This is a genomic window from Enterococcus sp. DIV1307a, assembly GCF_050537425.1.
Lineage (GTDB): Bacteria > Bacillota > Bacilli > Lactobacillales > Enterococcaceae > Enterococcus > Enterococcus faecalis.
In genome coordinates this window covers 952843-1010513 of the sequence record NZ_CP172914.1, presented here as the reverse complement: position 1 = coordinate 1010513, position 57671 = coordinate 952843, and the positions used below count along the sequence as shown (strand labels likewise).

Annotated in this window: 58 protein-coding genes (2 of these 58 only partly in view); 9 read left to right on the top strand and 49 right to left on the bottom strand. The window is 37.0% G+C overall.

The genetic code is table 11. The features are described 5' to 3' along the window. The 12 genes from IGL90_RS04945 to IGL90_RS04890 form a co-directional block, all read right to left on the bottom strand. A protein-coding gene (locus IGL90_RS04945; RefSeq protein ID WP_010712333.1) for a helix-turn-helix domain-containing protein crosses the window boundary here: on the bottom strand, window positions 1-1293 show its 5' portion. The gene continues 198 nt to the left of window position 1, outside the view; the window shows 1293 of its 1491 coding nt (coding positions 1-1293); its start codon is at window positions 1291-1293; its stop codon lies beyond the left edge, outside the window. A gap of 411 nt (window positions 1294-1704) precedes the next feature. After that, window positions 1705-2961: an NADPH-dependent oxidoreductase gene (locus IGL90_RS04940; RefSeq protein WP_002360528.1), complete on the bottom strand. Its 1257-nt coding sequence runs from the start codon at window positions 2959-2961 to the stop codon at window positions 1705-1707. Window positions 2962-2979: 18 nt separating this feature from the next. Next, on the bottom strand, window positions 2980-3588 hold the full coding sequence (locus tag IGL90_RS04935) for an NADPH-dependent FMN reductase (protein ID WP_002357907.1): 609 nt from the start codon (window positions 3586-3588) through the stop codon (window positions 2980-2982). A 26-nt stretch (window positions 3589-3614) separates the two neighbouring features. Beyond that, window positions 3615-4550 (bottom strand): FAD:protein FMN transferase, encoded by a 936-nt coding sequence (locus IGL90_RS04930; protein ID WP_053084806.1) that lies wholly within the window; start codon window positions 4548-4550, stop codon window positions 3615-3617. A 219-nt stretch (window positions 4551-4769) separates the two neighbouring features. Next, window positions 4770-5660, bottom strand: coding sequence for a helix-turn-helix domain-containing protein (locus IGL90_RS04925; protein WP_002399965.1), 891 nt, complete (start codon window positions 5658-5660; stop codon window positions 4770-4772). A 184-nt stretch (window positions 5661-5844) separates the two neighbouring features. Further along, complete coding sequence (locus IGL90_RS04920; RefSeq protein WP_002403222.1) at window positions 5845-7173, bottom strand: amidohydrolase; 1329 nt, start codon at window positions 7171-7173, stop codon at window positions 5845-5847. Beyond that, the gene (locus IGL90_RS04915; protein ID WP_048737789.1) at window positions 7157-8941 is read right to left on the bottom strand and encodes an adenine deaminase; all 1785 of its coding nucleotides are present in this window, start codon (window positions 8939-8941) and stop codon (window positions 7157-7159) included. The genes IGL90_RS04920 and IGL90_RS04915 overlap by 17 nt, the downstream gene beginning before the upstream one ends. Next, window positions 8917-9981 carry an ABC transporter substrate-binding protein gene (locus tag IGL90_RS04910; RefSeq protein WP_048737787.1) on the bottom strand — a complete coding sequence of 355 codons (1065 nt, stop codon included), beginning with the start codon at window positions 9979-9981 and terminating at the stop codon, window positions 8917-8919. The genes IGL90_RS04915 and IGL90_RS04910 overlap by 25 nt, the downstream gene beginning before the upstream one ends. Window positions 9982-10007: 26 nt before the next feature. Beyond that, window positions 10008-11048 carry an ABC transporter ATP-binding protein gene (locus tag IGL90_RS04905; protein ID WP_002384674.1) on the bottom strand — a complete coding sequence of 347 codons (1041 nt, stop codon included), beginning with the start codon at window positions 11046-11048 and terminating at the stop codon, window positions 10008-10010. Window positions 11049-11086: 38 nt separating this feature from the next. Then, window positions 11087-11866: an ABC transporter permease gene (locus tag IGL90_RS04900; protein WP_002357916.1), complete on the bottom strand. Its 780-nt coding sequence runs from the start codon at window positions 11864-11866 to the stop codon at window positions 11087-11089. Further along, window positions 11859-12695 carry an ABC transporter permease gene (locus IGL90_RS04895; protein ID WP_002382189.1) on the bottom strand — a complete coding sequence of 279 codons (837 nt, stop codon included), beginning with the start codon at window positions 12693-12695 and terminating at the stop codon, window positions 11859-11861. Before IGL90_RS04895 ends, IGL90_RS04900 begins: the two co-directional genes overlap by 8 nt. Before the next feature lie 206 nt (window positions 12696-12901). Continuing rightward, window positions 12902-13306 carry a hypothetical protein gene (locus IGL90_RS04890; RefSeq protein WP_082153363.1) on the bottom strand — a complete coding sequence of 135 codons (405 nt, stop codon included), beginning with the start codon at window positions 13304-13306 and terminating at the stop codon, window positions 12902-12904. A gap of 206 nt (window positions 13307-13512) precedes the next feature. Between IGL90_RS04890 and IGL90_RS04885 the strand changes: the two genes are divergently transcribed. Further along, entirely contained in the window at window positions 13513-14274 is a 762-nt protein-coding gene (locus IGL90_RS04885; RefSeq protein WP_048737785.1) for a WxL domain-containing protein, read from the top strand. A gap of 114 nt (window positions 14275-14388) precedes the next feature. Here the strand turns inward: IGL90_RS04885 and IGL90_RS04880 are convergent, their stop codons facing one another. The 3 genes from IGL90_RS04880 to alsS form a co-directional block, all read right to left on the bottom strand. Continuing rightward, window positions 14389-15471, bottom strand: a complete 1083-nt coding sequence (locus IGL90_RS04880) for a PA2928 family protein (RefSeq protein WP_002357921.1) — start codon at window positions 15469-15471, stop codon at window positions 14389-14391. Window positions 15472-15628: 157 nt separating this feature from the next. After that, a complete protein-coding gene (budA, locus tag IGL90_RS04875) occupies window positions 15629-16333 on the bottom strand; it encodes an acetolactate decarboxylase (RefSeq protein ID WP_002363752.1) in 705 nt (234 codons plus the stop codon). Between the two features lie 11 nt (window positions 16334-16344). Beyond that, a complete protein-coding gene (gene alsS, locus IGL90_RS04870; RefSeq protein ID WP_002357923.1) occupies window positions 16345-17997 on the bottom strand; it encodes an acetolactate synthase AlsS in 1653 nt (550 codons plus the stop codon). A 277-nt stretch (window positions 17998-18274) separates the two neighbouring features. On the opposite strand from alsS, the gene IGL90_RS04865 reads away from it, so the two are divergent. Beyond that, window positions 18275-19186 carry an LCP family protein gene (locus IGL90_RS04865; RefSeq protein ID WP_048737783.1) on the top strand — a complete coding sequence of 304 codons (912 nt, stop codon included), beginning with the start codon at window positions 18275-18277 and terminating at the stop codon, window positions 19184-19186. A gap of 52 nt (window positions 19187-19238) precedes the next feature. On the opposite strand, the gene IGL90_RS04860 is transcribed toward IGL90_RS04865, so the two are convergent. The 3 genes from IGL90_RS04860 to IGL90_RS04850 all read right to left on the bottom strand — a co-directional run bounded on the left by IGL90_RS04860 (window position 19239) and on the right by IGL90_RS04850 (window position 22990). Then, entirely contained in the window at window positions 19239-20582 is a 1344-nt protein-coding gene (locus IGL90_RS04860) for an NADH peroxidase (protein WP_048737782.1), read from the bottom strand. Between the two features lie 184 nt (window positions 20583-20766). Continuing rightward, on the bottom strand, window positions 20767-21459 hold the full coding sequence (locus tag IGL90_RS04855) for a response regulator (protein ID WP_048737780.1): 693 nt from the start codon (window positions 21457-21459) through the stop codon (window positions 20767-20769). After that, window positions 21440-22990 carry a Spo0B domain-containing protein gene (locus tag IGL90_RS04850; protein ID WP_048737778.1) on the bottom strand — a complete coding sequence of 517 codons (1551 nt, stop codon included), beginning with the start codon at window positions 22988-22990 and terminating at the stop codon, window positions 21440-21442. The genes IGL90_RS04855 and IGL90_RS04850 overlap by 20 nt, the downstream gene beginning before the upstream one ends. 147 nt (window positions 22991-23137) lie before the next feature. Here IGL90_RS04850 and IGL90_RS04845 point away from each other — a divergent pair, with 147 nt between their 5' ends. Both IGL90_RS04845 and IGL90_RS04840 read left to right on the top strand, forming a co-directional pair. Beyond that, the gene (locus IGL90_RS04845; RefSeq protein ID WP_002357930.1) at window positions 23138-24463 is read left to right on the top strand and encodes a 2-hydroxycarboxylate transporter family protein; all 1326 of its coding nucleotides are present in this window, start codon (window positions 23138-23140) and stop codon (window positions 24461-24463) included. Window positions 24464-24494: 31 nt separating this feature from the next. Further along, window positions 24495-25664, top strand: a complete 1170-nt coding sequence (locus IGL90_RS04840; RefSeq protein WP_002360544.1) for an NAD(P)-dependent malic enzyme — start codon at window positions 24495-24497, stop codon at window positions 25662-25664. A gap of 73 nt (window positions 25665-25737) precedes the next feature. On the opposite strand, the gene IGL90_RS04835 is transcribed toward IGL90_RS04840, so the two are convergent. From IGL90_RS04835 to ireB, 4 genes are all read right to left on the bottom strand, one after another. Continuing rightward, a complete protein-coding gene (locus IGL90_RS04835) occupies window positions 25738-26586 on the bottom strand; it encodes a helix-turn-helix domain-containing protein (RefSeq protein WP_002382173.1) in 849 nt (282 codons plus the stop codon). Between the two features lie 500 nt (window positions 26587-27086). After that, window positions 27087-27392: a DUF1292 domain-containing protein gene (locus IGL90_RS04830; RefSeq protein ID WP_002357933.1), complete on the bottom strand. Its 306-nt coding sequence runs from the start codon at window positions 27390-27392 to the stop codon at window positions 27087-27089. A gap of 37 nt (window positions 27393-27429) precedes the next feature. Next, the gene (gene ruvX, locus IGL90_RS04825) at window positions 27430-27852 is read right to left on the bottom strand and encodes a Holliday junction resolvase RuvX (protein WP_002357936.1); all 423 of its coding nucleotides are present in this window, start codon (window positions 27850-27852) and stop codon (window positions 27430-27432) included. After that, window positions 27849-28118 carry a regulatory phosphoprotein IreB gene (ireB, locus tag IGL90_RS04820; protein ID WP_002357937.1) on the bottom strand — a complete coding sequence of 90 codons (270 nt, stop codon included), beginning with the start codon at window positions 28116-28118 and terminating at the stop codon, window positions 27849-27851. Before ireB ends, ruvX begins: the two co-directional genes overlap by 4 nt. Window positions 28119-28553: 435 nt before the next feature. Between ireB and IGL90_RS04815 the strand changes: the two genes are divergently transcribed. Together IGL90_RS04815 and IGL90_RS04810 are read left to right on the top strand one after the other, a co-directional pair. After that, on the top strand, window positions 28554-29306 hold the full coding sequence (locus IGL90_RS04815; protein WP_002357938.1) for a threonine/serine exporter family protein: 753 nt from the start codon (window positions 28554-28556) through the stop codon (window positions 29304-29306). A gap of 5 nt (window positions 29307-29311) precedes the next feature. Beyond that, window positions 29312-29812: a threonine/serine exporter family protein gene (locus IGL90_RS04810; protein ID WP_002382172.1), complete on the top strand. Its 501-nt coding sequence runs from the start codon at window positions 29312-29314 to the stop codon at window positions 29810-29812. A gap of 51 nt (window positions 29813-29863) precedes the next feature. Here the strand turns inward: IGL90_RS04810 and IGL90_RS04805 are convergent, their stop codons facing one another. From IGL90_RS04805 to IGL90_RS04725, 17 genes are all read right to left on the bottom strand, one after another. Further along, entirely contained in the window at window positions 29864-30730 is an 867-nt protein-coding gene (locus IGL90_RS04805) for a TIGR03943 family putative permease subunit (RefSeq protein WP_002357940.1), read from the bottom strand. 18 nt (window positions 30731-30748) lie between these two features. Next, entirely contained in the window at window positions 30749-31663 is a 915-nt protein-coding gene (locus IGL90_RS04800; protein WP_002379342.1) for a permease, read from the bottom strand. 210 nt (window positions 31664-31873) lie between these two features. Continuing rightward, a complete protein-coding gene (locus tag IGL90_RS04795; RefSeq protein WP_002357943.1) occupies window positions 31874-32680 on the bottom strand; it encodes an MBL fold metallo-hydrolase in 807 nt (268 codons plus the stop codon). Between the two features lie 56 nt (window positions 32681-32736). After that, window positions 32737-33591, bottom strand: a complete 855-nt coding sequence (locus tag IGL90_RS04790; protein WP_002365516.1) for a two-component system regulatory protein YycI — start codon at window positions 33589-33591, stop codon at window positions 32737-32739. Next, complete coding sequence (locus IGL90_RS04785; RefSeq protein WP_002385989.1) at window positions 33591-34901, bottom strand: YycH family regulatory protein; 1311 nt, start codon at window positions 34899-34901, stop codon at window positions 33591-33593. The genes IGL90_RS04790 and IGL90_RS04785 overlap by 1 nt, the downstream gene beginning before the upstream one ends. Then, window positions 34898-36727 (bottom strand): cell wall metabolism sensor histidine kinase WalK, encoded by a 1830-nt coding sequence (gene walK, locus IGL90_RS04780; RefSeq protein WP_002357946.1) that lies wholly within the window; start codon window positions 36725-36727, stop codon window positions 34898-34900. The genes IGL90_RS04785 and walK overlap by 4 nt, the downstream gene beginning before the upstream one ends. 6 nt (window positions 36728-36733) lie before the next feature. Next, the gene (gene yycF / locus IGL90_RS04775) at window positions 36734-37438 is read right to left on the bottom strand and encodes a response regulator YycF (protein WP_002357947.1); all 705 of its coding nucleotides are present in this window, start codon (window positions 37436-37438) and stop codon (window positions 36734-36736) included. Window positions 37439-37611: 173 nt separating this feature from the next. Next, on the bottom strand, window positions 37612-38313 hold the full coding sequence (locus tag IGL90_RS04770) for an MIP/aquaporin family protein (protein ID WP_002408099.1): 702 nt from the start codon (window positions 38311-38313) through the stop codon (window positions 37612-37614). Window positions 38314-38430: 117 nt separating this feature from the next. Continuing rightward, a complete protein-coding gene (locus IGL90_RS04765; protein WP_002357950.1) occupies window positions 38431-39291 on the bottom strand; it encodes a DegV family protein in 861 nt (286 codons plus the stop codon). Then, entirely contained in the window at window positions 39284-39853 is a 570-nt protein-coding gene (locus IGL90_RS04760) for a DUF1836 domain-containing protein (RefSeq protein WP_002361647.1), read from the bottom strand. The genes IGL90_RS04765 and IGL90_RS04760 overlap by 8 nt, the downstream gene beginning before the upstream one ends. 126 nt (window positions 39854-39979) lie before the next feature. Further along, a complete protein-coding gene (locus IGL90_RS04755; RefSeq protein ID WP_002397813.1) occupies window positions 39980-40633 on the bottom strand; it encodes a TIGR01906 family membrane protein in 654 nt (217 codons plus the stop codon). Beyond that, window positions 40621-41391, bottom strand: a complete 771-nt coding sequence (locus IGL90_RS04750) for a TIGR01457 family HAD-type hydrolase (protein WP_002357953.1) — start codon at window positions 41389-41391, stop codon at window positions 40621-40623. Before IGL90_RS04750 ends, IGL90_RS04755 begins: the two co-directional genes overlap by 13 nt. Before the next feature lie 5 nt (window positions 41392-41396). Next, window positions 41397-42032: a YutD family protein gene (locus IGL90_RS04745; RefSeq protein WP_002394356.1), complete on the bottom strand. Its 636-nt coding sequence runs from the start codon at window positions 42030-42032 to the stop codon at window positions 41397-41399. 34 nt (window positions 42033-42066) lie between these two features. Beyond that, window positions 42067-43449 (bottom strand): bifunctional metallophosphatase/5'-nucleotidase, encoded by a 1383-nt coding sequence (locus tag IGL90_RS04740; RefSeq protein ID WP_048737773.1) that lies wholly within the window; start codon window positions 43447-43449, stop codon window positions 42067-42069. Between the two features lie 124 nt (window positions 43450-43573). Further along, window positions 43574-45262: a ribonuclease J gene (locus tag IGL90_RS04735; RefSeq protein WP_002357956.1), complete on the bottom strand. Its 1689-nt coding sequence runs from the start codon at window positions 45260-45262 to the stop codon at window positions 43574-43576. 30 nt (window positions 45263-45292) lie between these two features. Continuing rightward, window positions 45293-46165, bottom strand: a complete 873-nt coding sequence (gene dapA, locus IGL90_RS04730) for a 4-hydroxy-tetrahydrodipicolinate synthase (protein ID WP_048737771.1) — start codon at window positions 46163-46165, stop codon at window positions 45293-45295. A 33-nt stretch (window positions 46166-46198) separates the two neighbouring features. Then, complete coding sequence (locus IGL90_RS04725; RefSeq protein ID WP_002403231.1) at window positions 46199-47266, bottom strand: aspartate-semialdehyde dehydrogenase; 1068 nt, start codon at window positions 47264-47266, stop codon at window positions 46199-46201. A 206-nt stretch (window positions 47267-47472) separates the two neighbouring features. On the opposite strand from IGL90_RS04725, the gene IGL90_RS04720 reads away from it, so the two are divergent. Continuing rightward, window positions 47473-47931 (top strand): S-ribosylhomocysteine lyase, encoded by a 459-nt coding sequence (locus IGL90_RS04720; protein ID WP_002357960.1) that lies wholly within the window; start codon window positions 47473-47475, stop codon window positions 47929-47931. An 83-nt stretch (window positions 47932-48014) separates the two neighbouring features. Then, complete coding sequence (nfsA, locus tag IGL90_RS04715; RefSeq protein WP_002360554.1) at window positions 48015-48749, top strand: oxygen-insensitive NADPH nitroreductase; 735 nt, start codon at window positions 48015-48017, stop codon at window positions 48747-48749. A 57-nt stretch (window positions 48750-48806) separates the two neighbouring features. On the opposite strand, the gene IGL90_RS04710 is transcribed toward nfsA, so the two are convergent. The 9 genes from IGL90_RS04710 to IGL90_RS04670 all read right to left on the bottom strand — a co-directional run bounded on the left by IGL90_RS04710 (window position 48807) and on the right by IGL90_RS04670 (window position 56911). Continuing rightward, window positions 48807-49055 (bottom strand): YtxH domain-containing protein, encoded by a 249-nt coding sequence (locus tag IGL90_RS04710; RefSeq protein ID WP_002357962.1) that lies wholly within the window; start codon window positions 49053-49055, stop codon window positions 48807-48809. Between the two features lie 90 nt (window positions 49056-49145). Then, entirely contained in the window at window positions 49146-50024 is an 879-nt protein-coding gene (gene scrK / locus IGL90_RS04705; RefSeq protein ID WP_002363736.1) for a fructokinase ScrK, read from the bottom strand. Between the two features lie 226 nt (window positions 50025-50250). Next, window positions 50251-50463, bottom strand: coding sequence for a hypothetical protein (locus tag IGL90_RS04700; RefSeq protein WP_002357965.1), 213 nt, complete (start codon window positions 50461-50463; stop codon window positions 50251-50253). Next, entirely contained in the window at window positions 50456-51520 is a 1065-nt protein-coding gene (locus IGL90_RS04695; protein WP_048737768.1) for a DUF916 and DUF3324 domain-containing protein, read from the bottom strand. The genes IGL90_RS04700 and IGL90_RS04695 overlap by 8 nt, the downstream gene beginning before the upstream one ends. A 237-nt stretch (window positions 51521-51757) precedes the next feature. Beyond that, window positions 51758-52027 (bottom strand): type B 50S ribosomal protein L31, encoded by a 270-nt coding sequence (locus tag IGL90_RS04690; protein WP_002357967.1) that lies wholly within the window; start codon window positions 52025-52027, stop codon window positions 51758-51760. A 100-nt stretch (window positions 52028-52127) separates the two neighbouring features. Continuing rightward, a complete protein-coding gene (gene rho / locus IGL90_RS04685) occupies window positions 52128-53420 on the bottom strand; it encodes a transcription termination factor Rho (RefSeq protein ID WP_002357968.1) in 1293 nt (430 codons plus the stop codon). Continuing rightward, window positions 53417-54709 (bottom strand): UDP-N-acetylglucosamine 1-carboxyvinyltransferase, encoded by a 1293-nt coding sequence (locus IGL90_RS04680; RefSeq protein WP_002357969.1) that lies wholly within the window; start codon window positions 54707-54709, stop codon window positions 53417-53419. Before IGL90_RS04680 ends, rho begins: the two co-directional genes overlap by 4 nt. Window positions 54710-54882: 173 nt before the next feature. Continuing rightward, window positions 54883-55752 carry a class II fructose-bisphosphate aldolase gene (locus IGL90_RS04675; RefSeq protein WP_002357972.1) on the bottom strand — a complete coding sequence of 290 codons (870 nt, stop codon included), beginning with the start codon at window positions 55750-55752 and terminating at the stop codon, window positions 54883-54885. A gap of 202 nt (window positions 55753-55954) precedes the next feature. After that, a complete protein-coding gene (locus IGL90_RS04670; RefSeq protein WP_002381974.1) occupies window positions 55955-56911 on the bottom strand; it encodes a YitT family protein in 957 nt (318 codons plus the stop codon). 231 nt (window positions 56912-57142) lie between these two features. On the opposite strand from IGL90_RS04670, the gene IGL90_RS04665 reads away from it, so the two are divergent. Next, complete coding sequence (locus tag IGL90_RS04665; protein ID WP_002357974.1) at window positions 57143-57637, top strand: YajQ family cyclic di-GMP-binding protein; 495 nt, start codon at window positions 57143-57145, stop codon at window positions 57635-57637. A gap of 16 nt (window positions 57638-57653) precedes the next feature. Here the strand turns inward: IGL90_RS04665 and IGL90_RS04660 are convergent, their stop codons facing one another. After that, window positions 57654-57671, bottom strand: partial view of an HD domain-containing protein gene (locus IGL90_RS04660; protein WP_002361640.1) — the final stretch only. Its footprint extends 666 nt past the window's final position; only the last 18 of its 684 coding nucleotides appear in the window; its start codon lies off the right edge, out of view; its stop codon occupies window positions 57654-57656.

Sequence of the window (57671 nt, the reverse complement as noted above, 5' to 3'; positions counted from 1 at the left end):
TTCTAAGGTTAATTTGTGATCAATCATGACATCCATATAATTGAAAGAAGCAATAATTTTTGCAATAAAGCGGTTATAATCCTCCCCACCAGAAAAATCAACAAATACATGAATCGTTTTTTCAATTGCGCAAAAAGACCGATCATTTAACAAACAAAACATAAAATCATAATATAGATGCACGCGTTCATACATTAAAAATCGTTTTTGATGCAGCGACTCTGTCTTTTGTATAAAACCATCTAAGGCGCGATGAATTTGAGGAAACCGCTCTTCAAAGAAACTGCTCTGCTTGGCGGGAATAAATGCAGCCACTGAAAAATATAGGCGGTCCCAGCGATAACAAATCAACTTTAATTTTTCTTTTGTTTCCACCGTAATTCGCTTTTCAAAGAAAGGAATAACACTATTCATATGATCAATAAATTCGTCTAACATGGTTAACTTATCTGGAAAAACAATCGGACTATCAATGTATTCATTTAAACTTAAAAAAAGAAAAATATATGAAGTCTCTTTGCCAAAATCCTCTTTAAAAAGAGGTGTTTCGCTTGTATAGATTTTTTCAAACGCGTGCTGTAAACAGCTAGGCACATGAACTTCCGTAAAAGAGTCCACTACATGATCAGAAAACACACGAAAACGTTGGATCGTTAAAAGAATAAATAGTTGTGCGCTTTGATTAAGACTAAACGTTTTTTGATACATCAGTTGTAAATCGTTTATAAATCGTTTAATGCCAGGACTATTTTCCATCAAAATGTTAGGCAGCCTTTCTTGATTACTTCCATAAAAATAATACAAGCATTGAAAACAAAAACTTCGGATATTTTTCTCTTCTCCAACCAAGCCTGTTGACTTTAATTTAATACGCCAATTAGCTAAAATCAGATTTAGCTTATACGAGAAGGCATAAATTTTGCTTTTGCTCATAAAATGAATTTGAGAAAATTCTTGAATCGTGTGCTTTTGATAGAGGCCCACATCAAGAAGCAACTTGGCCATTAGTGATTGATCAAAATAATATTTTCTTAAGGCTTGATAATCAATTTGCGATAATTTTTGCGCACTAATCAGTCCTTTAGCTGGAAAAAGAATTTGACTTCTTGAAGAAATCTGTGTACATTCATAATTTATTTGACGGCACAACGATTCTAACTTTTGAGTGGATAAATCAAAATATCCATAAAATTCTTCTTTTAATAATGGACCTTCACTATTCATAAAAGTTTGATAAATAAGTAATTTATCTCGGAATTCTTGGTCTAATAATTCATCTAACAAAGTAGTCACATTTTCAACTCCAAACTATCACGCCTTAAGTATCTATTTTTTTAACAAGACGTGAGTGTCAATCTTGCTTATTTTTTCCACAAATTTAAAAATGATTCTTTCGATATTTAGGAATCTTCATAGAAAAGTATTATTTTAACCAAAAAAAGCCCCCTTGCGTCACCAAGGAGGCTTTTTTTGTTATTTTTTTACTTTAAATTTAAAGAAAAGCTGATTTGTTTGACTAATTTTCTGTTTCTTTTCTAGCCTATTCATCAAAAATGATTGAAACTTTTGGTTCGTCTTCTATACTATCTTCCTATAAAGTTCTTACTCTTTTAAGTATCAGCTTCTGTCAATAAAAGTCCTCATTTGGCATTGCTAATCTGAATACAGTATGACTACTTGTTGCCGCTATTTTTTGCTGTTATTTTACTCTTTAATCGAAGCACTGGAAACGCTGTCAACTGTTGGCTTTTCGGTCGCTGACTCTTCTTCATGGACTGATGCACTTGAGACACTATCTGCCGTTTCTGGCGCTTCTTTTTTGGAGGCACCACTGACTGCATCGACGTTTTTTCCACCGACTAATTCTTGCCCAGTTTGTTTTAAATACCAATCAACAATTGGTTTAAAGTCTAAAATATACTCATTAATTCCCGCGTAATTTCCATTATCATCATACATCGCTTGATAGTTATGCACTACATAGGTATCTGGTCCGTGCATTGGAACATGAACGCGAATAGCATCTGTTTTTCCTGACCGTAATTGTTGAATCACCCATTCTACATTTTTCAATGCTTTTGGTGGATGGCAATTCGCTAATGGATTACCAACTTGTCCTGGTTGCCGTTTAGCAAACATTTCTTCAGCAGCCATTTTTTTATTGTAATATAAAAATTGATTGTTACTGTCTGCATAAGTCAATTCCATTGGCATTGATTTTAAGAAATAATTTAGCTGATCTACGGTTAAAATGCCTCGATCTAATTTTACGTATGTGTCGCCTTCCACAGCCTGAACCGCTTCTGCTGCTTGTTCTACCCAATCATCTGCTGCCATATCAACCCCTTCGATCGTTGTTTCAATGGTTCCTTTTGCATGTAAATCTTCAGGTAAGTCTTTTGGCTTAGCCCCTTCTAATTTTGAAATCACATCAATGAATTCCACGAATTTTTGTAATGTGCTTTCTAAAAATTGACGTGTTCCCTCCGCAATTAAGTTGCCGTTTTCATCAAATGCTTCTTTCGCTTTCCCTAATAAAAACTCGTTCCCAGGCATCACGATTGCATTGACACCAGGTGCATCAAGAATTTGACGGAGATGTAATTGCGCACGCGAGGTTCCTTGATCATAATAAGAGCAACCAACAATCATTACTGGTTTATTTTCCAGCGGATGAATTTTGAAAGATAACCATTCTAACACACTTTTCAAACCGGCAGGAATGGTATGGTTATGTTCGGGCGTCGCAATAATTACGCCGTCTGCTTGTAAAATTTTGCGATTCATATTCTGAATCAAGACACTGTTCGTTTGATCCTTACTTTGATTAAACATTGGAATATCTTTAATTTCTAGAATTTCCAAGTCGAACATTTTATAAAACTCTTTGCCAATATATTGCAGTAGTAACCGATTATAAGAAGAATCAGCGTTTGATCCGACAATCCCAATTAATTTCATTTTATTCACTCCATTTCGTTAAATCGTTTCCCATGAGAAATTTTCTGCTTCTTTTTTATTTTGCGCATGCGCATGTTTCAGCTGTTCTGTAATTTCAATAAATACACAAAAATCTGCAAACAAACCAGCTAGTTTATCTATTTGTTCTGAATCTTTTAACGCATTGTTTTCATCAAAAGCTTGTAAGGAATGCGCTAATAGAAATTCAGAGCTTGGCATAATTCGTGCTTTCAATTCAGGAGCATCTAAAATTTGACGCAGATGCGCTTGTGCTCTAGAGGAACCTAACGTGCCATAGGATGCACCAGTAATCATAACTGGTTTATCAACAAACGGAAAAATCCCGTAAGATAACCAACTTAGGGCATTCATCAAAGAAGCCGGCACCGCATGGTCATATTCAGGCGTACTGATAATGACGCCATCTGCTGCTTCAATTTTTTCAGCAACCGTTTTAACTATTTCTGGCAAAACTTTGTCTTCTGGCTTGTTAAACATAGGAAAGTCAACAATTTCAACTAGTTCAATGTCAGCCTCCTGCGCAAAATAGTGTTGCATAAATTGCAAAAGTTGACGATTGGTTGATTGCTCTGAGTTCGTTCCTACTAAGCCGATAATTTTTTTCATAATGAGCTGTCCTTCCTTTTTCGGTTCTATGAATTGATAATGTGAAGAGTATCTGCTAACCCACTGCTATATAAAATTTGCTGGTCTTGTGTAATGATGACTCCTTCAATCCCATCTAGTTGATTGAGGATTTCAAGCGCTTCTGGAATTGGATAACCAAATAAACGCGTTGTCCAAATCTCACCATCCACTGAAGCATCCGAGATAATTGTGAGGCTGGCCATTTCAGTTTCCAATGGGTAACCGGTTGTCGGATCCAACAAATGGTGATAGACTCGCCCAGCTTCGGTTAAACTTCTTTCATAAATACCCGACGTCACAACCGATTGATTAGCCACTTCGACAAGTAAGCTGATTGTTTCTCTGGATTCTTGCGGATTGCGAATACCAATTCGCCATTTTTTGTTTTGATGCGTAGAGGGCCCCAACGTCACAATATTGCCGCCCAGATTAATCAAAGCAGACGTCACATGGACTTCTTTCAAATAGGCAATTAGTAAATCAGCGATATAGCCTTTTGCTAAAGCCCCCAGATCTAATTTCATTCCTTCTTCTTCCAAAAAAACCGTTTGTTTTAAGGGATTTAAGTGAATCTTTTCTGGATTAATTTTTTTCAAACAGGCTTTAATTTCCTCTTCTGACGGGACACGGGCATCTTTAAAACCGATTCGCCACGTTTGAACTAACGGGCCAATGGTAACATTCAAATGACTAGCTGGATCACAACTATGTTTTTTCCCTAATGCAATTAATTGATACAACTCTGGATGAACGCTGACTGGTTTTTTCCCAGCTTGTTGATTGACAGCCATCAGTTCCGAAGTTGAATCATTTGCACTAAAGCGTTGTTCATAAGTGATCAATCGTTGATGCACTTCTTCTAGAATTTTTTCAGGTTCTTCATGGTCTACAAATACATCTATTACTGTGCCCATCAAATAAATAGTTTGACTTTGTTGCACCTCAAGACTTCCTCTCCACGAAAGATTGTGCTTTATTTCACATTTATTCACAAATGAATCATACGCCTTTATTTGATGTCAGTCAAGTCGTTTATATATTTTTTTATATAAAATAACGACCTTAAAATTTTCATTTAAGGTCGTAATGTGTCTTGAACTCTTTTAAAAAACGCTTTTTTTATTATATTTTTAAAATAAATATATAATTTTCTATATAAACTAATTCCCCTTAGATAAAATTGTTTCTTTCAATGTTTGAATTGCTTCCAACAAGATGCGATTTTTATTGATTTTTGCATACGCGCGGGCATCTTGTAGTAGTTCTAAAATTTGCTCTTGCGGCTTTTCTTCAGCTAAGGCATTTTTCGCAAGCTGGAAAGCTGCTCTTGCCAAGTAATACGTGACGTGATTATCAGAACAGATGGAAATCGCATACTCTAACAAAGCATCACTTGTTTCTAAATCGCCTTTTTCTGCATAAAAAACACCACAGTGAAAGACAACATTTAATACTCGCCAAGTATCTTCCATTGATTGAATAGTATAAAGATAAATTTCCTTGAAGACCTTATTGAAATAAAATTCGGCTTTCTCAATTTCGCCTTCTTTGGCATAGGCCATGCCAATTCCAGTAAAAGCTAACAAACGGTAAATATCGCTCGTGTATTTTTGCTCTTCAAATAGAAGTTTTTCAAAGGTAAATAAGCAATCCATCAACGAAGCATTTTGAAAAATCATGACAAAGCCTTGTAAATAATAATATTCTAATAACAGTTGGGAATCTTTGATTTCATCAAAAGGAATATTTTTTAAAATTGTTTGCAATTGGTCATGTTCGCTGGTAATCAAGAAGAATTCTGCTTCTTCCATTTTTTCAAGAATTTCAGGTTGTTTAATCCCTACGCGCGGGAAGAGTTCCCCCAAAGGTAGCTCTAAACGATTACATAGTTGGATCAATATTTTTAAAGTTGGGACTTGACCATTCTTTTCAAAGCGACTAACCGTAACTTGCGTACAAATCCCTTTAGCCAATTCACTTTGCGACAAACCACGTGCTTTGCGTTTTTCTATAAACCGTTGTATATTCATTGCTTTTCCTCTCATTCTCATCTTCTCAAACTTACTATAATACAACTTACCTTAAAAATATATATAGAAAAAGAAAAATGTTTATAACAAAAAAGAACACAGACAACTCTTTCATTAAAAGTTTGTCTGCGCTCTATTAGAACCTGAATCACTAAACGTCAATCCAGCGTTATTTAATCAATCCGATACGTCATACTTGCTTTGTTTAGAGAGCAGCTCTTTTTTTAGCTTCTTTCACAAACGTATTCATGGCCTGATATAATTTTTCCTTGATTTCTTTGAGATTAGCTTGTTGTAATTCTTTATTGGCAACTAACTGTTGACCGTTCACCCAAACGGCTTCAACATTGCTAGCATTTGCTGAATAAACCAACGCTGAATAGGCATCAAAAATCGGAAACATATTAACTGATTGCGTTTCAATTAATGTTATATCCGCTTTTTTGCCCACTTCCAATGAACCGACTTGCTCCGCCAAGCCTAACGTTTTAGCGCCCCCCATCGTTGCCAGATAAACAATTTCTTTCGCAGGAAACAAAGAGCGATCTTGGTGTGCTGTCTTATGAAAATTCGCAACCATGCGCATTTGGGTGAATAAATCTAATGTATTCCCACTACTAGGTCCATCCGTGCCTAAACCGACAATAATCCCTTGATCAAGCATTTGCTTAATCGGCGCTACGCCTTTGGCTGATTTAGTATTCGCACCGATACAATGAGCGACACGCGCTTTTCCATTAGTAGCAGCTAAACTCGCAAGATCTTCATCTGTTGCCAAAATACAATGAGCTAAAATAAACGGCTCGCTCAAATAACCCAGTTCTTCTAAGAAAGCAATTGGTGTTTTTTGATAGGCTTTTTCAAACTCAGCCATTTCGTAAGTCATTTCAGCAACGTGCATGGTCACAGGAACTTGGTATCGCCGACTAAGTTCAATAATTTTTGCCAACACTTCTGGTGAGTTGGTATTCGGTGCATGTGGCGCAAGTATAGGCGTAATCAACGGATGGCCTTGCCACTTGCGAATAAAGGTTTCCGCGTAAAAAAGACCGCCTGAAGGCTCCGGACTATCACAAGTGGGCATATCAATGATCGTCTCTCCGAGCAAAGCACGAACACTCATTTTTTCACAACTTTTAGCAATTTCATCTTCAAAATAATACATATCACAGAAGCTCGTAATACCACTCAGTAACATTTCGGCAATTGCATAATCACTACTGCATCCTACTAATTCTTTTGTCATGAATTGTTCTAATGGAAAAAGAAAACGCCGGAGTCGATCTGGCACATCGTCTCCTAACGAACGAAACGGAATCATGCCTACATGGGTATGGGTGTTAATCATCCCAGGCATTAAAATTCCATTTTGACCATCGATTACTTGATTTGCAGCCATTCGCTTTTCATCAAGTGTGGTCATTGGTGCTAATTCAACAATTGTGTCTTCTTCAATCACTAAATAGCCGGCTTTGATTTCTGAAAATTGCTCATCCATTGTTAGTATATGCACATTTTTAATGAGTGTTTTCATGCAAAAGAACTCCATCCTCTGGAAAAACTAATGGATAGAAACGTTGTGACTTCGTATCCATCATCCCAAAATCTGTCACTTTAATGGCTGGCGAGACAGGCAATGATAGTGTAGAAAAGGACATGATTTCATTCATATTTTGATAGCCTAACGCTTGCATAGCTTGTCGGACTTTTTGTAAAGAAGCGCCTAATTGTTCAATCGGTGCTTGCGATAAAATCCCACCAATTGGTAAAGGACAAGTTGCCATCACTTGCTGATCCGAAGCAACCAAATAGCCGCCTTGCATCGCTAATAATTCATTCTGCGCTAATAAAATATCCTCAATCGTATTACCCATCACCATTAAATTATGATGATCATGGGCCCAGGTTGTCGCAATGGCTCCTTTCTCGGAAAGGGGTTGATCCATTAAAGAAAAAGAAATATTGCCATTTTTTCCGTAACGTTCCATCACAATTAATAAGGCACAGTTGGCTTTTTGCCATTGCAACAATCCATTTTCAACAGGAATTTCTTTTGTAATTCGCTCTGTAAATGTGCCAATTTCTTGTTTTTGAATCACATTACAACGAACTGTTTCTTTTGTTGTAGCCACCTTTAAAAGTAGATCTTCTTCTGTTAACTTTTTACATTGGATGGTTTGTTGATAAGTGGCTGGAAACTCTTCGATTTTTTCTGGATAATGGAAGGGCTCGCCTTTTTCAAAAACGACCTTTCCAGATTTATAAACCGTATTAATATCAAAACTTTCTAAGTCATTTAATAACAAAAAGTCAGCTTTTTTACCAGGTGCAATTTCGCCACGATCATGGAGACCCATTCGTTTGGCCGGCGTATAAGTTGCCATATAAATGGCTTTTTCGATAGGCAACCCTGCTTGAACGGCTTTTTTGACATTTTCATTTAGATGACCTTTTAGCAAATCATCAGCCATCACGTCATCCGTGATAATACTTGCATAATTGTAGAAGTCATTGTCTACTATCACCTGAATGTTTTCAGGAGTGATTGATTTATTTTGAAATTGAATAAAGACGCCCGCTTCAATTTTTTCTTTTAACGTTTTAGGAAATTGATGGGTATGATCTGAAGTGATACCGCTATATAGAAAATCTGCTAACTCTTGATCTTCGATTTTAGGACAGTGGCCTTCTAAAGGCATGGTTGGTCGTTGTTTTTGGCACAAATCGATAATTTGACGAATTAAAGAATCTGGCTCATAGGAAATCCCTTTAAAATTCATGGCTTCCCCTAAACAAATCACTTTTGGTTCTTTGAGTAATTCTGCTACTTCTGCTAAGCCGATAATCCCACCAGTTGTTTCTAATTCGGGAGTGGTCGAAGGAACCGAGGAAGGAATTGCGTGAAAGATATCTAGTTCTGTTTCAGCGGCCATAAAAGCTTTTAAGCCTTCTAAGCCAAATACATTAGCCATTTCATGGGCATCGGCAATCACCGTTGTCACACCGTAACGCACTACTGCTTTGGAAAAAATAGTAGGTGTCGTCATGGAACTTTCAATATGCATGTGTGCATCAATTAAGCCGGGAATCATCCATTGATTCTCGGCATTAATTGTTTTTTTGGGCTGCAAATTGACGTTCTCTTCTTCATAAACGTAATAAAATTTATCATTTTTAATCGCAACATTTCGTTGAACGAATGTTTGAGTAACTGTTTGATACAGCCACACATTTTTTAGTAGTACATCGACGTTCATTTTGTCCCTCTTTTCTAAAACTATTGATTCATCGTCCGGTTCCATTGATCAATCCAATCCGCTAGTTGACTATTAATAAAATTAAAATCGACTGTTTTGGCACGTTCGGCAATGGCACCATATGTTTTATTTTTCGCTTCTTTTTCGCTTAGCGTTACTTGTTGATTTGTAGGTCCTTCATTTAATGAAATCGCTTTGGCCTTTTGTGATTCTTCACTAATCCGTGCGTTAACAAATTTAAAGGCGGTTTCTTTGTTTTGTGCTTTTTTAGGAATATTGACTGTATTATAGTTGGCATACGTGCCGCTTTCTGGGACGACATACATCACGTTTTCTGCTGCGCCTTGAATAATATCAACCGCAAAATCAGCAACCACAGCTGCTTCAATTTCACCAGATTGGAACATATTAGCTAAGTCTGACGATTTTGAATACGTTTTAACAACGTTTGGTTTTAATTCTTTCATCGCTTCAAAAGCGGCCTTCCCGTTATCTTTTGTAATATCTTGACCAACATGTTCACTAGCAACGTATAACATTAAAGGACCTGCCGTCGTGGCAACGTCTGGAACAGAAATTTTACCTTTCAAATCAGCTGACCATAAGTCATCCCAGTTCTTAATTTCTTTGCCTAATTTTTCTTTGTTGTAAACAATCCCGATACTGTTTACAGCGATTGGTACGCCAGCACCACTTTCAAAAACCTCTTTTGCTCCTGGTGTTAACTGACTTAAATTAGGTACTTCTTTTTCTGTAATTTTTTCAAATAACCCTTCTTTTCCACCTTGTGCAGCATTTGCTTGTGCTAATTCAATGACATCAATTCCCGCATTGGGATTATTTTTTAATTTCGTAAAGCGGTCTGCGCTATTGCCTACTTCTAAGGTAACTTTCGCTTCATTCTCTTTTTCAAACGGAGTGATAATATCTTTTTTGACAATATCTTCACTTAATCCGAAAGTTGAAACGACTAAAGCATTACTTCCACCTTTGCTCTCGCTTTTCGTAGTTGCTTCGCTGTTTCCACAAGCAGTCATTAATAACGTTGCAGCGACTAATGTCCCTAAAATTACGCGTTTTTTCATTTTTAAATCTTCCTCCAAAATGGTTTTTATTTTTCTAAAATAACTAATTTCTCAGCTGGAAAAGCCAAGTGAATGGTTTCGTTTGTTTCATATAACTGTTCACTTGTTCCATTAACCAGCAATGTACCTAACGCTGTTTCCACTTCATATTGATAGCTTTTCCCTAAAAATGTTCGGACAGCGACAGTACCTGCGACAGTATTAGTAGCAGCTTCTGAAACAATCTCAATGTCCTCTGGACGAATCGTTGCCACCGTCGTTGTAACATTTGGTTCAGGATTAGTCGTTTTCACTATTTGATTTGTTTGTGTCCGATAATGACCGGCTTCCATTTTTTCGACAGAGAAAAAGTTTTCAAAACCGATAAATTCAGCGACAAACTTAGTACGAGGCAAACGATAAATCGTTTCTGGTGAATCATATTGTTCAATCACGCCATTATTCATAATGGCCACTTTATCTGAAATAGAAAAACATTCTTCTTGGTCATGTGTGACAAAAACTGTCGTAATGCCTAATTGTTGTTGAATCCGTTTGATTTCAATCCTCATTGCTACTCGCAATTTTGCATCTAAATTACTCAACGGTTCATCTAGTAGTAATAGTTTAGGTTCAATAATCAGAGCACGTGCTAGCGCAACCCGCTGTCTTTGACCACCAGATAATTGTTTTGGATAACGGTCGCCCAAGCTTTCTAAACCGCATACTTTTAGCATTTCCGTGACTTTTTGGTCCATGGTTTGTTTGCTTTCTTTGCGTAATTTCAACCCAAAAGCGACATTTTCTGCAATCGTTAAATGAGGGAATAACGCATAACTTTGAAAAACCATCCCGAAGTTTCTTTTATGGACAGGAACCTTTGTTAGTTCTTCTTGATCAACGAAAAACTGTCCGTCGTTTGGCTTAATTAATCCAGCAATCACTCTTAGCGTAGTCGTTTTACCACAACCACTCGGTCCTAATAAAGAAACTAACTCTCCTTTTTCCATTGAAATATTTAAATCTTTTAAAATATCTTGTTTTCCGTCATAGCTGACGCGAATATCTTTTAAATCCACAAAAGTCAAAATTTTCTCCTCTTTCTATCTCGTGCTTCTTCCATGTTTTAGGCAATGGAAGCTAGTCCCAACGTTTTTTCAATTAAAAACATTAAGCCCATTGTTAGTAGCATCAACAATACAGAAATTGCTGAAACAGTTGGATCATAATTGTATTCCATATAACTTAATAAAGAAGTAGGCAGCATCGTCACACCGGGACCTGATAAAAACATCGATACAGGAACATTGTTAAACGAATTGACAAATGCTAACATAAAGGCTGCAAAAATTCCTGAAGACACATTGGGTAAAACAATTTGAATGAAAGCTCGCAATCTTGTACAACCTAATGTCCAAGCTACTTCTTCCATTGAATAATCTAGTTGTTCCATACTTGACCCAACCACTCGAATAATATAAGGCAAACTAATTAAAAAATGCCCCATTAATAATCCTTGAAAGACAGGCAAACCTAATTTAATAACAATATATTGAAATAACGTATACCCGACCACAATTCCTGGAATCACAGTTGGGGATAAGAAAAAGCTTTTAATAAAGTTGCGCCCACGAACGGAATAACGAGCCAGCGCATAGGAAGCAGGAATCCCTACTATTAATGCTAAAACAGTCGCTAATACCCCAATTAACAAGCTTAACTTAAAACTGTCCATAAACGTTTCCGATTGTAATGCTTTGGCGTACCAATCTAAAGTAAAACCTTTAATCGGAAATTGAATCGCTGCGGCTGTTCCAAAAGAAGTCACCACAATCAAACATAATGGTAAAAATAAAAACAGAAAAACTAGAATTGCAATAACAGATAGTCCTTTTTGCTTACGCATGATTTGCTTCTCTCCGATCTACTTTCTTAGCGACCATGTCTAGGCCTTTCATCACAATTAATGTTGTTAAAATCATAATAAATGCAAGAACACTCGCCGATTGCCAATCACCTAAAGTATTAGCCTTTTGATATAAGAAGGTCGACATCATCATTTTTTGGTTACCGCCTAACAGCTGTGGCGTCGTATAAGCCGTTAAAGTTCCTGTAAACACTAATATACTTCCTACGATGGTGCCTGGAATTGATAAAGGTAAAACAATTTTCCGAAAAGCCGTCATTGGATTGGCGCCTAGCGTCTCAGCCGCTTCTAGCATTTCTCCTTCAATGTTTTCCATGACCCCAACTAAGGTCATAATCATTGTTGGTAAAAATAAATACACTGAACCGATAATAATTGCAAATTCTGTATACAATAAATTCAGCGGTTGCTCAATTAAGCCTGTTTTTAATAACAACGTATTCACTACACCGTTTTTTCCTAAAATGTTAATCCAAGCAAAACTTCGAATAACTGAATTGGTTAATAGTGGAAACAAGGTCATAGCCATTAAAAAGCCACGCCATTTTTTGGAAACTCCAGCAATAAAGTATGCCGTTGGAATGCCCAACACAATTGAAATACCCGTCACAATTAACGAAACTCTTATCGTTCGCCAGAAAATTGAAACATTATAGTCATCTTTAAAAAAAGTAACATACTGATTTAGTGTCAAGCCATGATCAGTAAAAATGGTTGGCAAAATGCTAGTAATTAATGGAATCATTAAGAAAAATAATAATAGTACTAGCCCCGGTGCCACAATTAAATAAGGAACTTTCTTGTTCATTCGTACACTCCTCGTTCGTTTTTTCACTTCATCAGTATACGCAAGGAAAACGTATATTTCAACACATTTTCATCTTTTTGTTCGTTTTTAAACCCGAACGTTCGTATATTTTTTCGAAAAAGGTTATTAAAAAATAAAACACGAACATTAAACAAAAAACACAAACAAGACTGTTTGTGTTTTTTGTCAACTTTTTTATTTATCACTTAATTTTCTTGGAACGTTTGATCCTTTTCCATCATTTTCACTATAATACCATCTTGATACACCTGATAATATCCGAACAATTCATTCTCTTTTGAGACACTATTCTTTTCAGATCTAATTTGAACAACATAACTTCCTTTATTTGACTGCTTAAACGTATAATGAAACGCCGAGTCATTCGTTGGTATCCCTAAACCATTTTGTAAAAATTCAATCGCTTCCTGTTTAGTATAAGATTCTGCTTCTAATTGCGTTCCTAAATGCGGATTTTTTTGATCAACAAATTGTCTTGCTTTGTCATTATTAGCAGACTTTTCTATAACGACTTCCTGTTGCGAATTCCTACTTCCTGAACAGCCAGTTAATACAAATAAAATCACCAACAACCCCAAACACTTACTCAAAGTTTTCTCCTCCTCTCCCTTTTCATTAGTGATACCTGATGATTTCTTTTATATTTTAGCATGCTTGATATAACGAATGGTGCTCAAAAAAGACAGAATCAACAAGTAAAAATTGTCGACTCACCTTTCTCAACTAATATTAAAAACCATCTGTCTCAATATTTTCGAATTTCCTGTAAATTACTGATAAATAAAAACAGCTCCTTTTGCGTATACTTATATTATCAGCACCTAAAGGAGGAACTTTCTTGAAGCAAAAAAATCTACTCACTTATCAATCACTTGCAGCCTTGTTGCTAGTATTCAGTCTCTTTAGTTTTGACCCATCGGTTTCTTTTGCCACCCGTTCTGGAAAAACGCCTGTTTCAGTTGAACTAGAACTTGGAGGGCTGCCTGGTGATGAATCGGTTGACGATGCCATTGATCCTGATTTAGAAAATCCTAACACTAGTTTTGACTTGCTCTTTATTCCGAAAGAATTTACTTTTGAAACCCAAGCGATTTCTGGTGATTTAACGGCAGTTCCTATACGACCTTCTGAAGGCAATACTCATACAATGAGACACTTCGGGATGGGGGATGTTCGCGGAGCCTTAACTGGTTGGCATGTCACTGCTGAAATCCCACACATGCGAAACGAAGCTCATTCTTTACTAGGCATCATTACGTTTCAATTAACAGGCGGCTATGCTCGCTATGACAAAACGTTAAGGCGTTTCTTTATGACAAATACAATGTATGGACTGGATTTTTCAGAAGATCCTGCTGCACCCGACTTCCCGACCAACCCAATTATTATCGGTAACGGTGCCATTTTAATGAGTAACGCTGGTGATAGAAAAGGACAAGGAATGTGGAGCGGCCGCATGACCGATATTTCTCTTGCAATCCAAACCCCTGTTTCACAATTATTTCCTGGCGCATATACAGGTTCGATTATCTGGAATTTAATCTCTGGACCTGCATAAAATAAAAAAAACGCTTAGAAAACTAGCGGAATCACTACTCTTCTAAGCGTTTTTTTATATCATAAGGACTATTTGCTCCTTCTATTTGTCTAAGCATGCTTTACCACTTTTCGTTTAACGAATCACTTGGCCCCAACGGTAATCAAACTGATACTCTTGATTACCATTATTTAGGTTAATTTTGTATAAATAACGCGGGACTTTAATGAATAACGCATCCTCTACTTGAAAAGCTTCAATAGGTACATTTTCTTTAGTTAAAAGCAACGGTGTTTGCCACTCGTATGTTTTTTTCTGCCAATTGTATAAGCCAACTATCGCTTGATTACTTTGTCTTTTCTTGTATGACAGAACATAATAATTTGCTTCATCTTTCTTGCCTAATAAAACTGGTGCTATTAGTTGCTCTTCTAGTTTTCCTTGCACTGTTGTACGCTCTTCCGATGACAGCTCTTGACCAATTTGACTCTCATTTGAATCTACCGTCCATTTAGGCGCTTCTTGTGTTTGAAAGACTTCTTTGAAAGTTGGGTCTTGTTTTAACTGCCAATTTTTCAAATCTAATTGATAATATCGATTGTTTAATCCATAAATATAGAGATAGCGATTATCCATAAAACGATAATCAACGAAATCAGAGCTTAAATAGTCTTTTAATTCAGGGAATTTCTTCACTAAATCCGCTTCAGAAAACTGTTTTTTCCCTGTTTTTGTATCGAGTAAGTAAATGGCCTCGTTATCAGCATTATTCAAAACCACATATTGATCTGTTTGACCAATTAAATAATCACGCCAACCTAAACGTTTACTCCACATTCGTTCGCCCGTCTGACTATTAACAGAAATCACTTGGAACAATGAGTTACTGGTGCTAATGCCATTCGTTCGTCCATTTGGAATAATCATTCGCTCGATTGAAGTTAAGCCTTTCGTTTTTTCAGAATAAAACGTCGCACTTTTCTCTTCAATCGTTACTGAACGAAACATTCCGAAAAATATCAAACCAGCAAAATGTACCACTGCAAGATAAACCAATAAAATTAACGCATAGGGAACCAGTCTCCTTGTACTCCGCCTTCTTATTAAGGAAATAACCAAAATACCACTAATTACTATAAAAATAATTGCTACAATGATGACAAAAATATCATGATAGAGCCAACCAGATAATTGCCAACTTCTATAAAGTGTGTCCATTACGCCATCCTTTCCAATTGTTATTTGCTTATTATAAAAAGGATACTATTTTTTTTTGAAAAATAACAACAAAAAACGACGAACAGCAATAAGCCCATTCAAGTTGACTAACTAGGTCAACTTGAATGGGCGTGGAGAAATGTGCCTTGTTATTCAGTTATTCCGCTTCTTCAATTGCAGACAAAGCTTTTGCAATATCAATTTCTTTATTCCGATAATCAGCATCATGAACTGGAAAATGCTGCCGCAATTCTGCTGCTTCCATCCACGAAACAGTCCCTTGTTTAATGCCAAAATCAAGAATGTGCCCACCAAATTGGTGATCCTCACTGATAAAGTGCAAATGAAACCCTGCGGCAGAGGCACCATGAAATAATTTAGGTGTAAAGAACCCTACAACTGTTCCCTGAATATTCTCCGCTGTAAATTCAGGTTGATTGCGTGCGGCTTCTACAAATGGTGGATACGGTTTTTCTTGTTTAGGTGCCACACGGACATGCATCTTCGCAAAAAGACCGCTAATTTTAATTGCCGCAAAAAAATTAGGACTAATTTTTTCTAAAATTTGTGCTTTAATATTTTCATCGGTTTCCGTTGATACAGGGAATGCGCCATCTTCTTGAAAACGAGTAACTGCGGCATATGGCGTTAATTCTTCGCCTTCTAGAATAGTAATTTCGCCAGTTTGATTTGCATGATACAATGTACCGTCCAATAAAATAATTTCGCCATTTGAGCCTTCTAATGTCCCAATTCCAAAATCACCTTGCGTGAGTAACGTACCAATTTCTGCCGTTCCTGCCATCAAACTTTCCATTAAACCGCCTAGCGTACCATGTTGATAAACATATTGTTCGCTCATTTTTCCATCTCCTAATAAAGTTGATCTGGTAACAATGTTTTACCTAATTCTTGATTATCTGAATAATCCACAGGAACATCAATAATCACTGGGCCTTCTGTTTGCATTCCTTCTTCTAAAGCTGCGGCAAATTCTGCTTGTGAATGAACTCTAACCCCTTTGGCTCCAAAAGCTTCAGCATACTTCACAAAATCAACTGGACCAAAATCTACGCCAGAGGATCGATTATATTTCATTTCTTCTTGGAATTTAACCATATCATAACTACCATCATTCCAAATAATATGCACGATATTTTGCTTTAAACGAACCGCTGTTTCTAATTCTTGCGCCGAAAATAGGAAACCGCCGTCCCCAGAAACAGAGATAATTTGTGTATTCGGACGAACCAGCGCAGCCGAGATTGCCCAAGGCAAAGCGACACCTAATGTTTGCATACCGTTACTAAATAATAAATGACGCGGTTCATAACTTCTAAAGTGGCGAGCCATCCAAATGTAGTGGCTCCCTACATCAACAGTAACTGTCATTTCATTCGTGGTTTTTTCTTGAAGCGTTTGAACAATTTCTAATGGATGTAATCGATTTTCAATTGTACTTGTTTTTACTTCTTTAATCGTTAATTTTTCTTGAAGCGTTTCTAAATAATCTTGCGCATCTTCTGTTAGTATTGGTTCACTAAATGCTTCTGATAATTTCAAAATATTTTTAGACATATCACCAATTAGCTCTTCTTCCGGTTGCATATATTGGTCAATTTCCATTTGAACTTCATCAATAACAATAACGCGCGCATCTTTTTCTGCGTTCCAATTACGTGCTTCATATTCAATGGGGTCATAACCAATCGCAATCACTAAATCACTTCTTTTTAACAAACGATCCCCAGGTTGGTTTCGAAATAAACCAACACGCCCAAAGAAATGTTCTTCTAATTCTTTTGAAATAATTCCTGCTCCTTGGAACGTTTCCACGACTGGCAAACCAGTTATAGCAACCAATTCACGAATGGCTGCGGTAACTTTTCGTGCAGAGGCCCGCATTCCTAAAAGTAAAACAGGTAACTTCGCTTGCTTGATTCGTTCAGCTAAAGCTGCGATTGTTTCTGCTGATGCATGGCCCAGTTTCGGAGCCGACAAAGGCTTAATTGCTTCGCCTGTCACCGGACTATCTGTGACATCTTGTGGGATCGATAAGAATGTTGCACCTTTTTTCGCTGTTTTGGCGATACGGTAAGCATTGGCAATATTTTCAGATAATGTTTCTGGATCTTGAATTTCTGTACTGAATTTTGTTATTGGGCTAAATAATGCAGCATTATTCATGCTTTGGTGAGTTAATTTTGACAAATCGGACCGTTTCACCTGTCCAGCCAATGCTAAAACAGGGTCCCCTTCTGCAGTCGCAGTTACTAACCCAGTTGCTAAATTGCTGGCACCAGGTCCACTAGTTGCAATAACTAAGCCAGGCTCTCCCGTCAAACGACCAATCCCTTGTGCCATAAAGGCAGCGTTTTGTTCATGTCGAGCTAAAATTAATTCTGGGCCTTTGTCAACTAATGCATCAAAAACCCCATCAATTTTTGCACCGGGAATCCCAAAAATATAGGGCACTTCGTGATTGATTAAACTTTCTACTATGATATCTGATCCTTTTTTACTCACTGTTATACCTCCAATTAAAATCTGTACTAATTACAAATACAAAAATACCACTAAAATTCTAATTAATCAACAATGAAACACCTTGAAAACGTGTAATATACTAATTCGCATATTTTAATAGAATTGAGATATTTCAAAAGATTAAGCAAAAATAATGCAAAATACCTTAAAGTTTTATAGTCTTTCAACAATTATTATATACTTCTTCACTAAAAATTAGTAAGATTAACCTATAAGAAAAAAATCACAACCTGTGATAAATTATTGGAGGAAAAATATGTCAAAAGGGAAGAAAATTTTTGCCATTATCTTTGGAATTATCTTGGTTCTATTTCTTGCAGTTGTTGGAATGGGAGCAAAACTTTATTGGGATGTTTCTAAATCAATGGATAAAACCTATGAAACAGTAGAACGATCTAAAAAAAGTCAGGTCAATTTAAACAATAAGGAGCCTTTTTCTGTTTTATTATTAGGGATTGATACAGGCGATGATGGGCGTGTCGAGCAAGGTCGTTCGGATACAACAATTGTTGCAACAGTTAATCCTCGTGACAAGCAAACAACCTTAGTCAGTCTTGCTCGCGATACCTATGTTGATATTCCAGGTCAAGGAAAACAAGATAAATTGAATCACGCCTATGCTTTTGGTGGCGCATCTTTAGCAATGGACACAGTTGAAAACTATTTAAACATACCTATTAATCATTATGTTTCAATTAATATGGCTGGTTTAAAAGAATTAGTCAACGCGGTTGGCGGAATCGAAGTGAACAATAATCTGACTTTTTCACAAGACGGATATGATTTTACGATTGGTAAAATTTCATTGGATGGTGAACAAGCACTCTCCTATTCAAGAATGCGTTACGAAGATCCTAATGGTGACTACGGCCGCCAAGAACGTCAAAGAAAAGTGATTGAAGGCATCGTCCAAAAAGTCTTAAGTCTTAATAGCGTGAGCAACTATCAAGAAATTTTAACAGCTGTTTCTGATAATATGAAGACAGATTTAAGTTTTGATGACATGAAAAAAATTGCCTTAGATTATCGCAGTGCCTTTGGTAAAGTGAAACAAGACCAACTTCAAGGTACTGGTTTTATGCAAGATGGTGTTTCCTATCAACGTGTGAATGAACAAGAATTAACTCGTGTCCAACAAGAGTTGAAAAATCAATTGAATACAAAATAAAAATAAAACCCACGAGTACTATAAATACTCATGGGTTTTATTTTCTCTTCTATTAACGTTCTTGTTTCACCGCTTCTAAAGCCGCTGTATTAATAATGTTCCAAGGTTTGTCAAACGCTGGTTGGAAGAAGAAGTCCGCATAGGCTAAGTCTTCAATCGTCATTTTGGCTTGAATCGCTAATGAAATAGCATTAATGTTTGCAGTTAAATCTGCTTTCGACATTAATTGAGCGCCTAAAATTTGTGTTGTTTCAGGATCATATACTAATTTAAACCAAGCTTTTTGTTTGTCTGGATTGAAGTCCATCAAGTAGTCTTCTACTACTGTCACCGCTTTTGTTTCTTTTCCTAATTTTTGAGCCATGACTTCATTAATCCCTGTTGAAGCAAATTTATAATCAAAGACAGCCAAGCCAGAAGATCCTTGAACACCAGGGAAAGGTTTAACTGGTTCTTCTAGGTTTTTCACAGCAAAGCGACCTTGTTTACGAGCATTCGTTGCTAAGGCAATATTTACTTCTGTGTCTGCAGGATTGTATTTAATTAACGTAGCATCCCCTACTGCAAATACATCAGGCTCACTTGTCCGCATGTATTCATCCGTCTTGATTAGGCCATTCGGATGTAATTCCAAGGTACCTTTTAACCAAGCAGTGTTTGGACGGACACCAACCGCTACAACGACCAAATCAGCATCGTACGCATTTTTATCTGTAACGACTTTTTGCACACGACCGTCGCCTTTATAACGTTCAACTGTTTCACCAGTTGCAATGGTAATGTTATTGGCTTCCATCTCTTCTGTTAAAACATCTGTAAATTCTTTATCTAGATATACCCCTAATGGACGATCTAAAATGTCAATAACAGTAACCTTTTTGCCGGCTTTTGCAAATGCTTCGGCAGCTTCAATCCCAATATAACCACTACCAATCACAACCACATTATTGACTTCTGGATCTACTGTTTTTTGTTTTAATTTAATGGCCCATTGACGACCACGCATCAAGTAAATATTATCCAAATCTTTACCTGGAATATCTAATTCAAATGGGACAGCTCCGGGACTGATGATTAATTTATCATAATTTTCAACACGTTCTTCACCTGACACTAAATCTTTCACTGTCACTTGATGTTCTTTTGGTTGAATCGCTGTAATTTCAGTATTAGAAAAGACATTTACACCACGGCTCTCCATTTTTTCGCCAGTCATATAGCGAACAGAATTAACATCTTTCACTTTTCCTTCTAGGTACAACTGCATGCCACAAGACAAGAATGAGATAAAATCACCTTTCTCATACCATTGAATTTCTGCATCAGGATGAAGATTTAGTAATTCCTCTACCGCTTCATAACCTCCATGTGATGATCCTAAAACAATAACTTTCATCGCTCGTTCCTCCCATATAATATTATTTCTTACATAATAAAGAATATCATATATTCTCAAAAAATAACAAATAATATCCTCTTTTCCATTCTCAATTAAGTTCTTTAAATGAGAATAAAAAGGAGTATCCTCTGTATTTCACCACTTTTCAATTACTTTTTAATTTACTAAAAAATAAAAAATACTAAATTCTCCGATACGATTGATAGGGACGCCCCACTTTTAAATAGCTATTTTTACTTTCTAAAAGGTTATTTTTTTCTAGAAACAACACATATTTACGAACAGAAACATGTGAAAGCTGACTCGCTTCTGATAATTCTTGAATCGTAAAATAGTCGGTAAATTCGTCTATTTTTTTTAACAATAATTGTAATGTTGCTTGTGTTAGTCCTTTTTCTAAGGACAGGTTTTGAAGAACTTGTTCATTTTTACGTGCGTTCGTCTGTGAAGAATGAAACAATTGGTCCACTTTTGTTTGCGAAAGCTCCTTCGTTTCCAGCGTGAATTGAGCAGCTTTTTTCTGATAGTTTTCGATACTTTGTTGAAATCGTTCAAAAGAGAAGGGTTTAACTAAATAGTCTAAAACGCCTAAATGTAAGCTTCGTTTAACGTTTTCCAACTCGTTGGCAGCCGTAATCAGGATGACTTCTGTGTCAATTTTTTCATCTCTAATTGTTGCCAGATAGGTCAAGCCGTTGCCATCTTTCAAATGAACGTCTAATAAAACAAGTGCTGGTTGTTTTTCTTCCGTTAGTTGTAGACCTTCAGCAATTGTTGCCGCCGTAAAAATAGTCGGTTGGTGAATTAATTTTTCAAGATATTTTTGATGTATATATGCAACCATAGGATCGTCTTCAATAATCAATAGGTTCATTTTCCTCTGCTCCTTCGTAATGAACATTTATGCGAATGACAAGCCAATTGTTTTGTTGGTTTTCCCAAGTCAATGTCGCTTCCGCATTCTCTAATAATCTTGCCAAATAAGAAGTGAAAAACTCTTGCTCAAAGCGTTCCAGTTGTTCTTTTGGATAAGCAAACGAATAAGTCGTCGTCAAACTTCCTGGCTGATAATCAATGGTTTCAATGATCTCTTCTGGCAACGTTTGCTCCATCAGGAAACGATGAATATAACGGTAGATAGCAATCAAATTTTGCGTATCTTCATCTCGTTTATTTGGTGGAATTTCTGGATAAATTTCAATAGCTAATTGTGTTTTAATTTCTGCAAACTTGATTCTTTCCCCACTTAAAAAACCTGCTAAAATAGGATTCCTAACCAAAATAGCTAAGCGCTGTGCAAATTCCTTTTCTGGTTTCAATAAATCGGCCAGATAATGTTTTAGCGCCTCATAATCTTCTAAATCGACTAACCCATAAATAACATGCATCTTATTCATAAATTCATGTGATTGACTTTGTAATGCCGAAGCATATGTCGTTGTGCTGACAAGCTGTTCTGCGACAATAAACGTTTCCGTCGCATTTTTCAGAAAGATAACATGCCCAATTGTTTTTTTACGGACATTAATCGGGGCGATTGAGACGAAATAATCCTGGCCATTTTGACGATAGAATTGCTCTGTTTTTGAATGTACGACTAATTTTTCAGGAGATAAAACCAATGCTGAAAGTTTCTTTCCTAGTAAATTTTCTTCACTATTTGTTATATTATGATACATTTTAGTTGCTTCAATATTTGCTAATAAAATATTTTGATCGGTATCAATCACAAGGATTGCGTCTTTCGTTTCCTCAAGCATGGCGTTTCGCTCTTCTAATAGACGAGCAATTTCTCTTGGCTCTAAATCGTGAAGTTGTTTTTTTAAATAATAAGAAACCACGATGGCTAATATAAAGCCAAAACCAACACTTAAAAGGACACTCACTGTGTAATCATTTTTTGTTCGTTCAATCAATTGTGAAAGCGAGGTCATTTTAATGCCCATTGCCACAACCCCAATTTGTTTTCCTTGATCATAGACTGGGACAAAACCTCGTAATGATTCTCCTAAACTCCCTTGACTAACAGACAAATGTTCCTCCCCTTTTAATGCTCGCACTTCATCGCCACCTTCAAAATGCTTACCTATTTTTTGGCGATCAGGATGTGTTAAACGAATCCCCTGCATATTCATAATCACGATAAAATCCAACTGATGGATTTCACCTAAACGAACCGTATACGCTTCCAATTCATCTGAATAGTGATCATTCTTTAAGGCTTCAATAACATTCGGTTCAATAGCCAACTGTTCCCCGACGGCTAAAAGTGCTTGCTCTTGGTTTTTACGAACTTCTTTAATTGTTTGAACCGTCGTTACTCCGTAAAAGAAAGTAATCATAATAATTAATGTTGCAATAAAAATCACTGATAAGAAGCACCATAATTTCCCGCCACGCTTCATTCCATCCCTCTTTTCTCTTCAAATAAAGTATAGCATAGGAAGATTTGGTTAAAAAACTTTTCTTTAGTTAAATTAATTAAATAATCTACTCCAGAGAAAACGTTTACATTATGATGAATATAGATTAAAGTTATAGGAGGAAATAGCATGGAAAAGAAATTGCACGCAACAGCTGCTAATGAAACAGATTGGCGCAACAAATTAACCAAAACGAGGATTGGTTCGGTTACGTTACCTGTTTATCTTGTAACAGCTAGCATTATTCTTGTTACAGCTCTATTAGAACAACTACCAGTCAATATGTTAGGTGGTTTTGCCGTAATTTTAACAATGGGTTGGTTACTTGGAACAATTGGTGGAAATATTCCTATTTTGAAACATTTTGGCGGTCCCGCAATTTTATCTTTATTAGTACCATCAATTATGGTCTTTTTCAATTTACTCAACCAAAATGTCTTAGACTCAACAGATATTTTAATGAAACAAGCAAACTTTCTCTATTTCTATATTGCATGTTTGGTCTGTGGAAGTATCCTTGGAATGAACCGCAAAATTTTAGTCCAAGGTTTAATGCGCATGATTGTCCCGATGGCATTAGGAATGATTTTAGCAATGGGGGTTGGGACCCTTGTTGGAACGCTGTTAGGTCTCGGTTGGAAACATAGCCTTTTCTATATTGTCACTCCTGTTTTAGCTGGTGGAATCGGTGAAGGCATTCTTCCTTTATCCCTTGGTTATAGTGCCATTACTGGATTGCCAAGTGAACAATTAGTGGGGCAATTAATTCCCGCAACCATTATTGGTAATTTTTTTGCTATTATGTGTTCTGGTTTACTTAGTCGTTTAGGAGAAAAACGCCCTGAACTTTCTGGACAAGGTCAGTTGATCAAAATTACCAATTCAGATGATTTAAGTGATGCTTTAGAAGAAGACAAAGCACCAATTGATGTAAAATTAATGGGCGCTGGTGTTTTAATTGCATGTACCTTATTTATTACAGGCGGTTTATTGCAACACTTAACAGGCTTTCCTGGTCCTGTTTTGATGATTGTTGTCGCAGCCTTTTTAAAATACTTAAATGTAGTACCGAAAGAAACCCAACGCGGATCAAAACAGCTTTATAAATTTATCTCTGGCAATTTTACGTTCCCGTTAATGGTCGGCTTAGGTATGTTATATATTCCTTTAAAAGATGTCGTAGGAATGCTTAGCTGGCAATATTTTGTTGTGGTAATTAGTGTCGTTTTCACTGTTATTGCTACAGGATTTTTCGTTTCACGCTTCATGAATATGAATCCCGTCGAGGCTGCCATTGTCTCCGCTTGTCAGAGTGGTATGGGTGGGACTGGCGATGTGGCTATTTTAAGTACAGCCAATCGAATGAACTTAATGCCGTTTGCACAAGTTGCGACACGTTTAGGCGGTGCCATTACAGTAATAACAATGACTGCTATTTTTAGAATGCTTTTTTAACCATAAGTGAATTATTTAGGAGGAAAATGATATGTCAACAAAAGATGTAAAAGAATTAGCGATTGAGCAAGCAAAAAAATTTGGGGGGAAATTAGAAGTCTGCCCTAAAGTTCCGATTGAAACAAAAGCAGATTTAGGAATTGCCTACACACCAGGTGTTGCGGCTGTTTCTTCTGCCATACATGAAAAAAAAGAACGCGCCTACGAATTAACAACAAAGAAAAACACCGTCGCCGTTATCAGTGATGGTTCAGCAGTTTTAGGTTTAGGTAACATTGGTCCTGAAGCAGCGATGCCTGTCATGGAAGGAAAAGCTGCATTGTTTAAACGCTTTGCTGGTGTGGATTCGATTCCCCTTGTTTTAGATACACAAGATACTGAAGAAATCATCCAAACAGTGAAGTTTTTGGCTCCAACCTTTGGAGGGATTAACTTGGAAGATATCAGCGCTCCTCGTTGTTTTGAAATTGAACAGCGTTTAATCGATGAACTAGATATTCCCGTTTTCCATGATGATCAACACGGGACAGCGATTGTTGTTCTAGCGGCTTTGTACAACAGCTTAAAATTAATCAACAAGAAAATAGAGGACATTCATGTGGTAATCAACGGCGGTGGCTCCGCTGGTCTTTCGATCACAAGAAAATTTTTAGCTGCTGGCGTAAAACATATTATCATTGTTGACCGTGCAGGGATTCTGAGCGAAACAGATACAGCTCTGCCACCACACCACGCAGAAATTGCGAAGCTAACCAATCGGGAACACCGTACCGGTGATTTAGCTACTGCTCTTGAAGGCGCTGATGTCTTTGTTGGTGTTTCGGCACCAGGCGTTTTAAAACCTGAGTGGATTCAACAGATGAATGAGCAGCCAGTTATTTTTGCAATGGCTAACCCAGTTCCTGAAATTTTTCCTGATGAAGCTTTAGCGGCAGGCGCTTATATTGTCGGAACTGGTCGTAGTGACTTTCCGAATCAAATTAATAATGTGTTAGCTTTCCCTGGTATCTTCCGTGGTGCCTTAGATGCTCGGGCGAAAAAGATTACGATTGAAATGCAAATTGCCGCTGCCAAAGGTATTGCAAAATTGATACCCGATAATGAACTCACGCCGACCAATATTATTCCCGATCCATTCCAAGAAGGAGTCGCAAAAGTCGTCGCCGAAAGCGTCCGTAACGCTGTCAAAGAAACAAATTAAAAAGAGAAAAAAGGAACAACTTAACTCAAGAGGAGTTAGGTTGTTCCTTTTTAAAATCTGAAACAATAATTTATTATTTAAAACTGATATTAAACTCTTGCATATCTTTTTCAATATAAGCAAGTAATTTTTTATTTTCAAAGAAACGTGTAAAGTAGTACGCAATACGATAATCTTCAACAGCATCTAGTCCTAGCATTTGTTTATTAAACGCTTTTTCGTATAATAAGCAATCTAAAGAGTAAATAGAACTGTGTGTCCGATTAATTTCGATTCCTTTATCACTTAATTCAATACTCTTTGCATAGTCTTTAATTAATGAATAGAATTTTGCGGTATTATAATAAATACGGCATTGCTCTAATGGATAATCTAATTTGAATTCGCTTAGCAATTGTAAAGATTTATCGTAATAAACTTTTGCTTTTTCAATATCATCTTCTAATTCATATAAAATACCGATCGCATTCATACTCAAAATATTATAAATATTAATATCACGACTAATTTCAGAACCACGATGTAAATAGAACAATGCTTCGCTATTATTTTTCTTACCTAATAAACTCGTAATTCCTTTATAATAGAAAAATTTTGTTTCTAAAATTCTGTTTGAACTTTCGATATCATCTGGATAGTCTTTCAACAAATCATAGGCTTCATCGTGCTTAAAGTAAAAGCATAATTCTTCTACTTTATTTAATAAGCTTTCGAGTTTTTTCTCACTAGAACCTTCGATACATTCTTCCACTTGTAAGTCTAAACGTAGACATACAGATGAGAAAATGTCTAAACTGTCACACACATTTTTGTTTTCAATGTTACTAATTGTTGCTTGTGTACAAATTCCTTTTGCCAATTCAGCTTGCGATAATTTTTTCTTTTTACGCGCTGTTTTGATTTTTTCTCCCGCTACTCTCACAGTCAAAACTCCAATCTTTCTATTTTTTTTGTATTAAACATACCATCATTTTACAGATAATGTTATAATGAAGCTATCATAATAAAGGAGGTGAAATATATGTTTGATTTACTTGCTTTATTAACTGGAATTTCAGTTCGTGGCAATGCACCACACCAATAATTACGTGTTTGTTTAACTGAATTTCTGACGGCTCTACCTATGCCAGTAGGTGGAGCCATTTTTTTATTTAATATTATAAAATTAACAGTATTTCTAAAACCTCACACTTAGTATAACACAAATTATAAATTATGCTAGATAGTTACCAAATTAACGTCATTACAAGGATGTTACGTTTTTACAACATCTTGTAAAACTAGATAATGCTGTCCTTCTTTATCCACCACACTCAATGATAGCGATAGTATCTTATGATAGAAACAACATGTACATTATAACAATTATTATTAAGAAAGCTACTTCTCAATAGGAGAAGTAGCGCTTCTCTCGTTACAGTTTTACTCTTCTTCTTCAGCCATGAATGTATTGAAAACTTCTTCAATCATATCCCATTCAGCGTCTGTTTCGATTTGCTGTAAATCGCCTTCTGTACCTTCTGCGTTTTCCACATATGAGTAAGCTTGCAATTCAACATCTTCATCCTCAGGAATTCCTGCTGGATATAATAAAACATAATTTTTACCGAATTCTTCTTGACCGTCAACAGTTAGTAAGATCTCGTATAATGTTTCATTTCCTTGTTCGTCTACTAAAGTAATGTGTTCATGTCCTTCGTGATCATGATCGTGGTTGTGTTCTGTCATTCTTCTTCTCTCCCTTGATGTATTCAAAGCTCGATAATTATCGGCTATGTGCATCTAAATAATTTTGTAGAATCATTACTGCCGCTAGTTTATCAATGACTTTTTTTCTTTTGGCTCTGGAAGCATCTGCTTGCTCCACCAAGAAACGCTCTGCTTGGACAGTTGTTAATCGTTCATCTTGATAGTCAACAGGTAATTGAAATAATTCTTGAATCTTATCACCATATGCCATAGATGCTTCAGCTCTAGGACCGATGGAATTATTCATGTTTTTCGGTAAACCTACGACAAATTTCGTGACTTCGTATTCTTTCACCAATTCACCTAATCGCTCAAAGCCGAAGTTCTCTTCCTCTTCGTTGATGCGAATAATTTCGATGCCTTGCGCTGTCCAACCTAATAAATCACTAACAGCCACACCGACTGTCCGTGAACCTACATCTAGCCCCATGATCCTCATTTGATATCGATTCCGTGGTTCGCTAAGTAATATTTGGTTAATTCTTCCATGATTTCATCACGTTCATGACGACGAATTAAGTTTCGAGCATCTTGATAACGAGGAATGTAAGCCGGGTCCCCAGAAAGTAAATACCCTACTATTTGGTTAATAGGATTGTATCCCTTTTCTTCTAATGCCCGATATACGGTTTCTAACGTTTCACTGATTGCTTTTTTTCGATTATCATCAAAATCAAAGCGTACTGTTTCGTCTGTAAAACCCATTTTACTACACCTCACTTCTACTTTTATACAATTTCATTTTACTAGAAAAGAACCGAAACTACAAACAAAATTTCTTCTCCTTCTCTCTTTTTTGTTATTTCTTAGTCTTTTATTAATAAAGGCTTCGTAAAAAAATGACAGCCATCGATAATTTTAAAATTATAAAAACAAATACACAACTTTATAAAACAAGAATAAAGCTCTGCTAAATCGCCAGAATATCACCTTTCCCTTCAATTCATTTTGCGAAAAAATCGACGTTTCTCTTTTGAAAACTTTTAAATATCTATGATTAAATAATATCAGCCTTTTAATGTTACAATTCGCTAACAATCTGTTTACGATGTAAATTTTCGATTGCAGCTGTTATTTATTTCCTCTTTTTGGTTCGTTTGTAGTACACTAGAAGAAAATACATAAAGTGAGGCTTGCTCAATGACTCCTGCTCATTTGGATTTACTTTTAGAAACCTGTTTGTTAGCTGGTAAAATTATGATAGAAAGCGATGCAGAAATGTACCGTGTTGAAGATACAATGAGCCGAATTGCGCTTGCTTCTGGCAACTATCGAATGGTTAGCTATGTGACACAAACCGGGTTATTTGTTGGCATAGATGGAACCTCCACGATTCGTATGGTTCAAGTAATGAAACGTGGCATTGATTTAGAAAAAATCTCTCGTGTGAATCAGCTGTCTCGTGCTTATGTGGCTGGTGATTTTTCTTTAGAGGAATTACTGAATAAACTAAAAGTGATTGATAGTGAACACCGACATTTTCCAATTAGCGCACGCATTGTTAGTGCGGCCGTTGTCAGCGCTACAATTATGATTCTTTTTGGTGGCGTCTGGTCCGATTTATTCTTGACTTTTCTGATTGGTGGTTGCGGCTATAGTCTTTATTATTTTAGTTTAAAGTTTCTCAAGATTAAATTTTTATCTGAATTTTTAGCTTCGCTGTTCATTGGTGCAGCCGCTATTCTTTCAGTCAAATTGGGACTCGGACAATCACAAGATTTAATCATCATTGGTTGTGTCATGCCTTTAGTGCCTGGTGTGCAAATTACCAATGCTCTTCGCGATTTGCTAGCTGGACACTACTTATCGGGTGTTTCTCGTGGGACTGAAGCATTAATGACTTCAGGAATGATTGGTTTTGGCATTGCTTTTGTCTTTCAACTTTTCTATTAAAAGGAGTGACTTACTTGCTAGGAATCGTTTTGGTACAATTTATCTTTAGTTTTTTAGCTTCTGCGGCGTTTGCAATTATTATTAATGTTCCCCGACGATCACTGGTGGCTTGTGGTCTAACTGGTAGTGTAAGCTGGATGCTTTATTGGGTAATCGTTGAAGTTTTTAGTGGAAATGCAGCATTAGGTTCCCTCATCGGTGCTGTCGGTGTTGCGGCAGTAAGCTACCTATTCTCAAAAATATTGAAAATGCCTGTCACGATTTTTAATATTCCTGGTATTGTTCCATTGGTACCTGGTGGCTTAGCTTATCAAGCTGTTCGGAATATCGTAATTGGCAATTATGAAAAAGGCGCCTATTTTACCGTGCAAGCTGTAATGATTGCTGGGGCAATTGCGTTAGGCTTAGTCGCTTCTGAGGTTTTCAATCAAAATATCCGCAGCTTTCGGGAAAAAAGAGAATCTTTGGGTTTTATTCGTCGTAAGCGCAACAAAATTAAAAAATAGACAGCAAAAAAGTTGGTTGCTTCCATTTGATAAGGAAGCAACCAACTTTTTTTAAAAGGAACGATAGACATATTGATTTTTTGGTGCTTGATCTGCTTTGACTTTCTCCACTTGAACAGTTGGTATTTGTCGTTTAAACGGTGGATAATAGGACAACTCAACCGTGCCGGTAATCGTTACCCAATCATTGTTTTGAAATTGGGTATGTTCAGGAAAATGAACCAACAAGCCAAAAACGCCAGAATCAGCGACACAATGAATAATTCCAAAACGGAAGACAAACTGGTCAACACTTTCTTCTCGTTTTGAATTATAGACAAAGCCTTTATAAGAAATCCTTTTCCCTGCAAATTGACTTGGATAATTATAGATTAGTTCCATAATTTCCAAATAGTTTTCATCCGTAATTGAAATCACAGATTGGCCATCATATTGTTTCATGGCTTTTGCCATCTGCTTGTCATAATCCGTCTTATTGAAATACATACTTGTATCAGGTTTCAAATATTGCGTTTGCATATCAGGATCCCCTACTGATTCTTTACTTACTGGAAAGTTAAATCCTTTTGCTTCAACAATTGTTGTGTCTAAACTAACTGTCGGAAATAATAAGCCAACAATCAACGGTAAAGAAAGTAGTAAATAGGCAAGCCCTCTTTGGCTGGGTTTTTCCAAATTATGCTGATGGCCATGATGTTCATGTCCCCCATGTTGGTGCATGTCTTCATGTTTTTTTTGCATTGATGGATCTGCTTGGTTCCACAAAATCAATTGGACAATCGCCATAATAAAAGCTAAAACCATTGATAAAACAGCTAAGTAATTATAATGAATATTGATATATTGGTTCAGTTCACCTGAAATTTGAAGATACATCATCAACCCCATATATCCAATTAAAATAATAAATCGTATCATCGATTGTAGGCCTCCTTTCTAAACTACTGCCGCATAAATAGTTACGACAAGCGCCACTATCAAAACAAATTGTACAATGAATGACATTTTAAAATAACGTTTCATCATCAATAAATTTTTAATATCTACCATTGGACCAAAAACTAAGAAGGCGACAATTGGTCCTGTGCCAAACAAACTCAAAAGAGAAGAACCAATAAATGCATCTGCTTCTGAACAAAGTGATAGAGTGGCAGCAATGACTAGCATGACTAGAATCGCTAAAATCTTTGAGTGGCCCAATTGCATAAGCGCACCAGTTGGAATATAGGTTTGCATGATTGCTGCCAACAAAGAACCAAAAATTAAATAACGACCCGTATCAAAAAATTCATCAATACTATGGGTTAACGCTGACCAGCCGTTTTTCCAAAATGAACGAACTTCATCAACGTGTTCATGCGTATGAGCAACCTGCTCTTCTTTAATCTGCGCCAACTCTTTTTCTGTTAAAATTGATTCTTTTCGAAAATAAGCTAACCAAATGCCGATAACCCACGCGACAATCATACTACCTAAAACTCGCCAAATCACAAATTTTGTTGCGCCACTAAAGGCTACGTATGTTGAGAATAGCACAATTGGATTAATGATTGGTGCCGTTAACATAAAAGCAAAAGCGGTATGTGTTGGTACATCTTTTTTAACAAATTGATGCACAATTGGTACAATCCCACATTCACAAGAAGGGAAGAAAAACCCTAGGAAACTCCCTACACAAATTGATAAAAATTTATTTTTAGGTAACACTTTTTTTACTCGTTCTGGTGTTAAAAAAACATGTAAAGCGCCTGAAATCAAGCAACCTAACATGACAAAAGGCAATGCTTCGATAATAATCGAAAGAAAAATAGTGCTCATCTGTAAAACAGAGTTTGGTAAAAATTGAAACATTATAGACCTCCCACTAGTAAAAATCTAGTTAACTATACTCCTAACACCAGACAAACACAAGTATTTGTCAAAAAATTAACTAAGAGTTTAAAAGTATTATCACCGATGTCTCTGTCAAACCAGCTGGATAAAAGAACAAAAAATGAGCATGGGACAAAAATCACTTTGGATTTTTGCTCCACGCTCAAAAACTGATAAACCACCATTATTCTAAATTTGAAATAACTCTGAGGCTGAATCGGGGTCTGTATCATATACCTTAAATGCTTCACCGACGCCTAAATCCTTTTGCTTCAAAGTAGACTCCATTGCCATTCGCGCATGAAGTTTCGTATTATTTTCTTTGCTAAGATGACCTAAATAAATGCGTTTTGTTTTATCACCTAACACATCCGCCATCACAAGAGCACCATCATCATTGGATAAATGGCCTTTATCTCCTAAAATCCGTTGTTTAAGACTCCATGGATAAGGTCCTGCTCGCAAAATTTCAATTTCATGATTGCTTTCGACTAAATAAGCATCTGCATTTTCAATCGTACCACGAATATGATCGCTACAATAACCTGTATCCGTTAGAACAACAAAGGAACGATTATTGCGATGAAAACGATAAAATTGAGGCGCAATCGCATCATGTGAGACACCAAAACTTTCAATGTCCATATCTCCCAAGGTCAAAACTTTGCCCATTTCAAAAATATGTTTTTGAGCGACATCGACTTTGCCAATCATGGGATCCATCGCTTGCCACGTTTTTTCATTAGCATAGACATCTAACTTATATTTTCGCGCTAACACGCCAACGCCGTGAATGTGATCCCGATGTTCATGTGTAACTAAAATCGCATCTAAATCTTCTGGTTTGCGATTGACTTCTGCTAACAGTGAAGTGATTTTTTTGCCACTTAAACCCGCATCTACTAATACTTTCTTTTGGTTGGTTTCAATAAAAAGGGAATTGCCTGTACTGCCACTGGCAAGAACACTGATATTAAAAGCAAACTCTGAATCCATTTAAAACTCTTCCCTTCTACATTACAACATTAACGTGTTTCATTATACAACGGACCTTAATGTTTTTCCACCTTTGGCACAGTATTATTTGTGATGATGGTATTACTTACGGCATTCACCTGTTCAATTTCAACTGAATCTTCACCAGTAGAAATTCCTACAAACCAGACTGGAACGTATACATTTTTCTCACGAATTTTATAAATTCTTGAATAGGCCAATTTAATGAATGTTATTTTGGAATTACTAGGAATCCGGTTATTCATATAGAGCGTGTCTATCGCATCACGATTGGAATATAAATCCGTTTTGTCCCGTAACTCTTCAATATTTTCAATGTGCGTTTGCGAATATTTACTAATTTTCCATAATTCACCTGACGTATCTGCTAAAATACTTAATTTTGCCGTGTCGTCTCTAAAAGGAATTCCTTTATACGATTGTGCAGCCACAATTTCTGCCGTCGGCTCTTTTAAATGAGAAAATTCTGGTAAGTATTGATATTCGTCTCCGAATAATAAAGCATTTTTTTCATTTAAAAAGGTACTTAAATCTTTATCAATTTTCTTAGGATCAATAAAATAGTTTTTACTAGGTACACTCGTTAAAGTATTATCCGCAATTTGCAGCCCATTTCTCAAAAAGTTTTTATTCTTTTCACGTTGGATTTTTAAAGCAGCAGAAAAATTGGTTTGTTCGCCACTTAAATAATAGCCTTCCAATCGTTCTGAAGAAAGTGTCCCTTTATACGAGATGTTATCTTTTTCCAACCGACTTTCAATCGATTCTGTTTGGCTGGAAGAAGAGACGTTGCTCTCCTCTTGTTGACCTTCCCGATAAATTCCAAATAAAAAAATATTTAATCCTAAAAATGCTAAGAAGAAAATCCACTCAATTCGTTTAAAATCCATTAGCCCACCTCCAAGCTTGGTAATTGTTTTACCAAGTCCGTTGCAGTGTACCAATTGTTGTTATAAAGGACATACCATTCCGGACTTAAATCAACGACTTGTTTGACTTCTTCAATTGTCTGCCACGTATAACCGATAACAGCCGATTGGATTTTTTCCTTTTTAGCACCAGCTGTTTCTAAACGCTTAATCAATTTTTCCGTGCTTTCCAGCGTCACTTCTTCTTCTGAAGGGATCGGCACTTGGATCGTATTCACACTTGTGTTAATGGTTACGCTTGGCGCAGCACCATCATTGTTCGTGATGCGAATATCCACTTGGCCTTTTAAATCATTACTGAACACTGGGAAACCTTCCACAAAAGTCCGATAATTGACACTATCTTTCGTTCGATCAAAGTAACGTAAATTCCCCATATTGGTTCCTAAACGTTTTACATAAGAAAAGCTTTGATTATAGATTGAATCCCGTTTATTCTCTTCTGGCAAGGTCCCTTTAAAATCGATTTTTCCCAGTTTTTCTTCTGCAAACAATCGTTCTTCTTTACTCGTGTAGGTTAAGTCTTGACTGTCTTCATTGGTTTGGATATCTTCCGTTTCATTGAAAAAAGCATTCCTAAAACGAGTAACTGGTTGCGAAGCTAAGATATAACTGTACTTTTTCAACTTCATATCATTGGTTAAATAACATTGCCCTTGTTTGGTTAGCGTATTTTCGGAAACGTCTTGATATTGTAATCCCTCTTTATTGATAATTCCCATTAAGCGCGCCTTATTGACAGTCATGGGCGCTTCATAGACGTTGGCTTGGTCATAATCTAAAAAACGTATCTTATTTTCGTTAAAATCCAATTGAATTTTCGTAAAATACTGGTCCGTCAACTCATTAAAGTTAGTAAAATTAATGGATAGATTATAAATCGAAGCATAGTCCGAGATTAAAAAGGGACCTTGATAAAGAAGTTCAATGCCTTGTTCCATTTGGTTGTAGCGCTTAAGTTGCTCTGCATTTTTTGTCACAACTTGTGTCAATTTACCAAACGTAGCCATTTTAATATCATTTTGAACATTACTAATTAATGTTTCACGATTACTTTGCATCGCTTTTCCATCAGTTATTCGAATCAATTGCAAAGGTAAATAGACATCGCCAATGGCTTTTTCATTGACAGCTGTTGTGACTTGGCTTCCCGACTTCATTTCTGGTATTTTTTTGGCAGAATTCAGCCAGATATTGACTGAAAAATATATACTTAAAATGACCATTAAAATCAAGCCAATTCTTGTAATCCATTCTGATAATTTCATCATTCCCACCAATCCTCTTCATAAGGTTCATATGGTAGTGAAATATAGAAAGTCGATCCTTCACCTTCTGTACTTTCCACCCAAATACTCCCGTTATGGGCCCGAATTACTTCTTTAGAAATTGCTAAACCTAAACCAGTCCCACCTTGTGCTCGCGCACGTGCTTTATCCACACGATAAAAACGCTCGAAGACTTTCCCGAGATCTTTTTTAGGGATGCCCAAACCTTGGTCCGAGATACTAAAGACGACATTATTATGTGTTTCAACTAGTCGGCAGGTAATGACGCCGCCATCTGGCGAATACTTAATCGCATTGTTCAAAATGTTGTCTAAAACCTGAATTACTTTGTCTGTATCTAACTCTACCCATAAATCGCGTTTAGTAAATTCACGGCGAATTTTGTAATTTTTTTGCTCATTTTCAATCATCATATCAAAGCGATCCAAGACAAAATTAATCAATTCGTTAAAATTCACATACTCTAATTGAAGATGTGTATTCCCAGAGTCCATCCGAGATAAATTTAACAAATCATTAATCATACGAATCATCCGGTCGGTTTCTTCTAACGTGACTTTTAAGAAATTCGGCGCAATCTCAGGGTTTTCCCAAGCTCCTTCACTCAAAGCCTCTATATAACTACGCATACTTGTCAAAGGCGTTCGCAACTCATGAGAAACATTGGAAACAAATTCCCGTCTTTCCCGTTCGTTTTTTTCCTGTTCTGTGACGTCATGAAGTACGCAAACTAAGCCAGTAATAAATCCTGATTCCCGACGAATCATTGTAAAGTCTACCCGGATAATCATTTGGTCTTCTTCACGATCAGACGTTGAGCGATCAATCAGCAGTTCATCTGGCTCTTCTAACAGCTTCCGCAATGTGTAATCTTCTTCAATATCTAACAACTCTAATAACGAGGTCCCAATCACATTTTCATTTTTTACATTTAATAATGAAAGGGCCATCTCATTAATCGTAATCACCTTTCCGCGGCGATCCGTCGCAATGACACCATCTGTCATATGCGTTAAGACACTATCTAAACGATTTCTTTCTGCTTCCATTGTTTCTTGTGCTTCTTCAATCCGTTCTGATAATTGATTAAATGTTTCTGCTAATTGGCCTAATTCATCTTTTCCATGGACTTCTACTTTTCCAGCGTAATCACCACGAGCGATTCGAATGGCTTGCTCGCGCATTTCCCCAATCGGCTTCGTGATTGATCGTGCAATCAGTAAGGTCACAATAATCGAGATTGCTGCGGCAATAATAGAAGCAGTGAAAAAGATACTTGCTGTGTTGGTAATTTCTTGGTATTTATTTTCTAAATTACTTTTCACATAAAGGACACCAATCACTGTTTCTCCAGTAGGCGATTGAATCGGCTGAACATTCACATACACGCGTTTATCATTATCTAAAGCTTGATATTTTTTACTCGTAAAGTCATTTAAATCACGATAATCATTCTTTTTCCCAATAATATTTTGTTGATTTAAATCATTGGTTGCCCGAATAATCCCTTTATCATCGACAATTCTCGCTTCAGAAATGTCTGCATTTGAAAAATCAGATAACGCTTTTTTCAAATTTGCATCAACGTCACTACGTTCGAGATCTTTGTTGCTCATCTGCGTGCTTAACGTATTTGACAATTGGACAACCTGGGAATCCATATTTTTCTTAAAATCGGAAATTGTAGTGGCTTCCAATTCACGAATGAAATAGCCACCAATGATTTGAATCGCGATTAGTAACAGCAGAATAAATGATAAAGCAATCTTAAAATTAACAGATTGAAAAAAGTGAACTTTTTTCTTCATACCTGATTACTCCTGTTCAGGATTTCTTAGATAATAACCAACCCCACGACGAGTAACTAAATACGTTGGATGACTTGGACTATCTTCAATTTTTTCTCTTAAACGACGTACGGTTACGTCCACTGTCCGCACATCACCAAAATAATCATAACCCCAAACGGTTTGTAATAAATGTTCACGAGTCATCACTTGTCCGATATGTTTTGCTAAGTAATAAAGTAACTCAAATTCACGGTGGGTTAATTCAATTTTTTCACCCCGTTTTGAGACCATGTATGCATCAGGATGAATGGTTAAATCACCAATCGTTAATTCAGATTGCGTTGTCACCTCGGCTTCTTTCGCATTGGTTGCACCTCGCCGTAAATTGGCTTTTACACGAGCAACTAATTCACGATTTGAAAATGGTTTCGTTACATAGTCATCGGCTCCTAATTCTAATCCTAAAACCTTATCAATTTCAGAATCTTTGGCAGTCACCATAATGATTGGCATATCATGTGTTTTGCGCACTTCTCGCGCGACTTCTAAGCCATCCATTTTAGGGAGCATTAAGTCTAAAATAATTAAGTCTGGTTCCACTTCTTCCACTTTTTCAAGTGCTTCTTCTCCATCATAAGCAGTAAATACTTCATATCCTTCTTTAACCAAATTATATTTAACGATCTCTGAAATTGGCTTCTCGTCATCAACTACTAAAATTTTCTTCACAAAGAGACACCTCTTTTTCCTTCTAATCTTATTTGATACTTTCCTATTATACCTTATTTTGATGATGTTTTCATCTTTGGTTAAAAATGCGCCTTTAGGTTCTCCTAGTATAACAAAAAAAGAATCTCTGACAACAATTGACGCTTGTTATCAAAGATTCTTCTTTCGCTAATCTATTCTTCCGTATCTAAGACGAATTTTGCTACAAGAGCGGCTAATAATCCACCAATTAATGGTGCAACGATAAAAATCCACAACTCAGATAACGCTGAACCACCCGCAAAAACGGCTGGCGCGATGCTACGAGCTGGGTTGACAGAAGTTCCTGTCAAAGGAATACCGACTAAGTGAATCATTGTTAATGTTAACCCAATTACGATTCCCGCTAATGAAGCATTGCCTTTCTTAGCACTTGTAACTGTCATGACAACTAAAACAAAAATAAATGTTAAAATAATTTCGACTGTCAATGCACCAGCAACACTTAATTCCCCTACGCCATTTTGACCTAAGTTCTCAATACTTTTACCAGCACCTTTTAGAATGCTTAATAATGCAAATGAGGCAATCAAGCCGCCAACAATTTGTCCCACTACATAGTAGATTAGTTCCATTGTTGTCATTCGTTTATTAAGCCACATTCCTATAGAAACAGCTGGATTTAGATGTGCACCTGAAATTGTGCCAATACTATAGGCAGCAGCAACGATTGTTAACCCAAATGCTAAGGCAATCCCCGTTGTTCCAATCCCTTCCATACCATTTCCTAGAACGGCTGTTCCTGTCCCAAAAAAGACAAGAATAAATGTTCCTAAACATTCTGCTATTGCTTTTTTCACAAAAAATTCCCCCTTTGTAGACAAATTGTAACACATTCGTGAAATTTTCAATATAATTTTCGTTGTTTTTCCAGCAAAATGATATTTCTATGAAAAAGAGAAATCTTAAATGAAAAATCCCCTCAAAAAAATTTGAGGGGATTTTTCATTTAATTAATCATTTAATAACTGTATGCCAACACCTAAAAGTCCTGGTCCTGTATGAACAACTAATGCCGGACTAATTGTTCCAAAGTAAATTTCTTCTGCTTGTGGAAAAGCTGCTTTCAAGCGTTCCATCATTGCTTTTGCTTCTTCCTCTGCCGCACCGTGAGCGACTGCCAAACGGAAACGGGGTGCCTCACCTATAAAGTTCGTCACCAACTCAAACGTTTTATCAAGACTTTTTTTACGGCCGCGAGACTTAGCCACCGTATAGTAAATGCCTTCTTCATTACAAGAAATAATGGGGTTTAATTTTAGCGCATTCCCTAAAATAGAAGTGACTAAACCAATTCGTCCACCTTTTTGTAGATATTCTAAAGTGGCTACATTAAAAAATACTTTTGCGTTGGCTACTTCTTCTGTTAATTTTTGTTGTAATTCTTGCCATCCTAATCCTGTTTCAATTAATTCTGCTGCTCGTATCGCCTGAATACCAGCCCCGATACCAATGTTCTTTGTATCTAAAACAAATACATCTAGTCCTTCGGTTTGTTCTCCAAGCAAGCGAACCACATTATACGTTCCACTTAAACCACTAGAAATGGTCACCGCTAAGACTTTTTCGTAACCCGCTTCTTTAATTTTGTCAAAAATAGCTTGGATTGTTGCACCATCAGGTAATGAAGTACTAGGGATTTCTTTCTCTAAACGTTGATACACTTCTTCTGGTGTAATATCTACCTTATCTGTATAGGTTTTTTCAGGATAAATAATCTGTAAAGGCAAGACATACATGCCGTATTGTTTGACTAATGCCTCTGGAACATCTGTTCCAGAATCAACCAGTAGTGCGATCTTTTCTTTATTCATGTGTCATCTCATCCATTTCTTTTAAGTATTCTTGTTCCAATTCAATCACTTTTTCACTAAACATTTTAGTAGCAAAAGACATTGTCGCTGCTTTTACAGCCAAATATTCAATCCCCATAGGTTCTTGTGATTTGGCCTGAACTTCTTTTTCTTGCGCTTGAGCAGCAATCACATAAATCGCTCGTTCCTGTTCTTGACAAAATAAATTGTACGCTTCACGAATACCAACCGTGGCTCCTTGGAATAAAATGCCTTGCTTAATTTCTGGCAATGTTAACACTTGTTTCAACAACGTAATCGCAATTAAAAACGCTAAATGCTTTTGATTGTAGCGCTTTTTCACTGGGGCCGGGATTAACCCGTGTTTGACATAATTATTAACCATTGAGGACGTTAACAAAGTATGTTTTTCCAGTGTAATCAATGGGGATAAGTATTTTTCTATCAGAGTAATCACTTGATCCATATATAATTCAATGTCTGGTAACTCATGCCATCTTGGCAAATGAACGTTTTCCAATTGTTGGCCCCAATCTTGTAGTGATTTTTCTATCTCGTCCATAAAAACCCTCCTAACCATTTCTAAAAAAGAATATCATACTTTTGACAATTATTCAATCTAGTTTTTAAAACTAGATTGAATAAAAAAGAAAAGCGAGCAATTTTGGAATTGTTCACTTTTCTCTCTTTATTTTTTTAAAGAACGTTTTCCGATTAAAACACCTATCAAAAACAGGACTTCTAATAAAACAAAAAACAAGATAAAACAATGCATAAAGTAGGCTTCAGGCAAGGCATTGATAATCGGATCAGTCAGCGGATTAAATAACCAAGCATCGTTGTTAAAAAATAATCCATGAAACGCAATAAAAAATTGATCAAAGCCAATCAGCATGAAAAAGCCAAAAAGCACAGGCAAAAACATTCCCCACTGAAATGGCCGTATCAATGTCCATAAACGCTGATTTTTTACCAAATATTTTAAATAAAGGACACTAGGCATCAACGTAACTAGTAATACGCCATAGCACAATAAAAACAATTTTTTCACTTCATAAAAATGAAAAGCCGCGCTATCAGACATTGGAAAATCAGGAAATACTAATGTTTTTTCAAAAGGATTGTTTAAGTACATCATTAAATGATCGTAATTTTTAATCAAGGTCACACGATCAACCTCTACGTCTTTTAAAATATTTAAGTGTTGGATATCAAAAAGATACAATGGACGAAAATTAATCGTGATCGTGATACTTAAAGCCACAATCGTTAAAAACAAACAAATGAGTCCAAGTGTTTCCCTTAAACGCAATTTCGACCTCATCATACTCAAAAAGTCCATTCATCTAAGGAATCAACAACATAGGTTGGTGGCGTTGGCAAAGTTGGAACAGCTGACTTAGGGGTAAAACCTGATGTAACTAACAAGCTATCAATACCATTTTGAATCCCTGATTGAATATCGGTTTCATAATTATCTCCAACCATAATTACTTGCTCTTTTTCCACGCCTAAATGCGCAATCGCTCGTTCCATGATAATCGCTTTTGGTTTGCCAATATAAACTGGTTTTGTTTGAGTAGCTGTCTCCACAAACGTCACAACTGAACCTGCACCAGGTAATAAGCCTCTTTCTGTCGGAATGTTCTTATCTGGATTGGTCCCAATAAACAACGCCCCTTTTTGAATGGCTAAGGTAGCTAAAACCACTTTTTCGTAAGATAATTCTGTATCAAGTCCCACGACAACATAATCAGGATTTGTTTCATCCCATTCAAAACCTGCTTCTAAAATTAAGTCAATTAAACCAGCCTCGCCGATGACAAAGACTTTCTTGCCTCGATTGGTTTCTTTCATGTAATCAATCGTCGCTAAAGTCGCTGTATAAACAAGGGATGCTGGGACATGAATATCAAATTCATTTGCTAAACGTTGTGCCACTGTTTCAGGAGATTTAGTGGTATTATTCGTTACAAATAAAAAAGGCAAATCTTTTTCCTGTAACTGCTCGACAAAACGTTTTCCGGCTGGAATTGGTTCTTTTCCTAAATAAATCGTTCCATCTAAATCAATTAAATATCCTTGATAGTCTTTTTTCACTCTGTTTACTCCTCACGTTGACGAATCGTAAAGCCTTTGCCAGATTTTTTGGGACTAGGCTGTTTGGGTGTAGTCGTTTTTTTATTTTCTTCTTTTCGCGTACGAATCACTGGCTTGCTATTTTTATTAGCGGGCGCACTCTTTTCCTCGACAAACGCGTTAGAACGATTATTCTTTTTATGGCGACGACGACGATGCGTTGTTTTTTCTTTACGTTCCCCTGTTCGTTCAATTACAAAATAGGCACAGCCAAAATTACAATATTCATACAAATAGTCTTCTAGTGTATCAATGCGTTGATCCGGCGCTGCCCGACGATTAGAAGTATCAAAAAAGCCACGCAAGCGTAACTGTTCATAGCCCCAGTCTCCTACGATATAATCATAACGCGCTAATACTTCACTAAACCGTTCACCTAAGCGTTCAGGATCAAAGGCATCACGATGATTTTTAACAATTCGGTACTCTCTTTCACCAATTTGAATATCTGTTTCATTCACAATGGTGACAATTTCCCCTTTTTTCTTTTCTTTTACAGGTTCTTCTTTTATTTCTTCAAGAACTGCTGTTAGTTCTTCTGTAAAGGTTGCAGCAGTTTCTGTTTCTTTTTCTTTTTTTTCGGTTGTCTTTTTGTCTGTCATTTTTTCACCACCTAGTTTTTATTATACCTTGTTTTTATTTGATTGGATAGTGGGCATGCAGATAGTTCGCCACGACAGTTCTTAAAACGTCTGGAAATAAAAATTCGACTTCTCCAACTAACTCAATCGTTGGGAAAAACGGAACAAATTGAAAGTGATCCACTGTTGTCAGCGTATATTTCTGCTCTGGCTGAATAGGTTTCCCTTGCCAAAAAACGGTCTGGCTATTTCGCTCAAAACGAATCCCATCATAACATAATTCGCCAAAAATTTTCCCGCGGAAGCCCATCCCGCGAATCGGAAATTTCCGCAGAAATTGACGACTTTTTTCCATTTCACGAATCAAACGGCTCATGTCTGACCCTTTCAAGGTAACCTTGATTAAATGCATTGGATGAGGCAAGGCCTCATGTAATTGGTCTGCATTGATTATTCCTTCTGGTAAATCTGCTAAAAATAACCCGTTGTTTAACACAGCCGCTTCGGTCTGCCCAGCTTCTTTTAACGCCTTCAAGGCAACAGTTATAAAGGCATGCGGTTGCCGTAAGTCCGTTGACAAGGTTTCAGGGATTTGTGCAATTTGCTGCGCTTGCAATAGTCGATGACCTTCCGTTAAGTAACCCGCAATTTCCTTGGCATCAGTTGCTTGCTCTTCTAAACTTGCTGTTTCAATCGTTTTTGCATAACTTGTGACTTGCTTCGTGTCGGCATCCACAAACAGATGCACTTCACCAATATACTGTCCATATTTGCCAGCAGCTGCTAGTTGCACATGATTAATTTTTTCACCATCTTTAAATAAATGATGTGTATGGGAACCTAAAATCACTTGAATTTCAGGATAATTCGCCGCAATCATAAAATCAGTATCTATCCCCAAGTGACTAAGCAAAATGAGAACATCACATTGAGGCGCAACTTCTGTAATCAGTTGAGGAAGGACTGCTTCCACTTGTTTGATTGTCCAGCCATTGGGATTATACGTTAAAGTAAATGGTGCGGTTAAGCCAATAAACCCTAACTTTGTGCCTTCTTTAGTTGTCATAATTTTATATGCTTGACAAAAATCTGGTAACGTTTGGGTTTTTGGATCTTCTAAATTAGCTAAGACCACTTCAAATGTTGCCTGATCATATAAATGCTCTAATTGTTTCTTTGAATTGCCGATTCCTTCGTTATTTCCAATTGTAACCAGATCATACGCTAATGTATTCATTATAGCTACATTTGCTCGACCATCTGTTGCTTCGGTCAAAGGATGACACCGATCTGAAAAGTCACCTAAATCAATGGTTACGACTGTTTTGCCCTCTTTTTGGTACAGCGAACGTTTGGCTTTAACCAGACGCCGTATTTTGGGCCAATTTTCAAAGTGAGAATGAAGATCATTGGTATGGAACAACACAATCTCTTCCACTAAAATCGCCTCCTTTATTCAGCGCTCTGATTAATAGTACCATATTTATAGAAGAAAGTTACAAAAAAGAACAGATGACTTTAGAAGAATTTCTCCTAAAATCACCTGCTTTTATCAGGACGAACTATGCGTTATTTTTGGGACGCTTGCGTTGCGTCGCTTCCATGATAACTGGTAAGATCACAGGACGACGTTTGGTTTGTTCAAATAAATAACGGCTTAAGTTTTCGCGGATTTCTTGTTTCAGTTTGCTCCATTCAAAATCGTCACTTTCTAAATGTTTTTCAACAATTTCTGTAACAATATTGCTACTTTCTTTCATTAGGTCTTTACTTGTTTTAACGTAAACAAAACCTCTAGAAGTAATTTTAGCTGGTGAAACAATTCGTTTTTCTCGGCGATTAATTGTCACAACAGCCACAAAAATACCATCTTCGGAAAGAATACGACGATCCCGTAAAACGATATTACCAATATCACCGACACCAATCCCGTCAATCATAATATTTTCGGCCGTTGTGCTGCCAGCTACCGACATTCTACCTTTTGTATACTCTAGAATGTCCCCACGACCTGTAATAAAGATATCTTTATAAGGCATGCCAATTTCGTGTGCTAAGTCCGCATGCGCAGCTAACTGGCGGTATTCACCTTGGACAGGAATGAAATATTTTGGTTTCATTAAGTTCAGCATCAATTGCAAGTCATTCGGATTAGCGTGACCAGACACACGTAAATTGTCGGAAATTTGCTTCACCGTAGCACCGGCCCGATAGACAATATCCTCTGTTTTGGCAACCGTTGTTTCCATGGCCGTTGTCGGCGTTGTCGTAATATAAACTAAATCGCCTTCTTCAATTCGAACGACACCATGTGTATTATTAGCCATTTTTTGAAGTGACTTAATCGGTTCTCCCATCCGGCCTGTTTCTAAAATTAATAACTGTTCGGGTGCATATTTTTTCATTTCTTTTGGTTTCACTAATAGATCTTCGCTTGGCAATTGTAATTTTTCCAATTTCATCGCCGTCCGAATAATCCGTTCAAAATCTTGGCCTGTCAAAACGACTTTACGACCAGAACGATCCGCTGCATTCAATACTTGTTGGACCCGTTGCAAATTACTTGCCACACATGCCACGATGATTCGTCCTTCCCAATAGCGAATCGTGTCGAACACCTCATCAGCGATTTGGGCTTCCGATGCAACTTGGGCTGGGTTTTCAGCATTTGATGAATCACTAAGTAGCGCCAAGACGCCTTCTTTCCCAATTTCAGCCAAGCGGCCATAATCGGTTTGATACATCTCAATCGCACTTTGATCAAATTTAAAATCACCAGTATAAACAATGTTGCCTTCTTTTGTTTTGATGCTAACACCAATCGAATCTGGAATGGTGTGCGTTGTTTTAAAGAAGCTCACCGTTGCTTGACCAAAATCAATTTCTGTATGCGGGTCAATCACATGGAAATCTTTAAATTTCTTCGTTTCCGCATGACTGTTGACACTTAGTTTTGCTAATTCAATCGTTAATTCTGTCCCAAAAACAGGCACTTGAATTTTTGAAAGCAAATACGGTAAGGCCCCAATTGCATCTGCATGGCCATGTGTTAAAAAGACCCCTGCAATTCGTTCACTATTTTCTTCTAAATACGTAAAATCCGGAATGACAACGTCAATTCCTAAAAGTTCGTTCTCTGGATATTGTAATCCACAATCCAGTACAAAAATTTCATCTTCCACTTCAGCAACGTACATATTTTTTCCATTTTCACGAACGCCGCCTAATGGAACGATTTTTATTGTACTCACTCTTTTCACCTCTCTATGATTACACGTTCTTTAAATCTCTAACGTGCGAATAATTCTTTGCTCTTCTTCTGGTGTACAAGCAACTAGAGGTAAACGTAAATTTCCAACAGGAATACCTAAATGATTTAAGGCCGCTTTCACGGGTGCCGGCGAAGGCACTGAAAACAAGGCGTTCATTTTTGGTAATAACTGTCGTTGAATTTTAGCCGCTTCCGGCAAGTTCCCCTGCTCCAGCGCTTGATACATCTCATACATTGACGAACCGAAGACATGACTGGCTACCGAAATAACCCCTTGTCCGCCAAGTGCCTTGGTGGCAAAAGCCAACCCGTCTTCTCCAGTATACACTAGAAAGTCTTTTGGCGCTCTTTCAATCAACTCAGTAATTGCATCTAACCCTGCACATTCTTTAATTGCCACAATTTTTTCCAATTGTGCTAAGCGCAAAGTAGTTTTCACTTCTAGACATGCAGCCGTTCTACCAGGAACATTGTACAAAATAATTGGTAGTTCACTTGCTTCTGCGATGGTTTTAAAATGTTGATACATACCTTCTTGATTTGGTTTATTATAATAAGGAACAACCGCCAAAACAGCATCGATACCAGCGATTGTCGCTAACTCTTTCACAAAAGCGACTGAGTCACGTGTATCATTCGTACCTACACCACAAATAATCGGAATACGTCCATCGATCAGTTCAATAATTCGCTGGAATAATTGTAATTCTTCTTCATGAGTTAACGTGGGTGATTCACCAGTTGTTCCTGCTAAAATAACGCCTTCTGTATGATTGGCCAATAAATAGTCTACCAATTGCGGTAGTTTATCAAAATCTATTTCTCCCGATTCTTGAAACGGCGTAACCATTGCCGTAATAATTGTTGCATTCGTTAAATCCATCCTATTCCCTCCCGAGTATACAATACAAACCTTCTAGTCGTTTTCAGGTACACGAAGCAAATTCATTTCGTGTAGCGTTTCAGCAATTTGGACCGAGTTCCAAGCAGCTCCTTTTAATAGGTTGTCTGACACAATCCATAAATGGAAACCGTTCTTCACGTCAACGTCTTGACGAATACGGCCGACAAATGTTTCTTTCTGGTTGACGCTATTTAGCGCTTGTGGATATAGTTGTTCACTTGGCTCATCTTGCAAAATTACACCTGGAGCTTGCGCCATTAATTCTTGGATGGCTGAGACCGATGCATCTGCTTGTTTCACTTCTATATAAACAGACTCAGAATGTCCTGAAATTACCGGAATACGGACACAGGTGGCAACGACTTTTAGCTTGTTGTCTCCCATGATTTTTTTTGTTTCATTCATCATTTTCCATTCTTCGTAGGTATACCCTGCTTCTGAAAAAACATCAATTTGAGGCAACGCATTAAAAGCAATTGGATAATGTTTTTTATCACTGCCAGCTGGTAAAATTTCAGCTGACCATTCGCTGACAGGTTTTCCCTCTAAAAAATCTTCAGCTTGTTCTTTTAGCTCATTAATTGCACGGATACCTGCGCCACTCACAGCTTGATACGTTGAAACGATGATTCGTTCTAAGCCAAACGCTTGCCGAATTGGTTCTAAGGCCACCATCATTTGAATCGTAGAACAATTGGGATTTGCGATGATTCCCTGATGATTTTTCAAGGCTTCCGGGTTCACTTCTGGAACAACTAAAGGAACATCTTTTGCCATTCTAAAATGGCTAGTGTTATCAACAACAACAGCTCCGCGCTTAACTGCTTCTGGTGCAAACTTTTCGGAAATACTCCCACCAGCACTAAATAATGCTAAATCGATTCCTTCAAATGATTCCGGGACTAATTCTTCCACGATAAGAGGTTGTCCTTTAAACTGAATCTCTTGTCCAGCAGAACGCTTAGACGCCAATAACCTCACACTGGCAATTGGCAAACTTGTTTCTGCTAACAATTCAATCATTCTTGTCCCGACAGCACCTGTTGCTCCTACCACGGCAACATGATATTCTTTTCCCATATTTTCATACTCCCCTCTTACCTTCTTGTAAAAGCTACTTGTCCTATTTTACCATAGTATTGAAAAAACCTACATAGTCAAAAAAATGATTTTTTTATTTTCCCATGATATTTTAAAACTATTACCCATCAAAGGACTATCCATTGACTTTTGACTTAAATTTGTTATAGTTAAAACGAATTTAATTATAAAGGGAGCGAAATTTCATGGCACGCGTAGAAAGTTTTGAATTAGATCACAACACAGTAAAAGCACCATATGTTCGCCTTGCTGGCACAGAACAAAATGGTGATGCGTTAGTCGAAAAATATGACTTACGTTTCTTACAACCAAACAAAGATGCCCTACCAACAGGCGCATTACACACGTTGGAACATTTATTAGCAGTTAACATGCGTGATGAATTAAAAGGAATCATTGACATTTCGCCAATGGGTTGCCGCACTGGTTTTTATATGATTATGTGGGATCAACATTCACCACAAGAAATCCGTGATGCATTAGTCAACGTTTTAAACAAAGTAATCAATACAGAAGTTGTTCCAGCAGTCTCTGCAAAAGAGTGTGGAAACTACAAAGATCATTCTTTATTTGCAGCGAAAGAATACGCAAAAATCGTCTTAGACCAAGGAATTAGTTTAGATCCATTTGAACGTATTCTGTAATCTTTAGCAATTAACGACAGAGAAACCCACTATTAAGCTGTGGGTTTTTCTGTTCTCTTTCTTAATTTAAACGGAGGTTTTTTATGAATCAAACAATCGAACAATTACTAAGTCACCGTTCCGTTCGTCATTTTAAAAAGCAAGCGTTAACGGACAAGCAGAAACAACAGTTAATTACTGCAGCTCAAGCAGGATCAAGCTCCAATTTTTTACAAGCTTATACAATTATAGAAATCAAAGATCCTGAGCTACGCAGAGAATTGGGACGTTTAGCGAATTGTGAAGACTATGTCGTTAACACTGGTGTGTTCTATGTTTTTGTTGCTGATTTGTATCGTCATGCAACGATTTTGTCAAAAGAGGGGCAATCATTAGAACCCTTAAAGACACCAGAATCATTATTAGTAGCTGCCGTTGATACAACGATTGCTGCGCAAAACATGGCCATTGCGGCTGAATCTATGGATTTAGGGATTTGTTATATTGGCGGCATTCGAAATGACTTAGACACAGTAGCCAAACGCTTATCTTTGCCTGAATTAACTGTACCACTTTTCGGATTAACAATCGGTGTACCAGAAACGTTAAATGGTGTAAAACCACGGATGCCTTTTGAAAATATTTTAAGCGAAAATCACTACCAATCAGACAAATTGACAGATATGCACACATATGATGAATTATTAAAAGATTATTATGCCAGCCGCTCAAGTAACGCCCAAACAGCGGATTGGTCACAGAAATCTTTGTCCTATTTTTCTTATAATCGTCGCCCAGAAGTAAAAATTTTCTTGCAAAAACAAGGATTTGATGTCTAAACAAAAGAGCGTGGGCTTACGTTGAAATAACGTAAGCCCACGCTCTTTTGTTAATTTTTATTTATCTTTACTAAATTTGTCTTTTAAGTCTTCAAAGCCTTCTTTAACTTTATCAGTTAATTTTTCAGCGCCTTCTTTAAGGTCGTCGCCGGCATCACGTGCTTTGTCTTTTACGTCAGCAAAGGTTGATTGAGCTTTTCCTTCAAGTTCTTTGCCTTTATCATCCGTAACTTTGCCTTGCGCTTCTTTTGCAGTACCTTCTACTTTATCTTTTGCATCGTCAAAACGTCCTTTTAAATCTGCCATGCTAATCCCTCCTAAATAATTAATTACATAATAAGAGTATCATTCTTAGCCATTTCCTTCAAATATAATGCATGAACTGCGAATAAATGGTTATTTTTGAGTCATTAAAGCTTTTTTTGCCAAGGCAAAGCAACCAATTGTTCCTGGATTATCTTCTAAAAGAGGCGTCACCAAGTATTTTTCTAAAGGCGGTGTTTCCACATATCCATTGACTAATTCAGCAAATTTTTCACGAACTTTCGGCATCAAATGGCGTTGTTTCATGACGCCGCCACCTAAAATGATCACTTCTGGCGCTAATAATAAAGTAGTATTGTACGCTGCTTGTGCTAAATAATAAGCTTCTAGTTCCCAAGTTTTATGATCCTCTTCCAATAAATGACCTTTTTTACCAGAACGACCTTCAACTGCTGGTCCTGCTGCAATCCCTTCTAAACAATCTCCATGATAAGGACAATTTCCTGCATACGTATCTTCAGGATGACGACGGACTAACGCATGCCCCATTTCTGGGTGGCTAAAGCCTTCAATAAACTCACCGTTTTGAATCGCTCCAGCGCCAACACCAGTTCCAATTGTATAATATACACAACTAGATGTATGTTGCCCATTTCCAGCAACATACTCACCATATGCCGCAGCATTCACATCCGTTGTCCAAGCCATTGGCACATCAAAATGTTGTTTCATAGTTCCTAACAAGTCAAAGTTACGCCAAGCTAATTTTGGTGTAGAAGTGATATAACCATACGTAGGAGAATCAACGTGAATATCAATCGGACCAAACGAACCAATCCCAATCGCTTTTAAAGGATATTGTTGGAAAAATTCTATTACTTTTTTCATTGTTTCTTCTGGGGTTGTTGTGGGAAAACTGACACGTTCCACAATGGTCAAATCATCTGTCCCAACGCCACATACAAATTTTGTGCCACCGGCTTCGATACTTCCTAAAAGTTTTTCTGTCATTGCAATATGCTCCTTCGTTTCCATTTTATAAGTAAGCGGATACATTACTTTTGATTAAATAACTAACATACACGTTTAGTTTACCACTTTTTTGTCGTTTCGACAGAACAATTTAACAATTTCAGTCAGGTTGCCCAATGAAATCTGGCAAGTTGCTAAAGAGCATTTTCCTAAAACAAAAAAACGAGCATTCACGGTTATCTAACATTGAATGCTCGTTTTTTGTTTATTGATTCTTTAGCGAAAAATATAACAATAGTCCTATTGTAATCCACCCACCACTAAGTAAAAGCATTAACCAACTTAAAAGCGTTTCTTTTAGAATACTTCTGGGTTCTTTTGCATGCTGAATAAAACTCATACTAGTCAACAAAGAAAAGAGGAAAAACATAAAACAAATGACCGCTAAACCGCCAGACAACCAAAACCAACTAGCCATTATTCTCACTCTCCTTTTCGCTTGTTTTTTGATAATTATTGCGCCAAATGACACTATAAATTGCCCCAATTGTGATTACTAACAACGTGTAGAAAGTCGGTAACCACCATGTAGGTAGGACCCATTTGACCGTAGCTTCTTGATTCAATTTTTTTGCTTCACGAGTGTTAATCGTAAATTCTTGTTGAAAAGGCCAAGACTGTTGTTCATCTTGTTGTAAAATAGCACGTCCTGTAAATATATAAGTCCCAGCATCTAGCGGTTGTTTGCCCAAATCAAGATGAAAATTCATGGAACTATTTGGGGCAAAGCGAACATTTTTTAGTGTCCGTTGTGCAATTTTTTTAGAGGATCCTTTTTTTATCACTTGACCTTCTAAACGAACTTCTGGAAAAATAGCAGCATACGGATTTTGAATGACCGCCTTTAGCGATTTGGCCCCTAAAGCAATTGTAGGTGTTACTTTCGCTAATTTCAGTTGGTTCACCTCTGTTAAAGGAGCATTCTCAGCACTCCTCATGGCAATCGCAACATTAAACCCGTAGCGACTGGTTAATCCCGTTGTTTGGTTCTCTTCCTCTGTTTTTTCATCTTTGAGATGCGCATAAACCCCGCCTAACACAACTCCTTTGATAGGCTGATCAAGTCCCTTCACCTTCATCTTTGCTGATACTGTTTGATGAGGCGGCACACTCACTTCCTCATTTTCTAAAGTAACCAAGTCTGTCAGCGGAACCTTTAACGATGAATCAAGTGATTTATCAAAATCATTGTACACAATCAACCCATTATCATTTGTTGATGCATTTGCTAGAGTCAATACAATGGACAATTTTTCGTCTGTCTTATTTTTTATGTCTAAGACAATAGTGGAAGATTGCTTTGGTGCCAGAATTAAATCATAATAACTAGATGTTCCTGACACTTGATTTTCTGGTAAAACAGGCGTTACTGTAAATTTAGTCTTCATTTCTTCTGTAGCTTCTACTTTTGGAACAATAATAAAAAATGTGAAAAACAGAAATAGACAGAAAACACCGACTTTTTTTCTACTCATTTCTTCAAGATCTCCTTTATAAAGCTGAATGTACTTACTAGTCTAACAAATCAGCGAAACAATGCTGATCAATCTTTGACTTTTGGGAAGGATAATCTTGAAAAGAAAGAAGAAAAGATTGGTAAGTTGCTTTATTTCTTTTCTCTGAATTAAAACTACATATTTAACGCAAAAATAGAGGTTTCCCACCACAGTGGAAAACCTCTATAAACCTTGTCATAACAATGTTTTGAAAGACTATGCGTCTGGATTTGCGTTTTCGTCTTTGAGACCGTATTTTTTGTTGAAACGGTCCACACGTCCGTCGGCTTGTGTGAATTTTTGACGACCAGTGTAGAATGGGTGTGAGTCTGAAGTAACCTCAACACGTAATAATGGATAAGTGTTGCCATCTTCCCATTCAACAGTTTCTGAAGATCCTTTAGTTGAACCTGAAAGGAATTTGAAACCTGTTGTTGAATCCATGAATACTACTGGTTGGTAATTTGGATGGATATCTTGTTTCATACGTTTTTTTCGCTCCTTTGCCCTGATCCATTTGCTGTATCAGAGTTATTTTGTCGGTATACAACAATGCTATCTTACCATGTTTTCAGTTGGTATGCAATTATCTTTTTGGATTTCTTTTAATTTGTTTGCCAAACGAAACATCATGGAAAACTTCAAATAATTGTTGATTATTTTGGGTTCGTTTTAACATTTTTATGAATTGATCCGTATATTCCAGCGAGTCTCCTGACATATTATTTCTCAATTTCCACGTTTCTTCTAGTTGTTCTGGTGTCATTAACAACTCTTCTTTTCGCGTACTTGATTTTTTAATATCAATTGCTGGGAAAATACGGCGCTCTGCTAATTCACGAGATAAATGGAGCTCCATGTTGCCTGTGCCTTTAAATTCTTCATAGATGACATCATCCATTCGGCTACCTGTATCCACCAATGCCGTGGCTAAAATAGTCAGACTGCCCCCTTCTTCGATATTTCTGGCAGCACCAAAAAATCGTTTAGGTTTGAAAAACGCAGCCGGATCTATTCCGCCACTTAAGGTTCGACCACTAGGCGGGACCACTAAATTATAGGCCCTTGCTAAACGAGTGATGCTGTCCATTAAAATAACTACGTCCCGTTTGTCTTCAACTAAGCGCATTGCTCGATCCAGAACCAATTCAGCAACTCGCGTATGATTTTGTGGTTGTTGATCAAAAGTTGAAGAAACCACATCTCCTTTAACGCTTCGCTCTAAATCAGTCACTTCTTCAGGACGCTCGTCAATTAACAACAGAATCAATTCCACATCAGGATGATTTTCTGTAATCCCATTAGCAATTTCCTTTAAAACACTTGTTTTTCCCGCTTTTGGCGGCGCTACAATTAAACCACGTTGCCCAAAACCAATTGGTGCAAATACATCAATCATTCGTGTTGATAATCTGCCAGCCGTTGTTTCTAACGTTAATTGTTTTTCAGGATACAACGGCGTTAGCGCTGGAAAATGTGGCCGCTCTTTCGCTTCTTCAGGATCTTTCCCATTGACACTTTCAACATGCATGAGTCCATAGTAACGTTCTGATTCCTTTGGCGGACGCGCCTTGCCAGCTACTTTGTCCCCATTTCTCAATCCGAAACGACGAATTTGAGAAGAAGAAATATAAATGTCTTCTGCACTTGGTCCATAATTAATTGGCCGCAAAAAGCCATAACCATCCTGAGAAACAATATCTAAAATTCCTTCCATGAAGAAAAACCCTTGCTTCTCAGCTTGTGCACGAATCACAGCTAAAGACAATTCTTTTTTGTTCATTTGGCTATAATAAGGAATTTTAAACTCTTTCGCGTACGCATAAATATCTTTTAACGTACTGTTTTCCAATTCAGCCATTGTTAAATAGTCGCTCATTGATCCACCTCAAACGGACCTTCTTGTTCTTCGGTTTCTAGCATTTGAATATCAGCGCCTAAAGCAGTTAACTTTTCGATAATGTGGTCGTACCCACGTAAAATATATTCTACATTATAAATTGTGGTCGTACCTTCAGCCATCAAGCCGGCAGTGACTAAGCAAGCGCCTGCCCGTAAATCAGAGGCGACTACTTCTGCACCGTGCAATTGATTTGGGCCATTTAAGATAATCATATTGCCTTCAACCGAAGCATCGGCCCCCATCCTCACCAACTCAGGGATATGCTTATTTCGTTGAGCATAAATCGTATCAATAATTTCACCAGTTCCTTGCGCTTTTAAAAGTAATGGCGTTAACGGTTGTTGCAAGTCTGTGGCAAACCCAGGATACGGATAGGTTTTCACCGTCGTCATTTTCAGATCATGTGACGGATGAACTTCAATCATGTCTTCTTCAATTGTCATCTTAACGCCCATTTCTTGTAATTTCGCAATGAAGCTTTCTAAATGCTCATAAATAACATTTCGAACCTTGATTCCTTCACCCATAGCTGCTGCCATAGCTAAATAAGTCCCAGCTTCAATTCGATCTGGAATAATCGAGTGACGACAACCATGTAATTCTTCGACACCTTCAATCCGAATAACGTCCGTTCCAGCTCCTCGGACTTTTGCACCCATGTTATTTAATAATGTAGCAATATCAATAATTTCTGGCTCACGCGCAGCATTTTCAATAATCGTTTTGCCTTTGGCTTTAACTGCGGCTAACATGACATTGATTGTAGCGCCAATAGATACCATATCCATAAAAATTCGGGTTCCTTGTAAGCCAGCTTCGTCTGTTCTCAAGTACATCGCCCCATGTTCGTTGGTTACATGAGCGCCTAATGCTTCAAATCCTTTGATATGTAAATCAATTGGACGAGGTCCTAAGTAACAACCGCCAGGTAAGCCGACAACGCCTTCCCCAAATCGACCAAGAAGTGAGCCCATAAAATAATAGGACGCACGTAAGCTATTGATTTTTCCTTTTGGCATTGGCACAGAAACAACTTCTGTTGGATCAATAATTAATGTATTATTTTCAAAAGTAATTTTAGCACCCATAATTTCTAAAATTTCAATTAATGAGTGAACATCCTGAATATCAGGAACGCCATCTAAAGTCACGGGCGAATCTGCTAAAATAGCAGCTGGAATTAAAGCGACCACACTATTTTTAGCGCCGCTAATGGTTACTTCGCCCTTTAATGGACGATTCCCATTGATTACGATTTTTTTCATTTATATTCTCACCTATCTGTAATATACGTTTTCTAAATAAACTACCCAATCATTCTATCATAATCAAGCTTAAGAAAAAAGAAAACTTCTCAGGTATTTTAATAGAATGAAAAAATAACAAAAAATAAAAAAGACAGCCACGTGCTGTGGCTGTCTTTAACGTAACTAGTTGATTAAGCTTTGTTAGCTGAACCGAACCAATCAATGTGTTCTTCTGCATCTTTGATGATTGCAGCTTTACCTGGTGCTAATAATTTACGAGGGTCAAATCCTTTACCTTCTAAATCTTTACCAGCTTCAATATATTCGCGCGTTGCTTTAGCGAATGATAATTGGAATTCTGTATTTACGTTAACTTTTGAGATACCCATTGAAATTGCTTTTTCAATTTGTTCTTGAGGAATACCAGAACCTCCGTGTAATACTAGAGGTACATCAGAACCGACAGCTTCAGCAATCGCTTGTAAGTGATCAAATGCTAAACCTTTCCAGTTTTCTGGATATTGACCATGGATGTTACCGATACCACATGCTAAGTAGTCAATACCTGTAGCAACCATTTGTTTACATTCTTCGATATCAGCTAATTCGCCAGTACCGATGATTCCGTCTTCTTCACCACCGATTGAACCAACTTCACATTCGACAGAAATACCTTTAGCGTGCGCTTTTTCAACTACATCTTTCGCTAATTTTAAGTTTTCTTCGAATGGTAAGTGAGAACCATCAAACATGATTGAAGTATAGCCAACTTCGATACATTCTAAAGCAGCTTCGTAGTCACCGTGGTCTAAGTGAATTGCTACTGGAACTGTGATATTCATTGAGTCTACTAAATTAGTAATCATGTCTTTAGCTACTTTGTAGCCGCCCATGTATTTAGCAGCGCCCATTGATGTTTGGATTAGAACTGGTGCTTTTTTAGCTTCTGCTGCTTCTAAAATCGCTTGTGTCCATTCTAAGTTATTTGTGTTATAGCCACCTACTGCATAGCCGCCTTTACGTGCTGCTTTTAAGAATTCTGCTCCTGATACTACTGGCATAAAAAATTCCTCCTAAGTTTTTAAAAACTTTATTTGTTAGGTGTTCCCTAACCAACGGTTCTATTTTAGCAGAATTCCTGACACTTTTCTAGTAAAATTCCCTTTTTCAGAAAATTTTTGTCTATTCTTTCACATAACCTTCATTTTTATAAAAAAACCTCCAGTTTTCCCGTTAAGACTTTGGGACCTGAAGGCCGACTTGCTATTTTAATTTTTTCTTTGGCGGATAACGTTTCACCTTGTAAGATTGAAGCTCAGGAAATGTTCCTGTACTATGAAAAATCCGTTGTTCATCTTCATTGGCAAAACGCCCTAAAACCGATTGTGTTGGTAAAATATTTACAAAGGCATTCTCATCGATACTGTAAACTGCTTGTTCTAAATCATAGAGTTCGTAGCGAGTAATGACCATCATAATCATCCGACCTTCTGCACCTGAATAGCCGCCGATTGAAGGCAACAAGGTCATGCCACGAGCGATTTGTTGAGAAACTTCTAAGGCAACGGCTTCTGGTCTCGTGGTGACAATCATTGCTGTGACTTTTTGGTGACTGGTATGAATCATGTCGACCACCTGACTCAAACAGTAAATGGAAATAATAGTATACAACGCACTTTCCCAGTTAAATACAAAACCAGCCAACAGCACAATAATACCATTTAATAAGAACATAAAATTACCAACGGTTTTCCCTGTTGTTTTTGAAAGAATCAGTGAAATAATATCCATGCCGCCAGTGTTAAAGCCCATTTTCAATGAAAGCCCTGCGCCAACGCCGACTAAGACACCACCCATAATTGCGTTCATCAAAGGATTCGTTGTGACTGTTACGATTGGCACAAACATAGTGACAACGGAAATACCAATAACATTGATGAAACTAAGAATCGTTGATTGTTTCCCTAATTTTACAAACCCTAGAATGAAGACGGGAATGTTTAAAAATAAAATGAAGATCCCTGTATTAATATGGATTCCTAAATTTGTATATAATAATGTAGCAATGATTTGCGCAATTCCGTTCATCCCTGCCGAAAAAACTTTTGCCGGAATCAAAAAGAAATTCAAACCGACCGCAGAAGTCAAAGCGGTTATCGCCATCACTGCTATTTTTTTTATCGATTCATTCCTTTGGTAAGTACTAACCAATCGACTCATTTTTCTTCGCTCCTTCGCTATTCTTCTGACTTAGAATAACAGGTTCTATCCTAAAAGAAAAGGGGCTAAAAGCGAACATTAAAATTTTTTTTGCAACGTTTCCATGAAAGAATGCGAGAAGATATCCCTAAAAATTGATCTTCTTATTTCTCTATTCAAAATGATTCTAGCCTAACCTTTTTTACTATTTCATGATATGATGAAGCAAAGAATATTTTAGGAGGTTTTTACATGGCTGCAAAAGAAGCAAGTTTTGATGTAGTTTCAGAGGTCAATATGGAGGAAGTCAAAAACGCAATTCAAATTGCCTTGAAAGAATTGAAAAATCGTTTTGACTTTAAAGGGTCAATTGCTGATATTAAATTGGAAAACGATAAACTAGTAGTCGTAGCTGAAGATGATTATAAAGTCGAGCAAGTGAAGGATATTTTATTTGGAAAATTAGTCAAACGCAATGTTCCGATTAAAAATATTCATTTCTCAGAAAGTGAAAAAGCCTTAGGCGGTACTGCTCGCCAATATGGTGATTTAATCAGTGGTATTGATAAAGAAAATGCGAAAAAAATCAACACAGCTATCAAAAACTCTGGGATTAAAGTTAAGTCACAAATCCAAGAAGACAAAATTCGGGTAACTGGAAAAAGTCGGGATGATTTACAAAAAGTCATGGCTCTTTTACGAGAATTAGACTTACCAATGGCTCTTGAGTTTAACAATTATCGCTAAAAAAATCCTTCAACTGTTAATGAATAGTTGAAGG

Coding starts and splice junctions, on each gene's coding strand:
- IGL90_RS04940 (WP_002360528.1), bottom strand. CDS start 2,961: ATGAAATTAATTGGGATTGTCGGATCAAACGCTGATTCTTCTTATAAT.
- IGL90_RS04935 (WP_002357907.1), bottom strand. CDS start 3,588: ATGAAAAAAATTATCGGCTTAGTAGGAACGAACTCAGAGCAATCAACC.
- IGL90_RS04925 (WP_002399965.1), bottom strand. CDS start 5,660: ATGAGAATGAGAGGAAAAGCAATGAATATACAACGGTTTATAGAAAAA.
- IGL90_RS04920 (WP_002403222.1), bottom strand. CDS start 7,173: ATGAAAACACTCATTAAAAATGTGCATATACTAACAATGGATGAGCAA.
- IGL90_RS04915 (WP_048737789.1), bottom strand. CDS start 8,941: ATGGAACCGGACGATGAATCAATAGTTTTAGAAAAGAGGGACAAAATG.
- IGL90_RS04910 (WP_048737787.1), bottom strand. CDS start 9,981: ATGAAAAAACGCGTAATTTTAGGGACATTAGTCGCTGCAACGTTATTA.
- IGL90_RS04900 (WP_002357916.1), bottom strand. CDS start 11,866: ATGCGTAAGCAAAAAGGACTATCTGTTATTGCAATTCTAGTTTTTCTG.
- IGL90_RS04895 (WP_002382189.1), bottom strand. CDS start 12,695: ATGAACAAGAAAGTTCCTTATTTAATTGTGGCACCGGGGCTAGTACTA.
- IGL90_RS04880 (WP_002357921.1), bottom strand. CDS start 15,471: ATGGACACACTTTATAGAAGTTGGCAATTATCTGGTTGGCTCTATCAT.
- budA (WP_002363752.1), bottom strand. CDS start 16,333: ATGAGCGAACAATATGTTTATCAACATGGTACGCTAGGCGGTTTAATG.
- IGL90_RS04865 (WP_048737783.1), top strand. CDS start 18,275: ATGTCAAAAGGGAAGAAAATTTTTGCCATTATCTTTGGAATTATCTTG.
- IGL90_RS04860 (WP_048737782.1), bottom strand. CDS start 20,582: ATGAAAGTTATTGTTTTAGGATCATCACATGGAGGTTATGAAGCGGTA.
- IGL90_RS04855 (WP_048737780.1), bottom strand. CDS start 21,459: ATGAACCTATTGATTATTGAAGACGATCCTATGGTTGCATATATACAT.
- IGL90_RS04850 (WP_048737778.1), bottom strand. CDS start 22,990: ATGAAGCGTGGCGGGAAATTATGGTGCTTCTTATCAGTGATTTTTATT.
- IGL90_RS04845 (WP_002357930.1), top strand. CDS start 23,138: ATGGAAAAGAAATTGCACGCAACAGCTGCTAATGAAACAGATTGGCGC.
- IGL90_RS04840 (WP_002360544.1), top strand. CDS start 24,495: ATGTCAACAAAAGATGTAAAAGAATTAGCGATTGAGCAAGCAAAAAAA.
- IGL90_RS04830 (WP_002357933.1), bottom strand. CDS start 27,392: ATGACAGAACACAACCACGATCATGATCACGAAGGACATGAACACATT.
- ruvX (WP_002357936.1), bottom strand. CDS start 27,852: ATGAGGATCATGGGGCTAGATGTAGGTTCACGGACAGTCGGTGTGGCT.
- ireB (WP_002357937.1), bottom strand. CDS start 28,118: ATGGGTTTTACAGACGAAACAGTACGCTTTGATTTTGATGATAATCGA.
- IGL90_RS04815 (WP_002357938.1), top strand. CDS start 28,554: ATGACTCCTGCTCATTTGGATTTACTTTTAGAAACCTGTTTGTTAGCT.
- IGL90_RS04805 (WP_002357940.1), bottom strand. CDS start 30,730: ATGATACGATTTATTATTTTAATTGGATATATGGGGTTGATGATGTAT.
- IGL90_RS04800 (WP_002379342.1), bottom strand. CDS start 31,663: ATGTTTCAATTTTTACCAAACTCTGTTTTACAGATGAGCACTATTTTT.
- IGL90_RS04795 (WP_002357943.1), bottom strand. CDS start 32,680: ATGGATTCAGAGTTTGCTTTTAATATCAGTGTTCTTGCCAGTGGCAGT.
- IGL90_RS04790 (WP_002365516.1), bottom strand. CDS start 33,591: ATGGATTTTAAACGAATTGAGTGGATTTTCTTCTTAGCATTTTTAGGA.
- IGL90_RS04785 (WP_002385989.1), bottom strand. CDS start 34,901: ATGATGAAATTATCAGAATGGATTACAAGAATTGGCTTGATTTTAATG.
- walK (WP_002357946.1), bottom strand. CDS start 36,727: ATGAAGAAAAAAGTTCACTTTTTTCAATCTGTTAATTTTAAGATTGCT.
- IGL90_RS04770 (WP_002408099.1), bottom strand. CDS start 38,313: ATGTGTTACAATTTGTCTACAAAGGGGGAATTTTTTGTGAAAAAAGCA.
- IGL90_RS04765 (WP_002357950.1), bottom strand. CDS start 39,291: ATGAATAAAGAAAAGATCGCACTACTGGTTGATTCTGGAACAGATGTT.
- IGL90_RS04760 (WP_002361647.1), bottom strand. CDS start 39,853: ATGGACGAGATAGAAAAATCACTACAAGATTGGGGCCAACAATTGGAA.
- IGL90_RS04755 (WP_002397813.1), bottom strand. CDS start 40,633: ATGGACTTTTTGAGTATGATGAGGTCGAAATTGCGTTTAAGGGAAACA.
- IGL90_RS04745 (WP_002394356.1), bottom strand. CDS start 42,032: ATGACAGACAAAAAGACAACCGAAAAAAAAGAAAAAGAAACAGAAACT.
- dapA (WP_048737771.1), bottom strand. CDS start 46,165: ATGGATTTAACGAATGCAACAATTATTACGGCAATGGTTACGCCGTTT.
- IGL90_RS04725 (WP_002403231.1), bottom strand. CDS start 47,266: ATGGGAAAAGAATATCATGTTGCCGTGGTAGGAGCAACAGGTGCTGTC.
- IGL90_RS04720 (WP_002357960.1), top strand. CDS start 47,473: ATGGCACGCGTAGAAAGTTTTGAATTAGATCACAACACAGTAAAAGCA.
- nfsA (WP_002360554.1), top strand. CDS start 48,015: ATGAATCAAACAATCGAACAATTACTAAGTCACCGTTCCGTTCGTCAT.
- IGL90_RS04710 (WP_002357962.1), bottom strand. CDS start 49,055: ATGGCAGATTTAAAAGGACGTTTTGACGATGCAAAAGATAAAGTAGAA.
- scrK (WP_002363736.1), bottom strand. CDS start 50,024: ATGACAGAAAAACTTTTAGGAAGTATCGAAGCCGGTGGCACAAAATTT.
- IGL90_RS04700 (WP_002357965.1), bottom strand. CDS start 50,463: ATGGCTAGTTGGTTTTGGTTGTCTGGCGGTTTAGCGGTCATTTGTTTT.
- IGL90_RS04695 (WP_048737768.1), bottom strand. CDS start 51,520: ATGAGTAGAAAAAAAGTCGGTGTTTTCTGTCTATTTCTGTTTTTCACA.
- IGL90_RS04690 (WP_002357967.1), bottom strand. CDS start 52,027: ATGAAACAAGATATCCATCCAAATTACCAACCAGTAGTATTCATGGAT.
- rho (WP_002357968.1), bottom strand. CDS start 53,420: ATGAGCGACTATTTAACAATGGCTGAATTGGAAAACAGTACGTTAAAA.
- IGL90_RS04680 (WP_002357969.1), bottom strand. CDS start 54,709: ATGAAAAAAATCGTAATCAATGGGAATCGTCCATTAAAGGGCGAAGTA.
- IGL90_RS04675 (WP_002357972.1), bottom strand. CDS start 55,752: ATGCCAGTAGTATCAGGAGCAGAATTCTTAAAAGCAGCACGTAAAGGC.
- IGL90_RS04670 (WP_002381974.1), bottom strand. CDS start 56,911: ATGAGTCGATTGGTTAGTACTTACCAAAGGAATGAATCGATAAAAAAA.
- IGL90_RS04665 (WP_002357974.1), top strand. CDS start 57,143: ATGGCTGCAAAAGAAGCAAGTTTTGATGTAGTTTCAGAGGTCAATATG.